Raw genomic sequence first — 53,156 nt, 5'->3', positions numbered from 1 at the left:
CGCGCGCATGGGGACTGGCGGTCAACATGATCGATCAGCGGGTGCGCAAGCTGACGCCTGACTTCATGAGCTACACGCTGGCGAAGTCTGCGCTGTGGACGCTGACGCAGACAGCCGCGCAGGCACTGGCGCCGCAGATCCGGGTCAACGCCATCGGACCGGGGCCAACTTTGCAGGGGCCGCGGCAAAGCCAGGAGCAGTTTGCCCGCCAGCGCGCAGCTACCATCCTGCAGCGGGGTGCGGATGCCGAAGACATTACCGCGGCTCTGTCCTATTTGCTGCAGGCCAAGGCGGTTACGGGGCAGATGATCTGCGCCGATGGCGGCCAGCACCTGGCCTGGCAGACCCCGGACAGCGACGGGGTGGAGTGACGCAAACAGGGGCGAAAACGTCTGTTTCCCCAAAAGTTTTGCACTGGTTTAGGTGCCGTCACGGAAGCGTTACAAAAGTGCCTTTGTTTTCAAAACCTTGACAGGGGTGGTGAAAAGTTATCACTAAAAACAACGCTTTATCAAATCGCCTAATTTTTAAGCATTCATCCAAAACCACCAAATAATAAGGAAAAAGGCGGGATAGCCCAAAGATATCTCCGTAGTTATCCACAGCTTCGGTGGATTTCCCCGCACTTGATCCGGGCAGGCAAACATTGCAGCCAGCGGCGGGGAATCATATGTCTGGGCGCATGACTGACCTGCCCGCTGCCCCTCCCGCGGATTCGCCCGCCGAAACGCCAAGAACCGGCTATGCCGTGATCCAGGATTACCTCAAAACACTGGATGCTTCGCCCGGTGTTTACCGGATGCTGGATGCCGACAGCCGGGTGCTTTATGTGGGCAAGGCGCGCAATCTCAAGGCGCGGGTGTCGAACTACAGCCGCCCCGGCAACAGCCCGCGGATCGAGCGGATGATCGCGCTCACGGCTTCGATGATGTTCCTGACCACGCGGACGGAAACCGAGGCGCTGCTGCTGGAACAGAACCTGATCAAGCAGCTGAAGCCCAAGTACAATGTGCTTTTGCGCGACGATAAAAGCTTCCCGAATATTCTGGTCGCTAAGGATCACGCCTTTCCGCAGATCAAGAAGCACCGCGGTGCGCGAAAGCAGAAGGGCAGCTATTTCGGCCCCTTTGCCAGCGCAGGTGCTGTAAACCGGACGCTGAACCAACTACAGAAGGCATTCCTGCTGCGCAACTGTTCGGATTCGATGTTCGAGACCCGCACACGCCCCTGCCTGCAGTATCAGATCAAGCGCTGCACCGCGCCCTGTACCGGTCTTATCAGCGAAGAGGATTATGCCGGCAGCGTGCGCGACGCCGAGCGCTTTTTGTCGGGCCGGTCCACCAAGATCCAGGAGGAGCTGGCCGAGCAGATGATGGCGGCGTCCGAGGCGATGGAGTTTGAGCGTGCCGCTGCCCTGCGCGACCGAATCAAGGCGCTGACACAGGTGCAATCGTCCCAGGGCATCAACCCGCGCGGCGTGGCCGAGGCGGATGTGATCGGCCTGCATATGGATGGCGGCCAGGCCTGCGTGCAGGTCTTCTTCATCCGCGCCAATCAGAACTGGGGCAATCAGGATTTCTACCCGCGGGTGGATGCCGACAACAGCCCGGCAGAGGTCATGGAGGCCTTCCTGGGTCAGTTCTACAGCAACAAGGAACCGCCGCGGCAGCTGATCTTGTCGGATGCGATTGAAAACGCCGATCTGATGGAGGCGGCGCTGAGCGAGAAGGCAGAGCGCAAGGTCGAACTGCTGGTGCCCCAGCGCGGCGAAAAGACTGAGCTGGTGGCTTTTGCCGTGCGCAACGCCCGCGAAAGCCTGGCCCGCCGTATGGCCGAAAGCGCAACCCAGGCCAAGCTGCTGCGCGGGCTGGCCGAGGCATTTGGCCTTGAAGGCCCACCGCAGCGGATTGAGGTCTACGACAACTCTCACATCCAGGGCACCAATGCAGTGGGGGGCATGATCGTGATGGGGCCGGAAGGGTTCCTGAAAAACGCCTACCGCAAGTTCAACATCAAGGGTGATGATCTGGTGCCTGGCGATGACTTCGGCATGATGAAGGAGGTGCTGAACCGGCGTTTTTCGCGCCTGTTGAAAGAGGACCCGGATCGGGACAAGGGCCTGTGGCCGGATCTGCTACTGATCGACGGCGGTGCGGGGCAGGTTTCCGCCGTGGCAGAAATCATGGCGGAACATGGCGTGCAGGACATCCCTATGGTGGGGGTGGCCAAAGGCGTCGACCGCGACCACGGCAAGGAGGAATTCCACCGCACCGGCGAACGGGCCTTTGCCCTGCAGCGCAACGATCCGGTGCTTTATTTTATCCAGCGGATGCGCGACGAGGCGCACAGGTTCGCAATCGGCACCCACCGCGCCAAACGCGCCAAAGCGATGAGCGCGACACCGCTGGACGAGGTGCCGGGGGTAGGCGCCTCCCGCAAGCGTGCGCTGCTGGCGCATTTTGGCAGTGCCAAGGCGGTGAGCCGTGCCAATCTGGCCGACCTCAGGGCGGTGGATGGGATATCCGAGGCCTTGGCCGAACGGATCTACGACCACTTCCACGCGCAGGGGTAGGGACGGCGTCTTGGGGCTGGCGGGTTTCGTGCTAGATCTGCAGAGCAGCCGTTTTACTGCCCGGAGGAATTATGCCTGTATCCCTGACCATGAAATCTGTTGTTTACGACACCTATTCCGTATCCGGCAAAACCCTGCCTGACATAGCCAAGAGCATCAAAAGCAAGGGGCCGAAGGATCCAAACGACAATAAGAAGGTGGCGTTTCTGACCACCACCGAGCTGGAATGCCTGACCGCCAAAGGCAAATACGCGGCTGACGGCAAGCCCAAGATCGAAAAGAAAACCGGCTGGTTTGAAGTGAAGGCCAAAGTCTCGGCGCTGAAGCTGGTCCTGCACCCGACGGTGCGCTGCCCGAAACGGTCCGTCAGCGGGTTGTCGCCGCGGGCGCTGATTGAATGGTACCGGTTCTATGCGTGCTGTCTGGTTCATGAGGCGCAGCATGTGGATAAGGCCAAGAAAGAATGCGAGAAAATCGCTAAGGAGCTGAATAAGCTGAAGGGAACCGGGCTGGCAGATACCGAGGCGGAGGCGCTGAAACTGGCCAAGGAAGATCTGATGCGGGAGATCAACAACCATATCTTTATCGACCGGGACCGGTTGAACGAGGTGCACCGGAAGTTTGACCATTCCACCCATCACGGCGAAGCCAAGGGCGCATTGCTGGACACGTCCATAGGATGAGCGGAACATGGCGCGCGTGCGTCTGGGGGCAGGTGCTGACGGGTGCTGCGCCCTCTCCTGAACCGCCCATCGCCGAATTTTGATCAAGGCCGCTTTCCTCTTGCGAAACAGCCGGATAATGTGCCCGTCATGAAGTGGACCCTGCCGAATATCCTCACCCTGATGCGGCTCGTCGCAGCGCCTGGCTTGGCTGTGATGTTTCTGTATTTTTCCCGTCCTTATGCGGACTGGTTTGCCCTGCTGCTGTTTGTCACGGCGGCGGTGACCGACTGGTTTGACGGCTATCTGGCACGGGCTTGGAAGCAGGAAACCAAGATGGGCGCGATGCTGGACCCGATCGCCGACAAGGCGATGGTGGTGATCGCGCTGATGATCCTGGTGGGCTATGCTGCCGAACATTGGACGCCCTGGCTGGTGCTGCCCGCCACGGTGATCCTGTTCCGCGAGGTGTTTGTCTCGGGCTTGCGCGAATATCTGGGCGACACGGCCGGCACGCTGAAAGTGACCAAGCTGGCCAAGTGGAAGACTACCGCACAGATGATCGCAATTGCTACGCTGTTTTCGCAGGGGATATTTGAACATTACCTGGTGATGTCATCGTTCGGCATGGATGATCAGATCTACTCCCAGATCATCGCCGGCGAGATGGAAGATCTGTTCGGGCTGCGCTGGAAGGAGGCAGGTGTGATCTGGACCGGGCGTCTGGGCTTGTGGCTCCTGTGGATTGCTGCAGCGCTCACCCTGATGACTGGCGCTGATTACCTGCGCAAGGCGCTGCCGCATCTGAAGGAGGCCCATTGATGGACATTCTCTATTTCGCCTGGGTGCGCGAACGCATCGGCCTGCCGCGCGAGCGGTTGGAGACTTCGGCAGCCACCGTAGCGGACCTGGTTGAGGAGCTGCGCGCACGCGAAGACCGCTATGCGGCTGCCTTTGCCGATCTCTCGGCCTTGCGGGTGGCGCTGGACCAGGAGCTGTCTGAGTTCGATGCACCGCTGGAAGGGGTGCGCGAAGTTGCCTTTTTCCCGCCGATGACGGGGGGCTGAAGCTGTGCGGATCTCGGTTCAGGATACCCCGTTTGAACTGGGTGCCGAAAGCGACGCCTTTGCGGCCGGCGTCGAGGGCGCCGGCGCCGTGGTGACATTTACCGGCGTGGTGCGGGATGCCGATCAGGGCGGGCTTAAGGCGATGGAGATCGAACATTATCCAGGCATGACCAAAAAGGCGCTGACCGCCATCGCGGAAGAGGCAATAAAACGCTGGTCGCTGGCGGATGCACTGATCATCCATCGCCATGGCCGCCTTGAACCTGGCGAGCGCATCATGATGGTTGCAACCGCCGCCCGCCACCGCAAGGATGCGTTTGAGGCGGCGGAATATCTGATGGACTATCTGAAGTCCCGCGCTCCGTTCTGGAAAAAGGAAATCCTGGCCAGCGGCGATTCTGATTGGGTGGCGGCCAAAGATGCCGACGAGGATGCCCTCAAACGCTGGTGATCCGAGAGCCTGGGCGGGGGCGGCTCCCGCCAGGTGTTCAATCATCGGGAGATGATTTCCGCCTGTTGGGCCGGCACCGCGCGATGCGCGGTGCAGCCCGGTTGCAAACGGTGGCAGGTTAAAGAGGCTGCAGGCCCCGCGAAGCGGCGTGTATTCGGCGCGCTTTACTTCACTTAGAGTCAGGTCTTCTCAGCATAAAGACAACCGCCGTGCGCCGGCACGGCGCCACGCCCAAGGCTGTTCAGGCTGTGCTGGCGCAGCCAGCGCGGTCTGCAGGCGCGGGAGCGCCCCGTCTTTCGCGGCGATCAGTGGGGGATCTGACTGCGCAGTTCCTCGGCTTCTCTGCGGGCTTCGCGTAAACCATCCATCGCAGCCCGCAGTTCGGCCTCGGTCTGGGTCAGCTGGTTGGTCAGCTCTGCCTCGCGCTGCTGCAAATAGGTGATCGCCTGATCGCGGGTTTCTTCCGCCTCATGCAGCTCCTGGCTCATCCGGTCGAGGTCGGCCACATCGCTTTGCCGCACCCGGGTGAAGCGGTGCACCAGCCAATTGGCGAACCAGCCCAGGGCAAAGGCCGCGAACAGGATGATCGCGGTCGTGATGATGAACTCTGTCCTGTTCATTACTCTGTGGTCTCCTGTGCGTCTTCTGCGCTTTCGGCGGCCTCTTCGCCGCTGCCCGTATCGGCGGCGTCTTCTGCGGCCGCAGGGCGGATCAATTTGAATTCAATACGGCGGTTGGATTCGCGGCCGTCTTCCGTTGCGTTGTCGGCAATCGGCTCGCTTTCGCCATAGCCCTTGGCGGCAAAAGTGGAGGTGACCACCCGGCGCGCCCGCAGCTCGTTCAGCACCGACTGGGCCCGTGCTTGGCTCAGGTTGTGGTTCATCGCCTCGCGGCCCTGGCTGTCGGTATGGCCTTGGATTTCCAGCCGCACCGGGCCGCAGCGCCCCAGCACTTCGGCGATCCGGTCCATGGTTCCAGTGCTTTGTGCCGCTATCGTGGCCGAGCCGGGTTCAAAGGCTATCTTGGCTTCGCCTTGGGCGCTGGCAAGCTGCGCCTCGCACAGTTCCGGCGGCAGCGGTTTATCCTTGGGTTCGGGCGGCTTTTCATATGTGATGTCGAGGCCGTAGGTGTCGGCCTCGCCCAGTTTGGCCGACAGGAACCGGGCAATCTCAGCCGGGGCGTCCTTGCGGTAGCTCATACCGCGCAGTTCCAGATTGCCAGGCGTTACAGTGACCGCGCCGCGTTGCAGATAAGAAAGCGCTTCCAGTGCGGCCAGCACCCGCACCGGCCAATCGTCAGGCAGGTCGGCGACAACACGGGCTGCTGTGTGCACGTTGTCCGACCCGAACCGCGCCTTGGCATAACTGTCGGCCACCGTGCGCTGCGCGGCATCGGTGAGGCGCCCGCGCAGTTGCACCTGGCCTTCAGGGCTGAGGGTCGCAGTGAATTCAGGGATGCCGCCGGCGTCCCGGGTTTCCGGCACAGGCAGGACCGCGTGCAGCGCAAAGACCCGGGGCAGGGCGTTTTCCAGCTCGCCGGCCACATGGTCGAACAACGCGCTTTCGGTGCCTTCTGCGGCGACCAGGGTGATATCCGCATTGGCAATGGTCACTGCTCCGCCGCCAAGTTCGGCCAGGCCTGCAATGCTCAGTTCCGCTGCGCGGGCCCAGTTGGGGGAGGGCACACCCATGCCAATCACGCAATCCGCCTCATCCTGCAGCCCGGCCTTGCGGGCAGCGGCCAGAATGCGGTTGCGGCTTTCCTGGCTTTCGGCGGAGCAGGCATCGAATTCTGCGCCGTCCGGACCCAGCAGGAAACGCAGGGTGAAGGGGGTAATCACCGGGCGCGGCGCCGCGATATCGAGCGCCAGCCGCATGCCCGGCGGTGCGGTGCGGCCAAGCTGTTCCTCCAGCTGCGCCTTGGCGTCTACGCTGTCGGAAATGGCGGTGACTGAGACGTCCCCGGCCGCCACCGAGATTTTGGCGCGCGGCAGCAGCTTCAGGGCTTCCACCGCAAACAGCATAGACTCCTGCCAGCCGTCAGGGATCGTGTACTTCGCTGTTTCCAGCAGATCGGCCACGTTCTCAGGGCCTGCCAGCGTCTCAAGCTCCTTGACCAGCGCAGTGCGGCCGGAGCCTGCGGGGATCAGCCCGATAATCGAGATGCCGCTGTCATTGCGCAGAATTTCGGCAGAGAACCGCGGCGGTGCCAGGCCATCGGCGGGCGGCACCTCGATGCCGTCGAGGATCCGCGCCGCATCGACAACCGTGCCGACCAGTGATTTGACCGAGAACCGCGTTGCCTCATCCGGAGCGGTGCCTTCCAGCAGCACCTGCAGACCGTCGGCAGTCACCTCAGCCCAGGTGTAACCGCCGTCATCCAGCGCCCGGCGCACAGCCGTTTCCGTGCTCCGTTCTACAGCGGTGACGGCAAATCCGGCGGCAACAAGGCTCAGCCCGGCAGCAGCGGCAAAGGCCAGACCCGGGATCAACAGCTTAGACAGGCGCATATGGCAGAACATTCCCAGTTTGCGTTACAGGCTCTTACCGCGGCAGCGGCGCCGGTTCAATCATGCGAACATGGCCAGCACAAAGAAGATCAGCGGAATCAGGCCGGTATCGCGGTTGAGACGGAACAACTGCAAGAGCCTTGGCGCGTTTTCCGCGTCAAAGGCGCGCAGCTGCCAGGTCAGGTGCCAGCCCATCGCCCAAGGCGCGGCCAGCGCCAGCACCAAGGCCAGCACCGAGGCGCTGTCCTGCACCGCCAGGATCACCGCCAGCGCCATCAGGCTGACAAAGGCCACGATGAAGCGGCGCAGCCACATAGGCGTTTGCGTGCCGAACAGCCGGGCTGTGGATTTCACCCCGATCAGCGCATCGTCCTCAGTGTCCTGATGGGCATAGATTGTGTCATAAAACAGCGTCCAGGCGATGCCTGCCAGATATAGCAGAACCGGCGGCCAGCCGAGAGAACCGGTATGCGCCACCCAAGCCAGCATGGCGCCCCAGTTGAAGGCGAGCCCCAGGAACACTTGCGGCCACCAGGTGAACCGCTTGGCAAAGGGATAGACCGCAACCGGCAAGAGCGACAGGATACCCATGGCAACAGCCGCCTGGTTAAATGTCAAAAGGATCGCAAGGCCTGCCAAGCATTGCAGCCCCATCCAGGCCAGCGCGCGCTTGACGGTGACCTGCCCCGATGGGATCGGGCGCGAGCGGGTGCGCTCTACCTGGCCGTCAAAGTTGCGGTCGGTGATGTCATTCCAGGTGCAGCCCGCGCCGCGCATCAGCCAGGCGCCGCCGGCACATCCCGCAGCGATCCACAGGTCCTGCCAGCGCGGGCCCTGATCCGACAGGATTGCCAGCGCCAGCCCCCACCAGCAGGGGATCAGCAGCAGCCAGGTGCCGATCGGACGGTCGGCACGGGACAGCCGCAAATATGGCCGCGTCCACTCCGGCGCATATGTGTCGACCCAGTTTCCCCGGACCGCATCCGCGACCTGACCCTCTGGCGCTGGCTTCTGGCCTTGCATATGTAGGACCCCATGAGTGCAAAAATCAGACTGTATGTAGAGCACCCTTTGGGGGCAGGGCAATCGGTTCCCTTGGATCGTGATCAGGCGCATTACCTGTTCGGGGTGATGCGGCTGTCTGTTGGCGCCCATGTGGCGCTGTTCAACGGTCTGGATGGCGAGTGGCTGGCTGAGGTTGCCGAGGCCGGCAAACGCGGTGGCATGCTGCTGTGCCAAGAGCAGACCAAACCTCTGCAAATGCCGCCGGACCTGTGGCTGATGTTTGCGCCGATCAAGAAGGCGCGCACCGATTTCATTGTTGAGAAGGCCGCCGAGATGGGCGCCGCCCGTATCCTGCCGGTGCAGACCGACTTCACCAATTCCGAGCGCATCCGCCAGGACCGGTTGCAGGCCCATGCGGTTGAGGCAGCGGAGCAATGCGGCGGCACCTATGTGCCTGAAGTGGCGGATCTTCAGAAACTCTCGCGCCTCTTGGACCAATGGCCGCAAGAGCGGCAGCTGATGTTCTGCGACGAGGCTGAGGTCGGCAATGCGCTTCAACTGGCAGCGGAGACGCAGAAAGGCGCGCCCTGGGCCATCCTGATCGGCCCCGAGGGCGGATTCTCGGATGCCGAGCGCAAGCGCCTGCACAATCACCCGCAGTCTCATGTCGTCAGCCTTGGGCCCCGCATCCTGCGGGCGGACACGGCGGCAGTGGCGGCGATGACGCTGTGGCAGCAGGTGCTGGGGGATTGGTGATGGGCAAACCGCGCCGCGAATTGCATCTGTTTTTTGCCGCAGAGAACTTTTCAGCCGTAATCCTTTACCGGGCAAGCGGCAGCCTGCACCGGTTGGTTTCCTGGGATGCAAATGGCCACAAGATTGTGCCTGGGCAGTGGGTGAAGACGAGAGTGTAAGGATTTGATTGTGCGTTATCGCCAGATGGCGAATATTTCATTTACAGCGCAATGCAAAAAGGCACACCGCATCTATACTCTGCCGTTAGCCGCCCTCCATATTTCACAGCGTTGGAGTTTTTCCCTGAGCTAACCGCGTACGGCACAGGGGGATACTTTCTCGACAAGCGAGTGGTGACTTTCAAGCATATTGTCGATGATCGCGATGAAATTGTGCTTGAAAGTGGACTGGTCTTGAACCGGAAATTCCAAAATTTGGCGCATGCATACCGCCCGCGAGGAATTGGTTTGACCAGTTGCGAGCGGGGCGAACTCGCCCGAACTATCGAAATGAAACGCGGGAAACTTCCTAAGTTGATGCAGCAGTACGAATGCGAAGGCGGCAATCAGCCTGCCGGCCATTGCATCCGCCGCTTCGGCGCCACAAGTAAGAGGTGCACGGCGGGCCAGTTCGCTTGCCAAACGTATTTATGAGGCGAAACACATGAGTTTCATCCGCCCCGAAGCCCGGGCCACGATCTGGCAATGGCGTGAAGTCCTTGCCGCGGCATTGATGTTTCTGCTGGGGTTGAAATGGGCATTCTCCGAAGCTGGTTTCACCGCTATCACCGGCTGGGCCTTTGTGGCCACCGGTCTGGTGACGGCTGTTATCGGTGCCCAGCGGATGCGGTTCCGCCGCGGTCCGGGCGGTCCTGGCGTGGTGCAGGTGGACGAAGGGCAGATCGCCTATTTCGGGCCGCTCACCGGCGGCGCGGTGGCCGCGTCCGAACTGGAACGGCTGGCGCTGGATCAATCCTCCAAACCGCCGCATTGGCTGCTGGAGCAGCCCGGCCAGCCGCCGCTGGCAATCCCGGTGAATGCCGAAGGATACGAGGCGCTGTTCGACGTCTTCGCCGCGCTGCCGGGCCTTAAAACCGAGCGGATGCTGACGGAATTGCGTCGCCGCGGCCCTCACCAGGTCGTGATATGGGAACGCTCTTCCAGCCGGCCGGAACATCAGCGCCTGCATTGACACCGGCGGTGATTCCGCCCACGACTGACCCTTCATGACAGACCTAACAGGACGGAGTGCCAGGCATGTCCATTCCCCAGTCCGGCGGCGGACCGATCGAACGTCACGAACAGCTTGCAGAATATCTTGCCGACGGCTGCAAACCCAAGGAAGACTGGCGCATCGGCACCGAGCATGAGAAGTTCGGCTTCTGCAAAGATACGCTGAAGCCGCTGCCTTATGAGGGCGAACGCTCGATCCTTGCGGTGCTGACCGGCCTGCGCGACGGCCACGGCTGGGCGCCTTTGACCGAAGGCGATAACCTCATCGGGTTGACCAAGGACGGCGCCAATATCTCGCTCGAGCCGGGCGGCCAGCTGGAGCTTTCCGGCGCGCCCTTGGAAACCATCCACGAGACCTGCGACGAGGTGAACGCCCACCTGCGCGACGTGAAGGACATCGCCGACAAGATCGGCGTCGGCTTCATCGGCCTGGGTGCCGCCCCTGTGTGGCGCCATGAAGACATGCCGCTGATGCCCAAGGGCCGTTACAAGCTGATGGACGGCTATATGCAAAAGGTCGGCACCATGGGCACCACCATGATGCGCCGCACCTGCACCGTGCAGGTGAACCTCGATTTTGAATCCGAGGCTGACATGGTGCAGAAGATGCGTGTCGCACTTGCGCTGCAGCCGGTGGCAACCGCGCTGTTTGCCAATTCACCGTTCCTGGACGGCAAGCCCAACGGCCACAAGTCCTGGCGTGCCCGCGTCTGGCGCGATCTGGACGCCGACCGCACCGGCATGCTGCCGTTTGTGTTTGACAAAGGCTTCGGGTTCGAGGCCTGGGTGCAATATGCGCTTGATGTGCCGATGTACTTTGTGTTCCGCAACGGCGAATACGTGAATGCGCTGGGCATGTCTTTCCGCGACTTCCTGAAGGGCGAGCTGCCGGCGCTGCCCGGCGAAACGCCGACGCTCAGCGACTGGGCGGACCACCTCACCACCGTTTTCCCCGAGGCCCGGGTGAAGAAATTCATCGAAATGCGCGGCGCCGATGGCGGCCCGTGGCGGCGTCTGTGTGCTCTGCCGGCGTTCTGGGTCGGTCTGACCTACGATCAATCGGCGCTGGACGCTGCCTGGGACCTGGTCAAGGGCTGGGATGCGGAAACCCGTGATGCGTTGCGGGTTGCGGCCTCGGAACAGGGACTGCAAGCAAAAGTGGGCGGTATCAGCATGCATGAGCTGGCGCGCGAAGTGGTGGCGATTTCGGAAAGCGGCCTGAAAGCCCGGCAAAAGCCGGGCGCGGGCGGGCTGGTGCCGGATGAAACCCATTTCCTGAACGCACTGAAGGACAGCCTGGACAGCGGCAAAGTACCGGCGGACGAATTGCTGGCACGCTTCAATGGTGCCTGGGAGGGCGACCTCAACCGTATCTATGGCGAGTTTGCTTATTGATCCGCAAAGGCGGCCCCGGCGGGCCGCCTATACTTTCGATACATTGTCTCTAGGCAACAAACTGCACCAGAATGATCCTTGGGGATAGTTTCGGGGACTTCATGCTGGGGATCACAACCAACAGCCAGAAATGGTATTTTGTTGCCTGCGTGACTTTTGTTTCCCTGGCTGTGTCTTGGGTCGTAACCGGTTTGACCGCGCCCGATGGGCTGAGCCGCGCGGCCTTGGTGCCGTCGACGCTGGCGCCGCTGCTTATTGCTCCCGTTGCGTCATACTGGGCGGCGTGCCGTCTGCTTGAAATCCACATGCTGAATGAAAAGCTGCTGAACCTGGCGGCGCATGACCAGATGACGTCATTGTACAGCCGTGACCACTTCTTCCGGCTGATCGCGGGGCTGGGCCGTGATTTCCAGGGCAGCTTTCTGCTGGCGGACATCGACCGGTTCAAACTGATCAATGACACGCATGGGCATCAGGCCGGCGACGAGGTTATCCGGTTTGTGGCGGGTGTTTTGAAGACGGGCGTCCAGCCCGGTGGTATCGCTGCGCGCTTTGGCGGCGAGGAGTTCGTCGCATGCTTGCCGGATGTGTCTCTGAAGGCCGCAATGCAAAAAGCCGAAGAGATCCGTCTGGTTGTCGGAGAGAAAGCCCTGCCCGTCGGCACGGAGAGCCTGCTGTGTTCGATTTCGATCGGGATCGGCTATCAGGACGGCAGCCGGACGGTTGAAGCAGTGCTGCGCGAGGCGGATGAAGCGCTTTACGCAGCCAAGAACAGCGGCCGCAACCAGGTAAAGTCAATGGGCGGGATCTAACGGCCCGTAGGGTCCAGCCAGGGCACGACGGCCACGCGGCTGGCGGCGTAACCGGGCACTTGGGTGTCCAGCCGTGCGGCCAGTTCCGGCAGGCGGCTGACGGGCACTTGCGGATACAGGTGGTGTTCCCGGTGGAACAGCATCAGATAGGCGGCCTTGGCCAGCCCGCCGCGCTGGCTGCGCGCCGCCAGGCCCGAGTTTCCGGTGCCTTGATGGGTGATCCACACCGCAAAAAATGCGGTCATGCATTGGGCCGCGCCCATTGCGGCCAGATGCAGCAGCAGAAACTGCTGGCCGCTCCACAGGATCAGCCCGGCCAGCATCGCAACGCAGATCCCGTCCCGCAGTGTCCGCCGCCGCCATTTGGCGCCGCCCTGCGCCCAGCAGGCGTTGATCAGATCAAACGGAAAGCGCGGCCCGTAGCGCAGCACCTGGCCCGCGCTCATATGCCCGCAGTGCCCCTCGATATCGCCGGGGCCCATCGCGTGGCGGTGATGCTGCATATGGCTCCAGGCGACCGAGCAGTTGCAGCCGCACATCAGCGCGCTGAGGCTGTGCAGCACTGCAATGTCGCATCGGCGCGGCAGGCCCAGATTGCCGTGGATCGCCTCATGGTTCAGCCGCAGCGCGCAGAGGAAGAACATGAAACTGGCCCCGGCACCCAATGGCCAAAAAGCAGAGGCATAGAGCACCCAGGACAGCCCTAGCCAGGGCAGGGGCAGGGTCAGCTCCCCCCAGCGCTGACGGCGGGTGACCGGCAGCAGATCCTGCCAGATAACATTGCGCGGGGCCGGTTCGCGGGAAACAGGCGGGCACATGGCGGTATCCTTTCAGATCTGGGATCAAGGGATCAGGCAGGCAGTTCAGCCGCAGTTTCCGGTTCGGGCGCGATGGTTTGGGCTTTCCGTCCGGGCCGGTCTGCCAGCAATGCGTCACGAACCACTGTCCGCAGGGTGGCAACGGCATGGGAGAAGCCAAGGCCAAGACAGACCGCGGCCAGGCCAAGCGCAGGCAGCAGACCCAGGAAATCCATTTCCAGCAGCGGAAGTGCAGCACCGATCAGGATGACGCCGCCAAGACCGACCATGGCATAGCCGGTGGCAATGGTGACCGCTCTCGCCTTGGCCGCGCGTCCGGACCGCGGGCAGTCCCCCAGCAGGGTCCCGATCCGCAAGATCATGAGCGCCATCGCCGCAAGCATCAGCACGCCAAGGCCCAGGTAAATTCCGATTTCGATCAGCATCGTATTGTCCTTTCCGGATTAAATGACCTGTTTGTAGAAGTCGCGTTCGAGGCGGTCATAAAGCATGCCGCTCACAGCGCCCCAAACCGGGGCAAACAGACTTCCGGCAACCAGAAAAAGGCTGGTGCCGTCGAAGTTTCCTTCGGTCGCTAACTCCAAAAGGAAGATCGGCGTGAAGATCAGCAGTTGTGTTTTTAGGGCCAACAGGGCCCATTTTCCTGGTGTTGGGCGGTGCCGCCGCACGTGGGCCAGCATGACCGGAACGCCGATCAGCAGATAAATCGGACCGCCAAACAGCGCTGCAAGGGGCGGGATCAGGAGCGGTGCTCCGAGCAGGCCTGTCAGTAAAGGCGCCCCAACCATAGCAAGGGTGAAAGCAACTGGGTCCACCAAGTGGCGGCCTGGGCTGACGTTCGGGTGGAAAATGCTTCCTTTCATTGCAGTTATTTCTGACATAAGGGAAATTCTCTCATAAAATTTTTTACGTCCTGGCGGCTTCGTGCCCGCATTTATTCCTGTTTCTTCACTCCAGGCAGGAACCGCGCCACCTTGGCGCCCAGCTTCAGCACTGCCAGATGCACCGATCGGGGCAGGCGGGAGAAATCGGCGTACCAATCGTCAAACATCCGCATCACCCGCAGGGTCTCGCCCATCCGGTCCTTGACCGCCTTGGGGGTGCTGTCGCTCTCGGCCTCCTGCATAACCTCATCCAGGGCGCGCAGGGTCGGGGCAAACTCGCGCTCGCGCCGTGCCGCGATCACCGCATCGACGAGGTCGAACATGTCCCGGATCGAGGTGAAATGATCGCGCCGGTCACCCAGCTGGCGGCTGACCTTGACCAGCCCCTGCGCCTGCAGCTCCTTCAACCCGTTGGACACGTTCGAGCGCGCCAGCCCCAGCACCTCGCAAATCTCATCCGCGGTCATCGGGTCCGTTGCGATATGCAGCAGGGCATGGATCTGCGCCACAGACCGGTTCACCCCCCAGCGGGAACCCATCTCGCCCCAGTGGAGGATAAAGTTCTGCATGGCGGGGGTCAGTTTCATCATGTAATCCTGAAATTTCTGTAATGACAGAAAATTGAAAAAACCGAGTCGAGTCAAGCCAAAGAAAACCGGCGGCAGGTTCCCCCGCCGCCGGCTGTTCGCATGTGAGTGGTGGTCTAAGCGCTTATTGCGCCTGCAGTTCCGCCGGGTCCTTTTCGGCGATATCAGTCCAGTTGGCGTTTGCGTTCTGCACAAAGCCAGGGATGTCGCCTTCCCAGCGTTCCTGGATGTCTTGCGACAGGTTCAGGTACAAAGTGTTGTCGACGATCTTCCAGTGGTTCGGGTCACCGTCGAATTTGAAGCCCATTGCGGTACCAAAGGCGCAGTAGCCGCCATAGGCCGGCAGGTAGGCTTCGGGATTCTTTTCAAAGGCCGTTTTGTGCTCTTCCGAGGCAAAGCGGTAAGTTGCGTCATTGTAAATGGAAGTGATTTTGTAGCTGCCCTTGCTGGGGGCACCGTCCGTGAAATATGCGACCGGGTCATAGCCCTGCATTGCCAGGCCGGTGGAGGATGCGTTGATCTCAACGCCCGCCGCCAGTGCCGAGGTTGCCATTGCAACCGACAGAGCCACACCGCTGATCAGTGCTTTTACTTTGTTCATGGTCCCGTCCTTTCAAATCCCGGCTGCTGCGTTTCCAAATGTTTGCGCGGCCGGCGTTTCACCATGTGTGCCGCGGTATGCTGCGGGTCACGGCACCGATGTGGAGGGCCGGGCGATCACGTTCAAAACAACTCAATTTGAATGTGCATGAGGTGTCGGTTGCCTGTGCATTCATGCGCAGAACAGGTGACAGCACCGTCTGAGGCGCGCAGGGTGAGCGCAGGCAAAATGGAGATGAGGATGACATCAGCATTACCCAGCCGCCGCGCGGTTCTCAGCGGGCTGACGGCTTTGGCCCTTTTGGCAACGCCCGCCAGTGCGCAAAACGTCAGCGGTGTTTACCGCGCGGAAGGGCGTAATCCCGACGGCAGCAGTTATACCGGCACCGTCGAAATCCAGGACAGCGGCGGGATCGTAGAGATGCAGTGGCGGATTGCCGGCCAGTCCTATTCCGGCAGCGGCTCGCGCAATGGCGATGTGATCTGGGTGAACTGGGGCCAGACGCACCCGGTGGTCTATGTGCGGATGCCCAGTGGTGAGCTGCACGGCACCTGGGGCAATGGCCGCGCGCTGGAACGGCTCATTCCATGAGCTGAAGAGACAGCACAAAGCGGATCACTTTTTCCTCGGGCATTTCGCAGGGTTTCAGCAAGACTCCGGATGCCAGCCGGTACAGGTTGAGGCTGATGTAGTCCCCGCCGCCGCGTTCCCAGGCTTCCAGTTTTTGCGCCTTGCCGCAGGCCAGATCCTGGCGGATAACTGAGTAGCGCCGCCCGGCTGCAGTACCGTTAAAGGCGCCCAAAGGCAGCGCATCAAAAGCGGCCAGAAACACATCCAGCCTGCCGCGGTTCACTTCTGGCCGATCCGCGGTTCCGTGCCTGCGCGCAAGCGTGCGATATTGGCTGAATGGCGGATGAAGACCACCGTCGCCAGCAGGACCGCCAGCACCGCCACCGGCTGATAGCCCAGCACCAATGCCCAAACAGAACCTGAGGCTGCCGAGACCAGCGCGCCCATCGAGGAAATCCGGCTGAGCGCCGCTGCCGCCAGCCACGTCAGGCAGCAGGCAATGCCCACCGGCCAGGCCAATGCCAGCATCAGGCCCAGGAAGGTGGCAACACCTTTGCCGCCCTTGAACCCCAGCCAGACCGGGAAACAATGGCCGAGGAAGGCCATCAGCCCTGCTGCCTGCGCCGCGTCCTCGCCAGCCAGGGACCGGGCCAGCAGCACCGCCGCCGCGCCCTTGCCGCCATCCAGGATCAACGTCAGTGCCGCGGCGGCTTTGCTTCCGGTGCGCAGGACGTTGGTGGTGCCGATATTGCCGGAGCCGATTTCGCGCAGGTTGCCCAACCCGAATATCCTGGTGACAACCATGCCAAAGGGCACCGATCCCAGGCCGTAGCCAATCACCGCCCAGAGGATAAGAACGGTGGCAGAACTTTCCAATTCAGGCATCAGCCCCTCCGGTAGACGGGTTCGCCCGCCACATATGTCGCCTCAACCCGGCCCTGCATCCGCTGGGTGTCAAAAGGTGTGTTCTGCGATTTCGAGCGAAGCTTGAACCGGTCGAGCACAAAGGGCACATCCGGGTCGAACAAAACCAGATCCGCCGGGGCGCCCTCGGCCAGGCGGCCGCTCTCCAGTCCCAGCCGTTTGGCCGGGTTCAGCGACATGGCGCGGAACAGGGTTGGCAGGTCCAACAGTTCGGCATGATACAGCCGCAGCGCCGCGGGCAGCAGGGTCTCCAGCGCCACGGCACCGGCTGCAGCTTCTTCAAACGGCAGCCGCTTGCTTTCCTCGTCCTGCGGTGTGTGCATCGAGGAGATGATGTCGATCAGCCCGGTCCGTACCGCCTCCACAACGGCCAGCCGGTCGTCTTCGGAGCGCAACGGCGGCTTCACCTTGAAAAAGCTGCGGTAGCCCGCCACGTCCAGCTCGTTCAGGGTCAGGTGGTGGATCGAGGTGCCCGCGGTGATGTCCAGCCCATTGGTCTTTGCGCGCTCCAGCGCGGGCAGCGCGCGCGCTGTGGTGATCTGGTCGGCATGATATCTGGCGCCGGTCATCTCCAGCAGCGCAATATCGCGGTCCAGCCCCATCCGCTCCGCCATCGGGGACACGGCCGGCAGCCCGTAGAGGGCGGCGAATTTTCCCGAAGTTGCAGCCGCTCCGGCGCTCAGCACCGGTTCCTGGGGATGGGCAATGACCAAGGCGCCGCAGGAGCGGGCGTAGGTCAGGGCGCGCTGAAAAACCTTGGTATTGGCGGCCACATGGTCGCAGTCGGAGAACGCGACGGCACCGGCATCCATCAGGAAGCCGATCTCCGTCATCTCGCGCCCGTCGCGCCCTTTGGTCAGCGCCGCCATTGGCAGCACGTTCACCGGGGCGTCCGCCTGAGCGCGGCGGGTTACGAATTCCAGCGTTTCCGGGCTGTCGATGGCAGGTGTTGTGTCAGGGCGGGTGACAATGGTGGTGACACCGCCCGCTGCCGCTGCCAAACCCGCCGACTTATAGCTTTCCTTGTGCCGTTCGCCGGGTTCGCAGACCTTAACGCCGATATCAACTATCCCCGGCGCCAGGCATTTCCCGCCGCAGTCCACCTCAGTCACGTCTTCCCGTTCGATCTTATGCGCACGCAGCAATCGGGCGGGATCGGCGGCGTTCGTTTCAATCGCCGCGATGCGCCCGTTCTGCACCAGAACCGCGCCAGGTGCATCGGTGCCTGCCTCCGGGTCGATCAGGCGGGCGTTGGTGAAGAGGGTGCTCATGCCTTGGCTCTTTCAATTGCGTTGAGGGTCGCGGCCGGGTCGGCCTGGTATTTGATCAGATGCTTGTCGCCGGTTTCAGTGATCACTTGCACATAACTGCCCATGATTTTGACGGCTTTGATCTGTGGCAGAGGAAGGCTGCGCCCTGCGGGGCCGGAGAGGCTGTCTCCGGTCAAGGTCCAGACCACCGCCAGTTCTTCGCTCGCCATATACCAGCCGCGCAGGGCAATGGCGGCCAGCCCGCCCACCGCGCCGGTCCAGATGTGGGGGCTGTCCAGAAACCACAAAACCGCCATCGCGCCGCCCATGCCAATCGCTGCCATCCAGGCGTGCGCGCGGATATAGGCGCTGCGGTTAGGGGTGAAAATGGTCTCTGCCATCAACCCGCCAATACCCAGACCAGCAGTGCGGCCAGCAGCATCACCACGGCAAACAGGGCTGCGCCAATACGGCGGGCCTTTGTGCGGGCTTGCCGCGGGGAGAGTTTCGGGGCGGAATGGGGCTTGGCGCTTTCGGCGGTCGCGGGCGGAGCATTCCAATCGGTCTGCCGTTCGCCGTATGTGCCCATCAGGGTGATCTGCTCTGCCGGGGTCAGCCGGGTTTCGGCACCGGCAAAAGCGCGGGAGCGGATCAGCAGCACATGGCCTTCCAGCGCCTGCAGCATCTCGCGGTCTTCCTCGACCTGCGCCCGCGGCACACCGCAGCCTTCGGTCAGGTAACCGGTCAGGCCGACATCCTCCAGGTCGGTGACCGGGAAGATCTCGACCTGATCCATGTCCAGCACCTTGATCCCCAGCACCTGCGCCAGCGCGCCGGGTTCCTTCAGGAATGCCGCCTGCTCAGGCGGCATGGCGAGTGCAAACAGCCGGATCACGCCGCGCTCGCCGGCGGGGATATGGATCACGCCCTCCACCTCTTCAGCCCGCTTTCGCCTGGCGTTCGGCGCGCAGGTTGCGGGCCAGAAGGTCCATCGCCGCCATCCGCACCGCGACACCCATCTCCACCTGCTCCTGAATGACCGAGCGGTTGATGTCGTCTGCGAGGGTGCCGTCGATCTCAACACCGCGGTTCATCGGGCCGGGATGCATGACGATGGCGTCGGGTTTGGCCTGCGCCAGTTTGTCGGCGTCGAGCCCGTAACGGTGGTAGTATTCGCGCTCCGACGGGATGAAGCCGCCGTCCATGCGTTCTTTCTGGAGGCGCAGCATCATCACCACGTCCACGTCCTTCAGTCCCTCGCGCATGTCGTCATAGATCTCGGCGCCGAATTCAGCGAACTGGCCGGGCACCAGCGTCGGCGGGCCAATGAGGCGGATGCGGTTCTCCATCTTGCCCAAGAGGATCAGGTTCGAGCGGGCGACGCGGGAATGAGCGATGTCGCCGCAGATGGCAATGTTGAGGCGATGCAGCCTGCCCTTAGAACGGCGGATGGTCAGTGCATCCAGGAGCGCCTGGGTTGGATGCTCGTGCTTGCCGTCGCCGGCATTCAGCACTGCGCAGTTCACCTTTTGCGCCAAGAGATCCACTGCGCCGGAGTGCGGATGGCGCACCACCAGAAGGTCCGGATGCATCGCGTTCAGCGTCATTGCGGTATCGATCAGGGTTTCGCCCTTTTTGATCGAGGAAGCCTGCATCGCCATGTTCATAACATCGGCGCCAAGGCGCTTGCCTGCCAGCTCGAAACTCGCTTGGGTACGGGTGGAATTCTCGAAGAACATGTTGATCTGGGTGAGCCCCGCCAGCACGTCGGAATGCTTCTCCGGGCGGCGGTTCAGCGCCACATAGTCGTCCGCCAGATCGAGGATCGCGGTGATCTCATGCGGTTTCAGCGGTTCGATGCCAAGCAGGTGGCGGTGTTCGAAGGACATATGAGGCAGCTCCGCTTGATTTGCGGGTTCTTATAGGCGGGGGGCGGGCGTGCGGCAAGGCGGTGCGGCGGTTTGTGCAGGCTGTGCAGGCGAGGGGCCGGCCCCTCGCGCTCCCCGGAGTATATTTAAAAAGATGAAATACTTGAATTTGCAAGATGGCCGCGGAGAGGTGTTCCGCTTGGGCTGCGGGCGGAGTAGCTTGAGCGCATGGAATCGGCATTGGATTACTGGAGCGCCCGGGCGCTGTTGGAGTGGCAGGCGGAGCTTGGCGCAACCGAGGCGCTGTGCGACGCACCCGTTGACCGCTATGCGCTGGAGCAGGCGGCGCCCAAGCCGAAACCGGGCGCGGCCCCCGCGCCGCCGCCCAAACCTAGGGAAGCGGATCCTGTTGATGCGGCCAGGAAGGCTGCCAAAGGGGCCGTGTCTCTGCCTGCGTTGCGTGATGCCTTGGCAGGGTTCAGTCATTGCGACCTGAAGCGCGGGGCGCGCAATCTTGTGTTCTCGGACGGGCGGGCCGGCGCGCGGGTGATGATCATCGGCGAGGCGCCGGGCCGCGATGAGGATCTGCAGGGCAAACCTTTTGTGGGCCGCGCCGGGCAGCTTTTGGACAAGATGCTGGAGGCGATTGACCTCTCACGTGCCGAGAGCGTCTATATCACCAACGTGCTGCCCTGGCGGCCGCCGCAGAACCGCGATCCGCTGCCAGCAGAGATCGCCATGCTGGCCCCGTTTCTGGAGCGGCATGTGGCGCTGGCAGAGCCGGATGTTCTGGTCTTGATGGGTAATATCAGCTGCCTGGCAGTGCTGGGCAAACGCGGCATTACCCGGCTGCGCGGGCAATGGGATCAGGCCTGGGGCAAACCGGTGATGCCGATGTTCCACCCCGCCTATCTGCTGCGCCAGCCGCAGCAGAAGCGGCAGGCCTGGAGTGATCTTCTGGAGCTGAAGGCACGGCTGGGCGCCCTGTCCTGACGGAGGAGGAGACACGTGAAGATTCTCGGGTTTTCTGATCTGCATCTTTCAAGCCGCCACGCGGTGGAAATCGTGGCTGCCAGCGCAGGTGCTGATCTGGTTATTGGCGCAGGTGATTTTTGCAACATGCGCCAGGGACTGGACCGGGCCGTGGCGATGCTGGCTGGGTTGAAGGCGCCGATGGTGGCAGTGCCCGGCAATGGTGAAAGCGCTGGTGAGTTGCGTGCTGCGGGGTTTCCCGGCACAACAGTGCTGCATGGAGAGGGTATTGATTTTGAGGGCCTGCGTCTGTTCGGCCTGGGCTATGGCGTGCCGCAAACACCTTTTGGCAGTTGGTCTTGCGACCTAAGCGAAGTTCAGGCGGCAGCGATGCTGGCTGCCTGTGATCACGCGGATATTCTGATCTCCCATTCACCGCCCAAAGGATTGGGGGATGTAACTTCGGGCGGGCTGTCCGTCGGTTCCACGGCGGTCAGGGCAGCAGCGGAGCGAATCCAGCCGCAACTGCTGCTCTGCGGCCATGTGCATGATTGCTGGGGCTTTCGCGGCAGCATAGGCAGGACGCAGGCGGCCAACCTGGGTCCTTCGGTGAGCTGGTTTGAGGTGAAGTCATGATCGATGCGGTAACGTTGCTCGCTTTTATCCCGGCAGCGCTGGCGCTGAACCTGACTCCGGGTGCGGACATGATGTTCTGTCTTGGCCAGGGGTTGCGCTCGGGGCGCAGAGCGGCAGTGGCGGCGAGTGCCGGGATTTCTGCGGGCAGCATGGTGCATGTGTCCCTGGCCGGGCTGGGGCTGGGGGCGGTGGTCTCCGCAATTCCCGCACTGTTTGATGTGATCCGCTGGGCGGGTGTGGCTTATTTGCTGTATCTGGCCTGGGATGCCTTGCGCCGCGGGCCGGTGTCGGAGGGGCTGCCGAAGCGGCGCGGGGCCGGCGCTTTTCGCAGCGGGCTGCTGGTCAATCTGGCCAATCCCAAGGTGATCCTGTTTGTGCTGGCCTTTGTGCCGCAATTCGTGAGACCCGAAGCAGGCCCGGTGCTGGTGCAGTTCCTGGTCTTCGGGTTGATCCTGGCCGCCGGCGGTTTTTTCATCAACGGGCTGATTGGCGTTTTTGCCGGCCAGGCCGGGCAGCGGCTGACCGGCTCGCCGGTGTTTGCGCGCTGGCTGGGCCGGGTTTCGGCCGGAATTTTCACAGGGCTGGCCGTGCGGCTGGCGATTATGGAGAGGGCGTGAAATGTCCCGGATTGACAAAAGCATGGAATTCATCCCGGTCCGCATTGCGGTGCTGACGGTGTCGGACAGCCGCAAAATGGAGGATGACCGTTCCGGCCAGGTGCTGGTGGACCGGTTGCGGGACGCAGGCCACACCCTTGCCGACCGCAAGATCATTCCCGACGAACGCGCCGACATTGCCGCACAGCTGCGCGCTTGGATCGCCAACCGGGAGGTGGATGTGGTGATTTCAACCGGCGGCACGGGGCTGACCGGGCGGGATGTCACGGTGGAAGCGCACCGGGATGTCTACGAGAAAGAGATCGAGGCCTTTGGCACCGTCTTCACCCATGTCTCTATGCAGAAGATCGGGACCAGCGCGGTGCAGTCGCGCGCCACCGGTGGCGTTGCGGGCGGCACCTATCTGTTTGCGCTGCCCGGCAGCCCCGGCGCCTGCAAGGACGGCTGGGATGAAATCCTGTCAAAACAGCTTGATTACCGCCACCGGCCCTGCAATTTCGTGGAAATCATGCCCAGATTGGAGGAACATCTGCGCCGGAAGTAAACCTGCGCGGCGTGTAACCTCGTAAACCCGTGCGGAAAATCGTATATTTCCAAGCGGGCACAAGGCATTTGCGCCTTGGCCGGCCGCAAGGGCGGTCCCGGCAGCGCCCGCCACCGGAAGGGAGAGACATGCGCTTTTTGCGTCAGAGTGTGACCGGGGTGTTCCTGGCGGCCATAACCGTGGCGCTGCTGCTCTATGCCGGGCAACTGATTTTCAGTGCGATTGATGCGCAGCTGAATGCAGAGAAAAAGACACCGCCAGTGCGTGAGCGGGTGTTTGCGGTCAATGTGGTGACAGTGGATCTGCAGACCGTAGCGCCGGAGCTGACGGCCTTTGGCCGGGTGGAAAGCCGCCGCACGCTGGAGTTGCGCACAGCTGTGGCGGGCCGGGTGGTGCAACTCTCTGAGGATTTCGAGGACGGCGGCGCGGTCCGCGCCGGTGAGGTGCTGGTGCAGATCGATCCGGCGGATTCGCAGGCCGCGCTGGACCGGGCAGAGGCCGACATGATGGATGCCCGCGCCGAGGAACGCGATGCCGGCCGGGCGTTGATCCTGGCTCAGGATGAATTGCAGGCCACCCAGGACCAGGCGCAGCTGCGCGAACGGGCCTTTCAGCGGCAAGTGGATCTGCAGCAGCGCGGTGTTGGCACCGCCGCAACGGTGGAGACAGCGGAGCTTGCAGCGGTGCAGGCGCGCCAGGCGGTGATCTCGCGCCGCCAGGCCGTAAGCCAGGCCGAGGCACGCGTGGATCAGGCTGCCACCCGCGTGGCCAGGGCGCAGATCGCATTGGACGAAGCGCGGCGTGAGCTGGACGATACCACGATCATGGCGCGTTTTGACGGGACCTTGCAGGCAGTCAACCTGGTGCAGGGGCGGCTGGTCTCGGCCAACGAAAAACTGGCGGATCTGGTTGACCCGGATCTGCTGGAGGCGGCGTTCCGGGTGTCCACCGCGCAATACGCCCGGCTGCTGGACGCCGAGGGCCGTCTGCTGCGTGCGCCGGTGCGGGTCTCGCTCGATGCGGCCGGCGCGGACCTGAGTGCCGCCGGGCAGATCTCCCGTGCCAGCGGGGCGGCTGGCGATGGCCAGACGGGACGGCTGATCTATGCCCGGCTGGAGGCCGCGCCGGGGTTTGAACCTGGCGATTTTGTCACCGTCAAAGTAACCGAGCCGGAAGTCAGGGCCGTGGCCCGTGTCCCGGCCTCGGCGCTGGGCACGGATGGTACTGTCCTGGTGCTGGGCTCTGAGGACCGGCTGGAGGCGTTGCCAGTTGAACTGGTGCGCCGCCAGGGCGATGACGTTCTGATCCGCGGTTCGGGGCTGGAGGGGCGAGAGATCGTCACCGGCCGCACGCCGCTGCTGGGCGCGGGCATCAAGGTGCGCCCGCTGCGCCGGGGCGCCGCAGCGCAGGCCCTGCCAGAACTGATTGAGCTGAGCGATGAGCGCCGGGCACGCCTGGTTGCTTTTGTCGAGGGCAGCAGTGTGATGCCGTCCGGAATGAAAGAGCGGATGTTGCAGCAGCTGGCTGAGGCGCGGGTGCCCGCGCAATTGGTCAACCGGATCGAATCCCGGATCGGAGGCTGAGAGTCATGGTCCGTAAGCTCCCCCGGCCGGCCCGCGGGCTGTTCAGTTACTTCACCCGCCACCGCACCGCCGCGAACCTTTTGCTGGTGATCATGCTGGTGCTGGGCGCTGCAGCGATGCCCAACATGCGGACGCAGTTTTTTCCGGATGTGATTGTCGAGCGCGTCACGGTCACCGTCGAATGGGAGGGCGCAGGCCCTGAGGATGTGGACAGCGCCATCGTGCAGGTTCTGGAACCTGCGTTGCTGGCGGTGGACGGGGTGGAGGAGACATCATCAACCTCGCGCGAGGGGCGGGCAACTCTGAGGCTGGAGTTTGAGCCGGGCTCGGACATGGGGCAGGCTACGGATGATGTGCAGGCGGCGGTCGATGGTATCACCACTTTGCCGGAGGAGGCAGAGGAACCGGAAGTGCGCCGCGGCGCCTGGCGCGACCGGGTGACCGACGTCGTGATCTCCGGCCCGGTGGCCGCCGGGCAGCTGGGTCTGTTTGCGGATGAGCTGGTGACCCGGTTGTTTGAGGCGGGCGTCACCCGGACCACTATCCGCGGCGTGGCTGCACCTGAGACAATCGTTGAAGTGCCCACTGCCAAGCTGATGACACATGACATCACCATGCGCGAAGTTGCCGAGGTGATTGCGGCAGAGGTCGATGCCGATCCCGCAGGCGATGTCAGCGGCGCCAACGCGCGGGTGCGCACCGGCAGCGAGAAACGCAAGCCCGATGAGCTGGAAGCCATTGTTCTGCGCACCAATGCCGACGGCTCGGTGCTGACCATTGCTGACGTGGCACAGGTGCGGGTCGAGGGTGTGGACCGCAACCGCTCGTATTTTGTGGACGGCAACCCGGCGATGTCGATCCGGGTGGATCGTTCGGACCAGGGCAACGCGATCCGGCTGCAGCATCAGGTGCAGGAGGTGGTTGCGGAAATGCAGGCGAGCCTGCCGCAGGGAGTGACTGCACAGCTGATCCGCACCCGCGCGGGACGCATCACCGACCGTCTGGACATTCTGATCGACAATGGCCTGATGGGGCTTGCCCTGGTGCTGGGCCTGTTGTTCCTGTTCCTCAACACCCGCATTGCCTTCTGGGTGGCAATGGGCATTCCGGCCTCGATGTTTGCCGCCGTGGCGCTGATGTATGCCGCCGGGATCACCATCAATATGGTCAGCCTGTTTGGCTTGATCATCACTCTGGGCATCGTGGTGGATGATGCAATTGTGGTGGGCGAGCACGCCGATTTCAGGGTGCGGCGGCTGGGTGAAAACCCGGTGCAGGCCGCCGAAAATGCGGCCCGGCGGATGGCGATGCCGGTTTTTGCGGCAACGCTGACCACCATTATCGCCTTCTTTGGCCTGACCTTGGTGGGCGGGCGCTTTGGCGAGTTGATCCGCGACATTCCCTTTACCGTGATTGCGGTGCTGGCGGCCTCGCTGGTGGAATGTTTTCTGATTCTGCCCAACCACTTGGCACATGCGCTGACCCACGCCCAGGCGCGGCATTGGTATGACTGGCCGAACCGGATGGTGAACCGCGGCTTCCGCTGGCTGCGCGACCATGCTTTCCGCCCGTTCATGGGCTGGGTGGTTCAGGCCCGCTATGCGGTGCTGGCCGGGGCACTGGTGGTTCTGGCTAGCCAGGCGGCGCTGTTCATCAACGGCGACGTGAAGTGGCGCTTTTTCAACGCGCCTGAACGCGGCTCCGTGACCGGCAATTTCGCCATGGTAGAAGGCGCCAGCCGCAGTGATACCCTGGCGATGATGCAGGAAGTGCAGCGCGCCACCGAGACGCTGGGCGCGGAGTATGCCGCCCGCTATGGCCGCAACCCGCTGGATTTTGTCATAGCTGAGGTGGGCGGCAATGCGGGCCGCGGCCTGGGCGGGGTCGAGGCTAAGGACACAGATCTGCTGGGCGGTATCGCGATTGAATTGATCGACGCCGACCTGCGCCCCTATTCCAGCTTTGCCTTTGTCGCTGAGCTGCAGGAACGGGTGGCGCGGCATCCGATGGTCGAGACGGTCTCTTTCCGCAGCTGGCGCTCCGGCCCGGGCGGGGATGCGTTGGACGTGCAATTCTCCGGCCCCGGCGTGCAAGTGCTGAAGGATGCCTCGGAAGACCTGAAAACCGCGCTGCTGCGGTTTTCTGAGGTTTCAGCCGTCGAGGACAATCTGGCCTATGACAAAGAGGAGGTGATCCTTGACCTCACTCCGCAAGGCCAGGCGTTGAACTTTACCATTGGCAGCCTGGGCCAGGCACTGCGGGCGCGGCTGAATGGAATTGAGGCCGCGACATACCCGGACGGGCCGCGCAGCGCCAAAATCCGGGTGGAGCTGCCCGAAAATGAGCTGACCGCCGACTTCCTGGAGCGCACGCTGATGCGGGCGCCCAGCGGGATCTACGTGCCGCTGGCCGATATCGTCTCGGTCACCCAGCGCACCGGGTTTTCCACCGTGCGGCGGGAAAACGGCATTCGGGTGATCAGTGTCTCGGGCGATATCTCCGAGGACGACCCCGCCCGGGCTGAAGCTGTGATGCAAGCGTTGCAGGAGGAAATCCTGCCGAAGATCGCCAGCGAGCGGCAAGTGGAATGGACCCTGTCTGGCCTCGCCGAGCAGGAGCAAACGTTCCTGCAGGAGGCCGGCACCGGGCTGATCCTGTGCCTCACCGGGATCTACCTGGTGCTGTCCTGGATTTTTGCCAGCTGGACCCGGCCTTTGGTGGTAATGGCGATCATTCCCTTTGGCCTCGTTGGCACGATTTGGGGCCACTACTTGTGGGAGGTGCCGCTGAGCATGTTTACCGTGGTGGGGCTGCTGGGAATGACCGGGATTATTATCAACGATTCCATCGTGCTGGTGACCACCATTGACCAATATGCGCAGGACCGCGGTCTGGTGCCGTCGATCATTGATGCGGCGGCGGACCGGCTGCGGCCGGTGATGCTGACCACGATGACCACGGTTCTGGGGCTGGCGCCCCTGCTGTTTGAGCGCTCGCAGCAGGCGCAGTTCCTGAAGCCAACAGTGATCACGCTGGTTTATGGCCTGGGCTTTGGCATGTTCCTGGTACTGCTGGTGGTGCCTGCGCTGGTGGCAATGCAGCGGGACCTGTCACGTCCGATGACCGCGCTGCGCCGGGCCTTGCGGCGCGGCGCCGGAGGGCTGCGCTGGCTGGTGCTGGGTACGTCTCTGGCACAGCTTGGCTGGCTGGTGCTGACGCTGGGCTGGGCGATGGCCACGGGCGCGCTGCATCCGCTTCTTCGGATGCTGCCATCGCTGGCAGCTATGGAACCGGTCCGGGCCGGGCTGCTGGCCTGTATCTCTGGTGCATTGGTGCTGGCGCTGCTGGCCTATCTGGCCGGAGGTGTCGCCTACCGGTTCAGCGTCCGCCAGCGGGTCTGAGCCAGCCGGGCCATATCCGCGACCTGTTCCAGCAGCTGCAAGCCGCGGCTTTCGATCTCTGCAATGGGGATCCATTCGGCCTGTTCGGCATCATCATCCGGCACCGGCTCGCCACTGGTGTATTCGCACAGGACTACTGTCAGCAGATACTGGCGCTGCGCCGTGCCTGCCGCATTGCGGGAGATCACATCCACATTGGTGAGGTATTCCAAGGGCCGGGCAATAACCCCGGTCTCCTCCTGCAACTCTCGCGCGGCACCCTGCAGGGCAGTTTCGCCCATCTCCACATGGCCGCCGGGAAACCCCCACCAGCCCGCATTCGGCTCCTTGCCGCGCTGCACCAGGATGACCTGGTCCTGCCCGTCCGAATGGCGGCAGACCACAGCAATCGTGCCCAAGACCGGACGCTGAGGGCAATTGGCGGTGCTCATCCGGCGCTGCAGCCCTGGATGTCCACCGCGTGGTTCTGTCCGAGCACCGTGATCCGCAGTTGCGAGCGGTCTATGGCATAGGCGTTGCCGTCAGCAGGCAGGAACTCGGTCTCAGCTACCAACAGCCCGCCTTCGCGGCGGGTTCTGGTTTCACCAGCGTACAGCTTAGGATTGCCGGATTCAATCACCGCAACCTCGTCACCGCCCGCGGAGGGCATCGAGATCCGGGCGGTGACCTTCATGCCGTATTCAGACGGGCGCAGGCTGCAGGCGGCGCGGCGCACACCGGCTTCGTTCGCCGACCAGGGCCTGCTTGCCAACGCGGCGGCAATCGCCGGGTTACGGCCAGCGCCGCTGTCCAGCTGATGATCAAAGCTCAGCTCGGCCGGCACGCAGACATCCTTGCAGACACCCAGCTGCATCCGGCCCTTCAGGCGCACAGGCTTGCCTGGTTTTTCCGGGGTGATCTCCACCGGCAGCACCAGCTGACCGTGATAGCCGATGGTACGAAAACCGGAGGTCTGAAAAACCTCGGGCGCGGGCCAGGTGATCGACAGCCCGCCGACATTGCGCGCCCCGCGCCAGGTAAAACTGGGCGGAATGCCGGCATCGCCCGGTGCGCGCCAATAGGTCTTCCAGCCCGGTTGCAGTTTGATCCGCAGCGCCCCCAAATAGGTGCCGCGCGCGGTCATACCGCCGTCCAGCACCTCAATCTGCACGATCCCGCTATCAGCGGCTCCGGCAAGGGCCGGGGGGGGGGCAGTCACGGCAAGCAAGGCCGCCAGGGCGGCAGCGGGTATGTTCTGCATTAGTCTCATGCCCTGATACATGCGCTTGACGGCAGGGTTTGCCAAGTCACGTTCCGGTCATTGTTCTGGAGTAATGGCAGGTTTGCGGCAATTTTGCCGGAGGCTTCACCAGGCCGAACCTCTGCGCCCCTTGCGTGCGGGCCGGGGGGGCGTCATGGTGGAGGGAGGCAGCAGGAAAGACGGAAATTCATGGATCTGACTGGCAAGCTCTTGATTGCAATGCCCGGAATCGGCGACCCGAGGTTTGAGCATTCAGTGGTTTTCCTGTGCTCCTACGGCGAGGAAGGGGCGATGGGGCTCATCGTTAACAAACCTGCGGACGGGGTGGCGCTGGGGGATCTGCTGGAGCAGCTGGACTTGGGTGAAGAGGGCAGCGCGGCTGCGGCATTGCCGGTGCGGTTCGGCGGCCCAGTGGAGACCCAGCGCGGCTTTGTGCTGCATACGCCGGATTACGAATCGGACGTAAGCTCGCTGAAGGTGCCGGGCGGGTTCTCAATGACCGCAACTTTGGATATTCTCGAGGACATCGCATTGGGGCAGGGGCCGGAGCAGCTGCTGGTGCTGCTGGGCTATGCCGGCTGGGGGCCGGGTCAGCTGGAAGCAGAGATTGCGATGAACGGCTGGCTGACGGCCGACGCCAGCCCGGATCTGGTTTTCAGCCTGGCGGATGACAGCAAGTGGGAAGCATCGCTGAACACCCTCGGAGTCGATCCGCTGACACTGTCAGCCAGTGCAGGCCACGCATGAGCGGCGGATGAAATGCGCTGCGCTGTCTCAATCGGGCGCTCCCGCCCTTTGTTCCATTCATCAAAGATGACAGGAAAAAGGTTGGGCGCACCTCCGGCGGCGAGCGGCCTGTTCCGGAACCCATCCGGGGGCTCCAGGCCGAACGGGCAGAGCTTTTGACCAGCAGTAATTTCTGCAGCAGCGCTAGCGGTGCCTCATTGAAGGACGCAGATCTTCGGCTTGGCCGGAAGGCCGGACCGCGCCGCGCTTGCGCGGTGCTATACCCAACGGTTTGGCACCCATCTTTGATGGGTTTCAAACGGGCGGGAGTGTTTCGGCCGGGTGCCCGGGCGGCTTAGCCCCTTGGGGCGGCGGCACGGCGGAGACGGTCATTGATGGCGGCACCCAGTCCCAGTTCTGGAACCGGCGCAACGGCGATGGGTTTGCCAAGCGCGTCCAGACGGTGCAGATGGCCAAAGAGATTGGCAGCGGCCTCAGCCAGGTCTGCACTGGCTGAGAGGTTCAGATCGCCTCCGCCGGGGCCGAAACCAAGATACAACTCTCCGTCCACCGCTTTGGCGGCGTTCAGCCGGACCGGCGCGCCCGGGGCGTAATGGGACAGCAGCTGGCCCGGGGCGGTCAGCGGGTCCTGCACGTCGCGCATCGACAGTTTGCGGCCCAGCACCGCCTCGATCTCTTCCGCGGCCAGCCCGCCGGGGCGCAGCAGCATCGGCTTGGGACCGGCAAGTCCGACTATGGTTGACTCCAGCCCGACACCGCAGGCGCCGTCATCAAGGATCGCGGCAATGCGCCCGTCCAAGCCTGCCTGCACATGGGCCGCCGTGGTCGGGCTGATCTTGCCGGACGGGTTGGCGGAAGGGGCCGCAACCGGACCGTCCAGCGCCTGCAGCAATGCCTGGCCAGCGGGGTGGGCCGGTACGCGCACCCCTAAAGTTTCCAGCCCGGCAGTGACCAGCGGCGAAATCCCGTGGCCAGCACGCAGCGGCAGCACCAGGGTCAGCGGACCGGGCCAGAAGGCCTGCGCCAGCGTCTCCGCCGTATCGTTCCACTGAACATAGCGCTGTGCCGCCTCAGCCGAATGCACATGCGCGATCAATGGGTTGAAGGACGGGCGCCCTTTGGCCTCATAGATTGCGGCCACCGCCGCGCCCTGCCGCGCGTCGGCGCCAAGGCCATAAACTGTCTCAGTTGGAAAGGAGACCAGCCTGCCCTCCCGCAACAGCCGGGCGGCGCGGGCAATGCCGGTTGCCGTTGCGGCAAGGATTTCGGTGCTTTGCAGGGGCATTCCGGGTGACGCGGCGTTTTGGTTGATTGAAATGAGCGTCCGATTAGGTAATCGGTCAAGCCAATGACCTTAATAGGCCCGTGCCGGGAAGCCAAGGCTGCCCGTGCCAGGACGCCCCTTAAAAGACCGCCAGAGGACGCCCATGACCTTCCGTGCCCCCGTTTCCGAGTATGAATTTCTGTTGAACCATGTTGTCGGCTATGATGCCATCCCGGCCACAGACCGCTTTGCCGAGGCCACATCGGATGTGGTGAGCGCCATCCTTAACGAGGCTGGCAAGATGTGCGGCGAGGTGATGGCCCCGTTGCAGCGCAATGGCGATCTGACCCCGGCCTATCTGGAAAACGGCGTGCTGCGGACCTCGCCCGGTTTCGGCGATGGGTTCAAAGCCATCGCAGAGGGCGGCTGGATCGGCATGAGCGCACCGGAGGAATACGGCGGCATGGGACTGCCGCTGACCGTGGCCACCGCGGTGAACGAGATGATGGCAGGCGCCTGCCTGTCGCTGCAGCTGGCACCGCTGATGAGCCAGGGCCAGATCGAGGCGCTGGAGCATCATGCCTCGGATGCGATCAAGGAACTGTACCTGCCCAAGCTGATCTCGGGCGAATGGTCCGGCACCATGAACCTGACCGAACCGCAGGCGGGCTCGGACGTGGGCGCGCTCAGCTCCAAGGCGGTGCCGAACGGCGATGGCACCTATGCGGTCAGCGGCCAGAAGATCTTTATTTCTTGGGGTGATAATGATTTCTGCGGCAATATCTGTCATCTGGTGCTGGCGCGGCTGCCGGACGGGGGGCCGGGGACCAAGGGGATCTCACTGTTCCTGGTGCCGAAATTCCTGCCGGATGCCGACGGTAACCCGGGCAAAGCAAATGATCTCAAGGTCGTCAGCCTGGAGCACAAGATGGGCCTGCACGGCTCCCCCACCTGCGTGATGCAATATGACGGCGCCATCGGCTGGCTGGTCGGCGCGGAACATGGCGGCATGGCAGCCATGTTCACCATGATGAACAACGCGCGCCTTGGCGTGGGCGGGCAGGGTGTCGGCGCTGGTGAGGGCGCCTATCAGCATGCGCTGGCTTATGCGCTGGAGCGCAAGCAGGGCCGTACCGCCAGCGGAACGATTGTTGACCACGCCGATGTGCGCCGGATGCTGATGGAGATGAAGGCGGAGCTGTTTGCCTCCCGTGCGATTCTGCTGGCCTGTGCGCAGGCAATCGATATGCAGGCTGCCACCGGTGACAAAACCTGGGCGTCCCGCGCGGCGTTTCTGACGCCGATTGCCAAGGCCTTTGGCACCGACACCGGAATCCGGGTGGCCGAGACCGGGGTGCAGGTGCACGGCGGCATGGGCTTCATCGAGGAATCCGGTGCGGCACAGTACTGCCGCGATGTCCGGGTAACCGCGATCTACGAGGGCACCAATGGTATCCAGTCGATGGATCTGGTGGCCCGCAAGATGATGGATGGCGGCGAGATGGCGTCTGCATTGATCGACGAGATTGAGGAGCAGGCCGAACGGGCCCGCGCCACCCATCCGAACATGGCGGAATCCGTCTGGCAGGCCTGCGAGAGCCTGCGGGAGGCCACCGAATGGCTGGTATCCCAGCAGGACATGCAGGACCGATTTGCCGGTTCCGTGCCGTATCTGCGGGCCTTTGCCCGGGTGCTGGGCGGACACTATCATCTGGCCGCAGCAATGGCCGACCAAGGCGGTCCGCGCGAAAAACTGGCGCGGTTCTACATCACCCGGATGCTGCCCGAACATAGCGGCCTGCTGGCCCATGCGCAGGCTGGCGCTGCGGGCACCTTTGCCCTTAGCCTCGAAGAACTGGCAGGTTGATCTGTGACTGATATCCCCGACGTCTCGCCCCGCACCCCGTGGGAAGAACCGCCTGCGCAGGGCGAAGCCATCGAAGTGGCCGAAGGCGTCCTTTGGATGCGCCAGCCGCTGCCAATGAAGCTCGACCACGTCAATGTCTATGCGCTGGATGACGGTGACGGCTGGACTGTGATTGATACCGGGTTCAACACCCGCAAAAGCCGCGCGATCTGGGAAAGCCTGATGGCGGGGCCATTAAAGGGCAGGCCGGTCACGCGCGTTGTCGGCACTCACCACCACCCGGACCACATCGGCCTGGCCGGCTGGTTTCAATCGCAGCACGGCGCCGAGCTGGTCACCACCCGCACCGCCTGGCTGTTTGCTCGGATGCTGACCCTGGACGTGCAGGAGGCCTGGCCTGAGGAAACACTGGCCTATTACCGCAGCGCCGGCATGGACAAGGCGTTTTACGAAAAACGCGCCAGCGACCGGCCCTTCAACTTTGCCGATACGGTGCACCCGATGCCGCTGGGCTTCACCCGCATCAAGCAGGGGGATGCGATCCGCATGGGCGGGCGCGACTGGGATGTGCATATCGGCAACGGCCACGCGCCTGAACATGCGACCTTCTGGAGCCGCGACGATAATCTGGTGATCGCTGGCGATCAGATCCTGTCAACCATCAGCCCCAATATCGGCGTTTACGCGACCGAGCCGATGGCGGATCCCTTGGGGGAATGGCTGGAGGCCTGCGAGCGCCTGTCGAAACTGGCGCGGCCCGATCATCTGGCCTTGGGCGGGCACAAGCTGCCGTTCACCCGGCTGCCCTTGCGGATGCAGCAGCTGATCGGCAACCACCACGGCGCGCTGGAGCGGCTGATGGATCACCTGTCCGTGCCGCAAACCGCAGCCGATTGCTTTGCGCCGTTGTTCAAGCGCACAATCGGTGAAGGTGAGTACGGGCTTGCGCTGGTCGAGGCAGTGGCCCATGTAAATCATCTGTACCACACCGGCCAGGTGGATCGCTTGAAACGCGAAGACGGCGCTTGGCTTTATCAGCGCAAGGGGTAAGGCACCCCGCAAGAGGGGGAGACACCATGAGCGACGAGATTTCTACCAGTGCTGAGGCGGCAGAGGCGGCGGTGCTGCCCTGCGTGCATGAAGTCCATGCCGATCCCGAAGCCTGCGCAGGCCTGCGCAAGGTTCCGGAAAAACTGCAAAAGCAGGATGCGGCCAAAAGCCCGGCGCGCTGGGCCTATGAGCGGCTGATCCTCTATATCCAGAATTTCGAACAGCAGCTGGACGCCGAACACGAGGTTGCGATGGGCTTTGCTGGCGGCAATGCGGGCGTGCTGCGGATCGAAGGGATGGGCTATTATGATCCCGATATCATCACCTTTTATGGCAGCGAGGGTTCCGGCGCGCGCACCCAGCTGGTGCAGCATGTCAGCCAGCTGAACGTGATGCTGCGGGCGGTGCCCAAGGCGCAGGAAGAAGCCCCGGCCAACCGGATCGGCTTCCGGCTCGCGTCGGATCTGGAGCAAGAGTAAGCTACGGACCGGGCGCCGGGCGATTCGATTCAGCTCCGGAGCCGGCCCGGTCGGAGCCAGGTTTGCTGGCGATGCTGAGGAACACACCGCGTCTTTCTGACAGATGCGCCCGAAAGACGTGGTGACAGAGGGCGGCAAATCCAGTAATCACCGTGAAAACGCACGTGAATTGAGGGATAACTCACATGGCTGAACATCAGCACGGCACCATGGACACCGCGGTTCAGGAAAAAGTCTATACCGGCTTTCTGACCTTTATCACCCGCTCCTGCATTGCTCTGATCGTCTTCGCGCTGTTTCTGGCGGTTTTCGCCACCTGATCCCAGTCCAAGGAGCGCGCGCCTTGCGTAATCTGCTGTGCCTTGGCGCGGTTCTGCTCGCGCTTGCGGGCTGCGCGGCGCCTCAGCAACCCAATGCGGATGCTGACACACTGGCGCGGGTGGCCTACCGCCAGCCCGGCCCGGCGACGCTGACCCTGTACACGATGATCAATAACCGCACCGGCCGGGGCGGCCACGCGTCGCTGATGATCAACGCGTCAGAGCGGGTGATCTTTGATCCGGCAGGCTCGTTCTATGCCGCCATAGTGCCGGAACGGAACGACGTTCTTTATGGCATCACGCCTGCGGTGGAAAAGGCCTATCGCGGCGCCCATGCCCGCAGCACGTTCCATGTGGTGGTGCAGCGGGTCGAGGTGACGCCCGAGCAGGCCCAGAAAGCCTATCAGCTGGCGGTGACCAACGGCCGCGTGCCGGGCGCCTATTGCGCCCAGGCCACCATCGGCATCCTGCAGCAGATCCCCGGGTTCGAAAGCCTGAACCGCACTTTCTATCCGGAAAAACTGTCAGCGCAGTTCGGCCAGCTACCGGGTGTGGTGACTGACCGTTACTATGAGAACGACAGCGCCGATCTGCAGGCAGGCCTTGCCAAAGGCGACGCCGCGCTGAGCGCTGCTGAGTAAGCCTTCCGCCCGGAAAAAGCCGAAAGCGCCGGGTGAACACTAGGCGGCGAGGTACAACAGCAGCAGCGACAGCCCGCCGGTGCCCAGGCCCCAAAGCACATTTCTTGTCAGGTATCCGACGGCAAAAGTCGCGGCAGCGGCTGCAAAATGCACCAGGCTGGGCTCGCCGCCCGTGGGCGCAGGCCAGACAGCTAGCGGTGCAACCAGCGCCGGGATGATCGCCACCGCCGTATAGCGCAGATGGCGCATCAGCCAGGGTGCAATCGGCTTGCCGCCCATAAAGCCGATGAAGGCAAACCGCAGCGCATAGCTGCCAAGCGCCAGCCCGATGATCACGGTCCACAGAAGCGGGGCGGGGATGCTGTTCATTTCGCGGCCTCCGTCTTGGATTTCTGCCGTTCCAGCCACAGCTCGGCCTGGGCGCCTGCTATCATGCCCGCAATCCCGGCCACGATCAGCCCCAGATTAAACGGCAGGGCAGCAGCGGGCAGCGAGGTCGCCACCGCGACGAAACAGGCAGCGATATGCGCAGGCGTGCGCAGCATCGGCCCGATCATCGCCAGAAACGCCAGCGGCAGCACAAAATCAACACCCCAGCTTTCGGGAATGCGGGTGCCGACCAGCGCGCCCAATGCGGTGGCAATCACCCAGGCGGGTGCGACGATGCCGTTGGTGCCAAAGAAATAGGCCATCCGCTGTGGCACGGTCATCTCCGGCTTGGTCTCAAACTGAACAATCGACAGCGCATAAGACTGATCCACCATGAAATAGGCCGCCAGTGCGCGCTGCCACATCGGCGCATCACCCAAGTAAGGCGTCAGCGACGCCGAATACATCGCCATCCGCAGGTTCACCGCCAGGGCCGAAATCAGGATGATGATCAGCGGCGCGTTTTCCTGCATCAGTTGCAGCGCGGTGAACTGGGCGGCGCCGGCAAAGACCGCCAATGAAAACGCAAAGGCTTCGGGCATGATCAGCCCGGCCTCTGCCGCCAGCACCCCGAACAGGAACCCGAAGGGCGAGGCCATGAAGATGAAGGGGGCGCTGTCGCGAAACCCCTTCCAGAAGGCCGATTTGGTGGTGGTGATTGCCATCTGCGCGTCCTAGATTGCGTGCAACCGGCCTACGGCGGTGGCAGAAGGAATGCAATTGGTGAGTATGGATATCACGTCAGAATATCTGATCGCGCCCGGTGTCGCCGACCCGCGGCTGACCCGCGCCGTCACTGGTGTTGATCAGAACGGCGAAGCCAGCGACATCTCAGTGGTCGAGGAGCGCCCGCTGACCATCTTCCTGAACTCCCAGGAAATTGTCACCGCCATGACCATAGGCGACTACCCGGAATACCTGGCACTTGGATTCCTGCGCAATCAGCGGATGCTGCAGGACGGGGACGAGATCACCCGCGTCGACTATGACGAGGATCTGGAAACCGTGGTGGTCCGCACCGCGGTGGAAACCAGCCACGAGGAAAAGCTGAAGAAAAAGACCCGCACCTCCGGCTGCGCGGTCGGCACCGTCTTTGGCGACATGATGGAGGGGCTGGAGGACGTGCGCCTGCCTGAGGTGCAGGTGAAGACCTCCTGGCTCTACACGCTGGCGCACAAGATCAACCGCACGCCTTCGCTGTACCTTGAGGCCGGCGCCATTCACGGGACCGTGCTCTGCCAGCAGGACCGTCCGCTGGTCTATATGGAGGACGTCGGCCGCCACAACGCAGTGGACAAGATCGCGGGCTGGATGCTGTCGGAGCGGGCAGAGGCCGCGGACAAGATCCTTTATACTACCGGACGGCTGACCTCTGAGATGGTGATCAAGACCGCGATGATGGGCATTCCGGTGCTGGCGTCCCGCTCCGGCTTCACCGCCTGGGGTGTTGAGATTGCACGCGAAGTGGGTTTGACCCTCATCGGCCGCATGCGCGGCCAGCGGTTCATTTGTCTCTCGGGCGAGGAGCGGCTGCTGCGGGACATGGATCCGAAGGACGCGCCGCAGGAAGAGAAGAAACACAGGCGGAAGAGCGCGGAGGGGTAACCGGATTTCACGTGAAATCCGGCCCGGAAAACACGTGTTTTCCGCCGCTGGAGGAGAAGGCATGACAGAACAGAAGCCATTGGGCGTAATCCTCGCAGGCGGCCTTGCCACCCGGATGGGTGGCGGCGACAAGGGGCGGCTGCAGGTCGGCGGCCAGAGTCTGTTGTCCCGCGTCGTGGATCGGCTGTCGCCGCAGGTTTCCAGCCTTGCACTCAATGCCAATGGCGATCCGGAGCGGTTTGCCGATCTGGGCCTGCCGGTTATTGCCGACTCGATCGCGGGCTTTGCCGGCCCTCTGGCAGGTGTCCTGGCGGGCCTCGACTGGGCGGCGGAGCAGGGCGCGGACTCCATCGTCACCGCCGCCGCAGACACGCCCTTCTTCCCGCAGGATCTGGCCGCCCGCCTGACCGCAGCAGCAGCGGGCATGGAACAGCCGCTGGTGCTCGCCACTACCCCGCGCACCGGCGACGAAGCGCTGAAATCCGGCGGCGGCAAACGCGTGAACCGGCACCCGGCCTTCGGCCTCTGGCCCGTTGCCCTGCGCGATGACCTGCGTGCGGCACTACAGGGGGGCTTGCGCAAGGTGGTCATGTGGACCGACCAGCATGGCGGCCGCGAGGCGCTGTTCGAGGCTGATCCCTATGACCCGTTCTTCAACATCAACACGCCAGAGGACCTGGCCATGGCCGAGGCGCTGCTGGCATGAAGATCTATGGCGTCACCGGCTGGAAGAACAACGGCAAGACCGGGCTGATGGAACGGTTGGTGGCGGAATTCTGCACGCGCGGGCTGACGGTTTCGACGCTGAAGCACGCCCACCACGCAACGGACGTGGACCAGCCCGGCACCGACAGCTACCGGCACCGGCAGGCCGGCGCGGCGGAGGTGGTGCTGGCCTCGCCGAACAGGGTGGCGATCATGCAGGAACTGCGCGGGGCAGGCGAGCCATCCTTCACCGAACTACTGGCGCGGCTGCGTCCCGTGGATCTGGTGCTGGTCGAAGGCTTCAAGCGCGAGGCCCACCCCAAGATCGAAGCCTACAGAACCTCCGCAGGCCAGCCGCTGATTGCTCCGGACGACCGAACCATCCGGGCCGTGGCCAGCGACGTTTCGCTGCATTTGGACCGCCCGGTGTTCGATCTGAACGCTACAGCGGCAATCGCAGACTTCATCCAGTCGGAATTGGGGATGTGAGCCGCTTTGATACCTTTCTCGCCGTCGACTGGTCGGCCGCCAAGCGCAAGCCCCGGCGCCAAAGCAAAGACGCGATTTGGTTGGGGGCGGCACGTGAAGGAACTGCGGAAAGGCAAGTTTATTGCCGCAGCCGGCAGGAGGCAGAGGCTTGGATCAGCAGCTTCCTTGATGAGGAGCAGGCCGCGGGGCGGCGGGTACTGGCTGCGTTTGACTTTCCCTTCGGCTACCCGCGTGGATTTGCGCGCCGGGTTACCGGTTCGGATGACCCCTTTGCCCTTTGGCAGTGGCTGGGTGAACGGATCTCAGACTCTGAGGACGGAACGAACAACCGGTTCGAAGTCGCCTCCGCAATGAACCGGCTGTTTGCCGGCCCTGGTCCGTTCTGGGGTAAGCCGGATGAGGCGCGCTGGCCAGATATTCCCTACCGCAAGTCCGGCATAGTCTATAAGGATGTGGCAGAACGGCGCAGCGCGGATTTGGCGGCCAAGGCGGCCTCCTCCTGTTTTCAGCTGTTTTTCAACCCGACAGTTGGCAGCCAGACCCTCATGGGGCTGCCGGTTCTGCAGCGATTGCGCCTCCGTCACGGGGCCGCTGTCTGGCCCTTCGAGAACATTGCGAACGCGCAAATTGTGTTCGCGGAAATTTGGCCAGGGTTGATCGAGCCCGCCGTAAAGGCTGAGATGGCTGCTGCCGGCCGGGAAGAAATCCGCGACCGGGTGCAGATGCGGCTGTTGTCGCAAGCGCTCAGCCGTCTGCCGGCAGAGGAGCTTGCAGCAATGCTGGCTGCAGTACCTGAGGAAGCGCAAGAGGAAGCTTGGATATTGGGCACCGGATACGAAGACCGCTTAAACGCGCTGGCCATGGATAAGGCGGGTCCGCTGGCACCGCCACCGCTCAGCAATGATTGCTTTGCCCTGCCTGCGGGCGCGGACTGGACTCCGGTCGATGACGCGCTGGCGCTGCTCAGGGACAGGCTGGGGCCGGTCACCGGGGCGGAAACCCTGCCGCTGGCAGACGCTCTTGGCCGGGTGCTGGCAAAGAATGCGATGGCCAAACGCTCCAACCCGCCACTGCCCAATACAGCGGTGGATGGCTACGGTTTTGCCGGCAGTAAGGGTGAAGGACCGCATGTGCTGCCGCTCATGCTGGGACGTGCCGCAGCCGGTGTTCCATACGGCGGTACAGTGCCCGCAGGCAGCGCCATCCGCGTTTTGACCGGCGCCGCGTTGCCGGACGGTGTGGATACGGTGATCCTTGAGGAAGACGTGAACACCGACGGCGCCCGGATCGCCTTCAACGGTCCGCTGAAACAGGGGGCAAATACCCGCAAGGCTGGTGAGGATGTTTGCGCGGGAGACGGCATCCTGCCCGCAGGCCGGGTCATAGCACCCGCCGATCTGGCGCTGGCCTCCGCTACCGGGCTGGCGGAACTCACTGTGCGGCTGCCGTTGCGGGTCGGTGTGCTCTCCACCGGTGACGAGCTGGTCGAGGCAGGAGAACCCGCAGGTAAGGGGCAGATTTTTGATGCCAATCGACCGATGCTGCTGGCGCTGATCCGCCAGCTGGGATTTGTACCGGTTGATCTGGGCAAGGCCGCGGATGACCGAGAGGCCTTGCGGGCGCATCTGGACGGCGCCGCCGCGCAAACGGATATGATTCTGACCTCCGGCGGCGCCTCTGCCGGGGATGAGGATCACATGTCGGCGCTCTTGCGCGAGGCGGGCGCGATGCAGGAATGGCGCATTGCGCTGAAGCCGGGCCGCCCGCTGGCGCTGGGCATGTGGCAGGGCACGCCGGTCTTCGGGTTGCCAGGCAACCCGGTGGCTGCATTGGTCTGCACGCTGATTTTTGCCCGACCCGCGATGGGCCTTATGGCGGGCGCAGGCTGGCAGGAGCCGCAGGGGTTCGCCGTGCCTGCCGCCTTTCAAAAACGCAAGAAGCCGGGCCGCCGCGAATACCTGCGGGCACGTGTACGGGACGGCCGCGCGGAGGTGTTCAAATCCGAAGGCTCCGGCCGCATCAGCAGTCTAAGCTGGGCTGAAGGGCTGGTGGAGCTTGGCGACGGCGCCGCAGAGATCAATCCCGGCGATCCTGTGCGCTTCATTCCTTACAGCAGCTTTGCCATGTGAACGGGGCGCTCCCGCCCGTGGCCCGGCGCATCGCAGATGCTTGCCCGCCGTTGGGCTTGGCGCCGCGCTGACGCGCGGCGCGGAGGCGCTGACTATTCATCTTTGAGAAAATATTCGCGCCGCAGGCAGCGGCCCGAAGGGCCGCCCCCTCAATCGAAGGTTCCGGCCACCCGGCCCAGCAGCATGAAGGCGCGGGCGGTGCGGGTGTTTCCAAGGGCGGAAATCTCGCCGTCAGTCGCTTCAGCCTCAAATTCCGCGAACATCTGATCAAAGCGGCGCAGAAAATGATGCGCGGCATCGCGGAAAATCGGATCCTGCTTCATCCGTGCTGCTGTCAGCGCCAGCGAGGTGCGGTCGCGCACGCCGCCAAGGGGGGCCACGGCCCGGCCGCGCGTACCTTGGGCAAACTGGCGCCAGATCTCAGGGCGGGCCATATCAGGGCGCAGATCGTCCATATAGATGCCGTCCTGGCTGAGCAAGGTCAGCACATCCTGTGCAGCCTGGATCACCTGGGCGGCCTTGCGGTCCTGCAGGGCCGCGCGCAGGGCGGCGAAACCGTCCTGATCCTCCGCCGTTTCCGGGAAATTCAGCGCCCGGATGAAATGTTCGGCTGGCAGCGGCGGCGCGGCATCCTCGGCCTGGGTGCCCAAAGCCAGCGATCCTTGCTCGGCAGCCGCCAGCTCGGCCGCTTCGGCGGGGATTGCCGGGCGCACCGGATTGCGGCGGCTGGTGTGGAAGGTGGCCAGAGCCGTTTCCGTCTTGCGGGTGGCCTCGGCGATTTCTTCCAGCCGTTTGGCCATCGACGGCTCGGCCACTGCGGCATGCTGCTGGGCCTGAGAGAGATAGGTCTGGCGCAGCCCGTCAATCGCCGCCTGCAGCTGCTCGCTCTCCTCGCGCATCACCCGGGCCGAGCGCGCGGCAGAGGCCGCAACCCACAGCATCGCCAGCGGCAGCACCAGAGCCAGAACGCCGGTGATCAGGTCGGCCCATTGCGACAGCCCGGAACCCTGCGGCGTAAAGACAAAGAACCCGACCGCCGCCAGAAGCCACAGAGCGCCCAAGGCAATGGCTGCCAGCTCGGCACCGCCCAGCCCATTGCCCGCAGGTCCGTCAAGGCGCCGCAGCGGGCGGTTGCCGGCGGGGTTCGGATTGGATCCGGGACTGCTGCTGGAGCCTGTCATGAACACTCGCTGTTTTGCGGATCAGGAATAGACGATCTTGAGGATCTCATAAGCACGCTCACCGCCGGGGGTGCGCACTTCCACACTGTCGCCTTCGTCCTTGCCGATCAAGGCGCGCGCGATGGGGGATTTGATATTCAGCAAGCCCGCCTCGATGTTGGCCTCATGCTCGCCAACGATTTGCCAGGTCTTTTCTTCGTCGGTGTCCTCGTCCACCACGGTCACTTTGGCACCGAACTTGATCGCGCCGGACAATTTGGCCGGATTGATTACATCAGCCAGCGACAGGAGGCCTTCCAGCTCCTTGACGCGGCCCTCGATAAAGGACTGCTTTTCACGCGCCGAATGGTACTCGGCGTTCTCCGACAGATCGCCTAGCTCGCGGGCTTCGGCAATTGCCTGAATGATCGCCGGCCGTTCGACGGATTTCAGGTTCTTCAGTTCGCTTTCCAGCGCGGCGTGACCCGCAGGGGTCATCGGGATCTTTTCCATCAGATTGGTCCAGGTCGCTATTATGGTTTTTCTTGTCAGTATGAAAACCGCAGCCCCGCAGCATGAGCCGCGGGGCCTCCGGTCCGGTTGACAATTACCTGACCCAATCCTGCACCCGATTTCAAGTGCGCGCAGGGCTTACCGGCATGCAATTCCGCCTAAGCAGGCGGATTGGCGGAGTTTTCCACAGGATTGCGCGAAAAAATGCCGCGCAGGGGCAGCCTCGGCAGCCCCGCTTGCCATAGAATATCAATCATATTGCACTGCCTCGTATTCGATGCCGTTCTCGTCGTGAAAGTAGAAACGGCGGCCCGGTTCATAGTCGCCGTGGTTCATCGGTGTGAAGCCAGCAGCCTTTACCGCGGCCTCGGTTGCGTCCAGATCCTCGACGATCACCGCCAGATGGTTCAGCCCGCCAACGATGCCATAGCTTTCCGGCGCTTTGCCCGCGGGCGTGCGCGGCGTGTAAAGCGCAAGATAGCTGGTCTCACCGCCGGTATGCACGGTGTAACCGCCATTCTTGGCGTCCCCTTCCCAGCGCACATGCCAGCCGAAAACCTCTTTCATCCATTTTGCAGTGGCATTGGGGTCGGCGACGGTGACGTTTGCATGTTCAAGAACTGCGCTCATTGGAAATCTCCTTGTCGCTTGAGCAAATCTGTTGATACGACTCACCGTAATTCCTAAACCTAACTTTAGCTCAAGAGAATTCTTCAAGGAAAATACCATGCCTTCCTCCGCCGGAATCTCCATCGGTTATCTGGCCGACCGCACCGGGCTCGCCGTGTCCGCGATCCGTTACTACGAGGCGCAAGGCCTGGTGGAACCCTGGCGCAATGCCGGCGGCCAGCGGCGGTTCCACCGCGCTGACATCCGGCGGATGAGTTTCATCATGATTGCCCAGCAGTTCGGCTTTTCCTTGCCGGAGATCCGCGGGTTCCTGAAAAGCCTGCCGGGCAGCCGCACCCCCACCAAGGACGACTGGGCCTGCATCTCGGAAAGCTTCCGCAGCCATTTGGACCAGCGAATTGAAACTTTGGTGCGACTGCGCGACAATCTGGATGGCTGCATAGGCTGCGGCTGTCTGTCGCTTCCGAATTGCAAACTTTACAACCCGCAAGATCAGGCCTCACAGAAGGGGCAGGGCCCCAGATATCTGATGGGAGACCGGCCCGAGACAGAGACCGCGGCGGAAAATGATCCTTGAATGACGAAATTGGACGCACTTTTTGTCTCAGTTGCCTGTTTTACAGGTGTTTGACGCGGAGTTTGGATTGACCGGCAGGTCCGCCAAACGCTAAGCAACCGCGAAATAATATTGCGCCCACGCACCATTGTGTGGCCGGTAGCGAACAAAAGCCAAGGAGCGCCGCAAAATGGCCGAGATTGAACGCGAAGCGATGGAATACGACGTAGTGATCGTCGGGGCCGGCCCTGCCGGCCTGTCTGCGGCCATCCGCCTGAAACAGCTGGACGCTGACCTTGAGGTCGTGGTCCTGGAAAAAGGCTCGGAAGTGGGCGCGCACATTCTGTCGGGTGCGGTGCTGGACCCAAGCGGCCTGAATGCGCTGATCCCCGACTGGAAGGAAAAAGGCGCGCCGCTGAACGTCGAAGTGAAGGAAGACAACTTCCTGATGCTGGGCGAAGCCGGCCATGTCCGCATCCCCAACTTCCCCATGCCGCCGCTGATGAACAACCACGGCAACTACATCGTCTCGATGGGCAATGTCTGCCGCTGGATGGCGGAACAGGCCGAGGAACTGGGCATTGAGATCTTTCCGGGCATGGCCTGTTCGGAACTGGTCTATGGCGAAAACGGCGAAGTGAAAGGCGTTGTCGCGGGCGAGTTCGGCAAGAACCCTGACGGCACCCCCGGCCCGTCATATGAACCGGGCATGGAGCTGCACGGCAAATATGTCTTCATCTCCGAAGGCGTGCGCGGCTCCTTGGCCAAGGAAGTGATCAACAAATACGATCTGGCCGCCGGCAAGGACGTGCAGAAATACGGCGTCGGCATGAAAGAGATCTGGGAGATCGATCCGGCCAAGCACAAGGAAGGCACCGTTACCCACACCATGGGCTGGCCGCTGGGCTCCAACGCGGGCGGCGGGTCGTTCATCTACCACCTGGATAACAACCAGGTCTACGTGGGCTTTGTGGTGCACCTGAACTACAAGAATCCGCACCTGTTCCCCTACATGGAATTCCAGCGTTTCAAACACCACCCGGTGGTGGCCCAGCTGCTGGAAGGCGGCAAGCGCGTGGCCTATGGCGCCCGTGCCATCACCGAAGGCGGCTATCAGTCGATGCCGAAACTGGTGGCCCCGGGCGTGGCACTGCTGGGCTGTTCGGCCGGCATGGTCAACGTGCCGCGCATCAAGGGCAACCACAACGCGATGCTGTCCGGCAAGGCCGCAGCCGAAGCCGCCTATGACGCGATCAAGGCAGAGCGTTCCGGCGACGAGCTGACCGCCTATGAAGCCGACGTGCGCGACGGCGCCATCGGCAAGGACCTCAAGATGGTCCGCAACGTGAAGCCGATGTGGTCCAAATGGGGCCTCACCGCGTCGCTGGCCTTTGGCGGATTGGACATGTGGACCAACAACCTCTTTGGTTTCTCTTTCTTCGGCACGCTGAGCCACGGCAAAAACGACGCCGAGGCGACCGAGGAAGCCTCCAAGCACAAGCCCATCGACTACCCGAAACCCGATGGCGTGCTGTCCTTCGACCGTCTGACCAACGTGTCTTTTGCGATGACCAACCACGAGGAAAGCCAGCCCTGCCACCTGCAGCTTGGCAACGCCGACACTCCGATTGCGGTCAACCTGCCGAAATTCGCGGAACCGGCGCAGCGCTACTGCCCGGCCGGCGTCTATGAAGTGGTGGAGAAAGACGGCCAGCCGGAGTTCGTGATCAACTTCCAGAACTGCGTCCACTGCAAGACCTGCGACATCAAGGACCCGTCCCAGAACATCACTTGGACCACGCCGCAGGGCGGCGACGGGCCGAACTACCCGAACATGTGATCGGAATTTCAGTTTTCGGCACGGATTCGCCGGAATTTATGGGGCGGCCCTCGGGCCGCCCCATTGCGTGTTGACGGGCACCGCACTACGCTTTCTTACAAGAGCAAAGAGCAGTAAATCGTAAGGGGGTCCCGCGTGCCCGTATCCATTCTTCGCACCCTGACAAGTGCGGCCCTGGTGGCCGCCGCCGTGCCTGCCGCGCAGGCGGAAGGGCTGGCTGGCTCATATCTGGCCGGGCGGGCCGCAACCTATGACAGCGATTTTGCCGCTGCAGCACTTTATTACACCCAGGCGCTGGCGCGGGATCCGCAAAACCCGCTGCTGATGGAAAACGTGGTCTTTGCGCAGCTCGCCATGGGGAAGGCCGAACTGGCAGTGCCGGTTGCTGAACGGCTGCTGCAGGGCGGTGCCCGCAGCCAGGTGGCCAATATCATTATTGCGGGCGGCCATGCGGCAGAGGGCGATTTCCAGGCAATTCTGGACCGCGACGCCGAACAGGAAGCGATCCACCCGCTGGTGGACGGGCTTTTGGAAGGCTGGGCGCATATCGGCACAGGGTCAGTGTCCAGCGCGCTTAAGACTTTTGAGCGGCTGGCCGAAGATGGCAGCCTGCAGCCCTTCGTGCTCTATCACCGGGCGCTGGCACTGGCCTCGGCTGGCGACTATGGCGGCGCCGAGGCGTTGTTTACCGCCGAGGATGGACGCCTGGCGACCCTCAGCCGCCGGGCGGCAGTTGCACGAGTGCAGATCCTGTCGCAGCTGGGCCGCAACGAGGATGCTCGCGAGGCGCTGAAAGCAGCCTTTGGCAGCCGCCTGGATCCCGGGCTGGAAGCCATGGATGTACAGCTCGCCGCCGGCGAGACATTGGCCTATACCATCGCTCCCAGCCCGCAGGAGGGCATCGCCGAGGTGTTTTATACTCTCGGCGCGGCACTGAACGGCGATACGGCCAACGACTATGTGCTGATGTATGCCCGCATGGCGGCCTCGCTGCGCCCCGATCATGTTGACGCAATCCTGCTCAGCGCAGGCCTTCTGGACCAGCTTGGTCGCTACGAGTTGTCCGTTGCGACCTACAAGCAGGTGCCCAACGGCCATCCCGATTATCACGCCGCTGAAATGGGCCGCGCCGAGGCCCTGCGCCGCGCCGCCAAACCGGACGCAGCAATCGAAGTTCTGGAACAGCTGGCGCGGGACTTTCCGGAGCAACCCAGCGTCTATGTCAGCCTTGGCGATCTGCTGCGCCAGCAGGAAGACTACGCGGGTGCTGCCGGAGCCTATGACAAGGCGCTGGCCAACACATCCGAAGACTCTGGCACTCGCTGGTTCCTCTATTATGCCCGCGGAATCTGCCATGAACGGCTGGATCAATGGGACCAGGCCGAGGCCGATTTCCGCGCCTCGCTGGAGCTGGACCCGAACCGGCCGCAGGTGCTGAACTACCTGGGCTATTCGCTTGTCGAAAAAAGCAGCAAGCTGGACGAAGCGCTGGACATGATCGAACGCGCCGTCGCGGCACGCCCTGATTCCGGCTTCATCGTCGACAGCCTGGGCTGGGTGCTCTACCGCATGGGCCAGTTTGACGATGCCGTCGCCCATATGGAACGTGCGGTGGAACTGATGCCGGTGGACCCGGTGGTCAACGACCACCTGGGCGACGTCTACTGGGCCGTGGGCCGGGCGCGTGAGGCAGAGTTCCAGTGGAAGCGGGCGCTTTCCTTCATCGACCCGGAAGACACTGATGGCGAAGCCGACCCCGAGCGCATCCGCCGCAAGCTGGAAGTGGGCCTGGACGCCGTGCTCGCCGAGGAAGGCGCCCAGCCGCTGAAGGTCGCCAATGGCGGCTGAGGTCTTTGCACCTGCCAAGATCAACCTGACCCTGCATGTGACCGGCCGCCGCGCCGACGGCTATCACTTGCTGGATTCGCTGGTGGTCTTTGCCGATACGGGGGATCTGCTGCAGCTTGATCCCGGACCTGAGCTGGCGCTGGAGGTCTCCGGCCTGTTTGCGGGCGGCGTGCCTGCGGATGAGCGCAACCTGGTTTGGAAAGCCGCTGCAGGGGCTGGCTGGACCGGCCGGATCAGCCTCAACAAGCATCTGCCCCATGGCGCGGGCATCGGGGGCGGTTCGTCAGACGCCGCTGCGGTTCTGCGGGCACTTTCCAGGCAGGGTTGCGGTTTTCCCGATGAATTGCCGCTGTCGCTTGGCGCCGATGTGCCGGTCTGCATGGCCGCCCGCGCGGCCCGGATGGAGGGGATCGGCGAACAAGTGACGCCGGTGGACCTGCCAGAGCTGCACGCGCTGCTGGTTAATCCCGGCGCACATGTTCCGACCGGGGTGGTGTTTTGCGAACTTGCCTCCCGCAACAATCCGCCGCTGCCGCAGGACATTCCGGCTTTCGCCTCCGCCGCGGACTGCGCCGCGTGGCTTGGAGAACAGCGCAATGACCTGGAAGCGCCCGCCATCAGCGTAGCGCCCGAAATCGAACGCGTGCTCTCGGATCTGCGCAGCTCCCGCAACGCGCTGCTGGCCCGCATGTCCGGCTCCGGTGCCACCTGTTTTGCACTTTACCCCTCAAAGAAAGCCGCGCATTTTGCAGCCTATGAGATCGGGGCTGAACATCCCGAGTGGTGGTGCAGCGCAGTGACTTTGACCTGAAACACCGCGCGCGGCGGAACACGGGCACTCCCGCCCGCGGCCCGGCGCATCAAAGATGCTTGCCCGCCGTTGAGCCCGGCGCCGCCCTTCTGCTTCTTTCTGGTCCTAAATACCTCCGGGGGTGAGGCCGGAATGGCTGAGGGGGCAGCGCCCCCTTTACCCGGTCAGTTCAGCCGCGAAACCACATAGTCGGCCAGATCGCGCAGCATGGTACGGATCTCGTGATCGGGCAGGGCGTCAAGTGCTGCCCTCGCCTTCGCCGCCCAGGTATTTGCATCCGCGCGGGTGGCCTCCAACGTGCCGTATTTTGCCATCAGCGCCAGTGCCTGCTCCAGGTCGCCGTCCTGCTGCTTGCCCTTCTCGATGGTGCGGGTCCAGAACGCGCGCTCTTCATCCGTGGCCTGCGCCACCGCCTTGATCACCGGCAGGGTCAGCTTGCGTTCGCGGAAATCGTCGCCGACGTTCTTGCCGGTGGCCTTGCTGTCGCCTTGATAGTCCAAAAGGTCATCAGCAATCTGAAAGGCAATCCCTAGCGCGTCGCCATAGTCAAACAGCGCCTTCACCTGCGCTTCCGATGCGCCGGCGATCACGCCGCCCACTTCAGTTGCCGCCGAGAACAGCGCCGCGGTCTTGCCGCGCACCACCTGCAGATAAATATCCTCGCCGGTCTTCAGGTTCGACGCTGCCGTCATCTGCAGCACCTCGCCCTCGGCAATGGTGGCCGATGCATTGGCGAGGATGTCCAGCACCCGCAAGGAGCCGGTCTCCACCATCAGCTGGAAGCTGCGGGCAAACAGATAATCCCCCACCAGAACCGAGCTTTTGTTGTCCCAGAGCAGGTTCGCGGTGGGCCGCCCGCGCCGCTGGGCGCTCTCATCCACCACATCGTCATGCAGCAGGGTGGCGGTATGGATGAACTCAACCGTGGCCGCCAATTTCAGGTGATGATCGCCCTCGTAGCCGCACATCTTCGCCGCCGCCAGCGTCAGCATGGGCCGCAGGCGTTTGCCGCCGGCCTCGACCAGATGCGCCGTCACCTCGGGTATACGCGGCGCATGCTGCGATGCCATCCGGGTCCGGATCAGCACATTCACAGCATCCAGCTCCTGGCTCAGCGTGGCGGCCAGCATTTCATGCGGCTTCCTGGTCATCACTTGGTCCATCACTTTCCCGCTCGCAAGGCTCGACAAGGCCGGGGCCTTGCCCTTAGATCCAATCCTATGAAAGAGCTTCTGCGCAGCACCGATCCGACGATCATGGCCTTTGCCTCCGCCCTTCTTGAGGGTGAGGATATAGACTGCTTTCAAATGGACGTAAATATGAGCATCCTGGAAGGCGGGATCGGAATTTTCCCGCGCCGCCTGATGGTGCGAACGGATGACTACGAGGATGCGCTGGTGGTGATGCGCGACAATGAAATCCCGCTGGGCCAATGAACGCATTTGCAGAGGACGCGCTAAGCTGCAACGGGTTTCTTGGCGGCAGGGTGCAGCTGTGGCAGCCCGCCAAGGGCTACCGCGCAGGGGTTGACCCGGTGCTTCTGGCGGCAGCGGTTCCTGCAAGGGCCGGGGAGGCCGTGCTGGAGCTGGGGTGCGGTGCCGGTCAGGCCTTGCTGTGCCTTGCGGCGCGGGTGCCGGATCTGCATCTGGCGGGGATTGAGCTGCAGCGGCCCTATGCGGAACTGGCCCGGCGCAACGCGGCGGAGAATGGTCAGGCTGTCGAGGTGTTCGAGGCCGATCTTTCCGCGCTGCCGCAGGTGCTGAAACAGCGCCAGTTCCAGCATGTGATCGCCAATCCGCCCTACTACAAACCGGGTGCCCATAGTTCGGCGCGCGATGCCGGCAGGCAGGTCGCTCTGGGGGAGGGCACGCCGCTGGCAGACTGGATCACAACCGCGGCCCGCCGTCTGGCACCCAAAGGTTATCTGCATATGATCCAGCGGGCGGACCGGCTGCCGGATATGCTGGCGGCCTGCAGCGGCTGCCTCGGCTCTATAGAAGTGCTGCCGCTGGTGCCCCGCGCTGACCGCGCCGCGGAGCTGGTGATCCTGCGCGCGCGCAAAGGCGGCCGGGCGGATTTCCGGCTGTTTGCGCCGCTGATTCTGCATGAGGGCGCCAAACACGAACGGGACGGAGACAGCTACCGGCGGCAAATCCAGGCTGTTTTGCGCGACGGGGCGGCCTTGCCCTGGCCGGGATAAGCCGGAACGCCGAGCGGCGCTAACTTAGGTGCAGTGCGCTGTGGATTCAACCTTTGCGAACATGATGCAAGCGGCATTCTGCCAGAATGCGCCACCGTCTGCGGCAAAATGCGCGGCGCATGGCCGATATGAAAATTTCATGACAAAAATACTGCGGCTGCGGCGTGACAGACGTAAAAACTTGTGGTCCACTCCTTGGTGTCAAACACATCTAGCTCAAAGAAGGAGGGTTGCCATGAGCCTTAGCTCGCATCTGACCGAACTTAAGAAGAAGCACGAGCATCTGAGCATGGAAGTGGAACAGGCCCAACGATCGCCCAGTACCGACGGTCTGGAAATCGCATCAATGAAAAAGCAAAAGCTCAAGCTGAAGGAAGAGATTGAGCGGTTGGCTGCTGAAGTAGCCTGAAGAGTTCCCGCCGGGACGGATCCCGGCAACACGGTTCGGAGGGCCTGCCCGGCGCGGCGGCCCTCTTTTCATTTTCTGCGATTGCTGTTCGTTGTGCCAGCCGTCAGCGATGGTCAAATTTCAAGTCAGCCGCGGGCACTGGCCCGTGCCGCAATCAGCGCCCCGCCGGTAATCAGCGCCGCCGCCAGTGCCAGCCCCCATGAGGCCGCCGCGATGCCCGCCAGCACCAGGATCAGCGTCGACAGCAAAGGCGCCGCATAAGAACTGGTGCCGAGCATCTGAATATCGCCCTGCTTGACGCCAATGTCCCAGACGTAAAACGCCAGCCCCACAGGCCCGAGGCCCAGCAGCAGGGTTGAAACCCAGCCCAGCGTGCCCGCAGGCCAAACCGTCTCCTCCAGCGCGAAATGCAGCCCCCAGGAGGCCACGGCGGTGGCTAGGCAGAACACCGCAACCGAGCTGGTCGGCGCCCCGCCCACCAGCCGCGACAGCACTGAATATCCCGACCAGGTCAGCGCGCACAGCAGCGCCAGACCATAGCCGGGCAGATACTGCGCCTGAAACCCTTCACCGCCTCCCGAGATAATGGCCGCCGCCCCGGAAAACCCCAGTGCCGCGCCGGCAAGATGCCCCGCTTTCAGCTTCTCACCGGGCAACAGGCCGGAAAACAGCACGATCAGCAGGGGCCACAGATAGGCGATCAGCCCGGCCTCTGCTGCCGGTGCAAGCCGCAGCGCCGAGAAGTACAGCGCGTGGTAGCCGAACAGTCCCAGGGTGCCGAAGATATAGACCCGCAGCGGCACATGGCGCAGGTGTTTGAGCTTGCCTGCGGCGGCGGTCCAGATCATCCCCAGCGTGCCGCCTATGGTGAAACACAGCGCATTCAGCAGCAAGGGCGGGGTTGGCTCCGATCCGACGGTCAGCAGCGCCAGCAGCGCCCACAGCAAAACAGCGATGAAGCCAATGGCGGTCGCGCGGGTCTTTGTCATTGGGACTGCAGGTCCTGAATCGGGATGATTTCGAAATCGTCCCACATATGTGCAGTTTTCTCGATCTCTGCAAAGTACCAGTCGCGGAAGGCAGCAATCTGCGGCCGGTCCTTGGCTTCCGGCAGGCACAGGAAGCGGAACCGCGCTTCTGACTGGATGGCGATCTTGAAAGGCGCTGCCAGCCGCCCCTCGCGCACGTCCTTGATGATCAGCGGCCGCCGCCCCAGCGCCACGCCTAACCCGGCACAGGCCGCGTCGATGGCATGATCGGGGGCGGAAAAATGAGTGCCGCTGCCGGGGCTAAAGCCCGCTCCTGCCGCCTGGAACCAGGCAGGCCAGTCGCAGCCCGGTGCCACCTTGCTCAGAGAATCGTCAAAGATCAGCGGCGCTCTCTGCAGCGACTCCGGAGTTGGAAACTGCTCAAACAGCTCCGGCGTCATCACGGGCGTCAGCCAGTCGGGCCGGGTGCCATACGACGCCAGCCCGATGTCATCGGACACCCCGAAACGGATCGCCACATCCACATCGCCGCGGCGCAGGTCCACCACTTTGAGCGAGGCCGACAGCCGCAGTTCGATCTCCGGATGTGTGCGGGCAAACTCAAACAGCCGCGGTGCCAACCATTTTGCGGTTAGCGCCGGTCCGGCGGTTACTGTCAGCGTGGTCTCATCCAGCAGCCGCCGGGTGTTCTGCCAGGCCTGGCCCAATGTGCGGAAGCCCTCGGCTGCCCCCGGTGACAGTGTCTCTCCGGCCTCGGTCAGCTCCACTGCCCGGTTCAAGCGGCGGAACAGCGGCTGGCCCAGATGCTCCTCCAGAGATTTGATCTGAAAAGACAACGCGGCAGGGGTCACGTTCAGTTCCTCCGCCGCCTTGGCAAAGGACATGTGGCGGGCGGCTGCATCAAAGGCGCGCAGGGCGGTGAGGGGGGGCAGGCGGTCAGACATTTCACACAAGTACAGCTTAACTGAACCTCTGGAAAGTCTCGTTTGTATGTTTTACGGAACGTCCTCATATTGAATGCAGATAAAGGATACTGACTCGAAAAGGAGGCCGAAGATGCTGGAATACTCTGCTGATGCCGCCGTGAAGTCCGCCATGGCCCGCGCCCATGCCGAACGCGGTCAGGTGCTGAAACAAGCCTGGACCTGGCTGTTCGGCAAGCGGCCTGTGCCCGCTCTCCGCCCCAAGGTTTCCCGCTGGGCCTAAGCGCGCTTTAAACTCAATAAGGCACTTACGGGATAGGAAAAGGGCCGGTCCAAGTGGACCGGCCCTTGCCGTTTTCGCTGAAGCGAACGATCAGACGAAGAACTGCGCGCCGTTGGCGGAGATGGTCGAGCCGTTGATAAAGCCCGAGTCGTCGGAGGCCAGGAAGGCCACACAGCGGGCAATCTCTTCCGGTTCACCCAGACGGCCGGCCGGGATCTGGCCGATGATCGACTCGCGCACCTTTTCCGGCACCGCCATCACCATCTCGGTGGCGATGTAGCCGGGGCAGATGGCGTTGGCAGTGATGCCTGCGCGCGCACCTTCCTGGGCCAGC

At 63.2% G+C, this 53,156-nt stretch carries 62 protein-coding genes (2 of these 62 only partly in view); 35 read left to right on the top strand and 27 right to left on the bottom strand.

Annotated features, from left to right (window positions below; translation table 11 throughout):
• From A2I95_RS12765 to A2I95_RS12740, 6 genes are all read left to right on the top strand, one after another.
• Positions 1-371 carry the 3' portion of an SDR family oxidoreductase gene (locus tag A2I95_RS12765; RefSeq protein WP_291730135.1) on the top strand. 406 nt of this gene lie to the left of the window's left edge, so the window shows 371 of its 777 coding nt (coding positions 407-777); its start codon lies off the left edge, out of view; its stop codon occupies positions 369-371.
• A gap of 311 nt (positions 372-682) precedes the next feature.
• Positions 683-2,572, top strand: a complete 1,890-nt coding sequence (uvrC, locus tag A2I95_RS12760) for an excinuclease ABC subunit UvrC (protein WP_291730134.1) — start codon at positions 683-685, stop codon at positions 2,570-2,572.
• Positions 2,573-2,643: 71 nt separating this feature from the next.
• Positions 2,644-3,255: a DUF922 domain-containing protein gene (locus tag A2I95_RS12755; RefSeq protein WP_291730133.1), complete on the top strand. Its 612-nt coding sequence runs from the start codon at positions 2,644-2,646 to the stop codon at positions 3,253-3,255.
• Positions 3,256-3,384: 129 nt separating this feature from the next.
• The gene (gene pgsA / locus A2I95_RS12750; protein WP_027256485.1) at positions 3,385-4,056 is read left to right on the top strand and encodes a CDP-diacylglycerol--glycerol-3-phosphate 3-phosphatidyltransferase; all 672 of its coding nucleotides are present in this window, start codon (positions 3,385-3,387) and stop codon (positions 4,054-4,056) included.
• Positions 4,056-4,301: a molybdopterin converting factor subunit 1 gene (moaD, locus tag A2I95_RS12745; protein WP_291730131.1), complete on the top strand. Its 246-nt coding sequence runs from the start codon at positions 4,056-4,058 to the stop codon at positions 4,299-4,301. Before pgsA ends, moaD begins: the two co-directional genes overlap by 1 nt.
• 4 nt (positions 4,302-4,305) lie before the next feature.
• The gene (locus tag A2I95_RS12740; protein WP_291730129.1) at positions 4,306-4,752 is read left to right on the top strand and encodes a molybdenum cofactor biosynthesis protein MoaE; all 447 of its coding nucleotides are present in this window, start codon (positions 4,306-4,308) and stop codon (positions 4,750-4,752) included.
• A 305-nt stretch (positions 4,753-5,057) separates the two neighbouring features.
• On the opposite strand, the gene A2I95_RS12735 is transcribed toward A2I95_RS12740, so the two are convergent.
• Genes A2I95_RS12735 through ubiA form a run of 3 tightly spaced genes read right to left on the bottom strand, consistent with a single transcriptional unit; the run spans position 5,058 to position 8,284 of the window.
• Positions 5,058-5,372: a hypothetical protein gene (locus A2I95_RS12735; protein WP_291730128.1), complete on the bottom strand. Its 315-nt coding sequence runs from the start codon at positions 5,370-5,372 to the stop codon at positions 5,058-5,060.
• Positions 5,372-7,261 carry an OmpA family protein gene (locus A2I95_RS12730; protein WP_291730127.1) on the bottom strand — a complete coding sequence of 630 codons (1,890 nt, stop codon included), beginning with the start codon at positions 7,259-7,261 and terminating at the stop codon, positions 5,372-5,374. Before A2I95_RS12730 ends, A2I95_RS12735 begins: the two co-directional genes overlap by 1 nt.
• A 60-nt stretch (positions 7,262-7,321) precedes the next feature.
• On the bottom strand, positions 7,322-8,284 hold the full coding sequence (ubiA, locus tag A2I95_RS12725; protein WP_291730126.1) for a 4-hydroxybenzoate octaprenyltransferase: 963 nt from the start codon (positions 8,282-8,284) through the stop codon (positions 7,322-7,324).
• 12 nt (positions 8,285-8,296) lie between these two features.
• On the opposite strand from ubiA, the gene A2I95_RS12720 reads away from it, so the two are divergent.
• Positions 8,297-9,022: a 16S rRNA (uracil(1498)-N(3))-methyltransferase gene (locus A2I95_RS12720; RefSeq protein ID WP_291730125.1), complete on the top strand. Its 726-nt coding sequence runs from the start codon at positions 8,297-8,299 to the stop codon at positions 9,020-9,022.
• A gap of 287 nt (positions 9,023-9,309) precedes the next feature.
• On the opposite strand, the gene A2I95_RS12715 is transcribed toward A2I95_RS12720, so the two are convergent.
• Positions 9,310-9,642 (bottom strand): hypothetical protein, encoded by a 333-nt coding sequence (locus tag A2I95_RS12715; RefSeq protein ID WP_291730124.1) that lies wholly within the window; start codon positions 9,640-9,642, stop codon positions 9,310-9,312.
• A gap of 22 nt (positions 9,643-9,664) precedes the next feature.
• Here A2I95_RS12715 and A2I95_RS12710 point away from each other — a divergent pair, with 22 nt between their 5' ends.
• From A2I95_RS12710 to A2I95_RS12700, 3 genes are all read left to right on the top strand, one after another.
• Complete coding sequence (locus A2I95_RS12710; RefSeq protein ID WP_291730123.1) at positions 9,665-10,192, top strand: hypothetical protein; 528 nt, start codon at positions 9,665-9,667, stop codon at positions 10,190-10,192.
• 65 nt (positions 10,193-10,257) lie between these two features.
• Positions 10,258-11,628 (top strand): glutamate--cysteine ligase, encoded by a 1,371-nt coding sequence (locus A2I95_RS12705; RefSeq protein ID WP_291730122.1) that lies wholly within the window; start codon positions 10,258-10,260, stop codon positions 11,626-11,628.
• A gap of 101 nt (positions 11,629-11,729) precedes the next feature.
• Positions 11,730-12,440 (top strand): GGDEF domain-containing protein, encoded by a 711-nt coding sequence (locus A2I95_RS12700; protein ID WP_291730121.1) that lies wholly within the window; start codon positions 11,730-11,732, stop codon positions 12,438-12,440.
• On the opposite strand, the gene A2I95_RS12695 is transcribed toward A2I95_RS12700, so the two are convergent.
• The 5 genes from A2I95_RS12695 to A2I95_RS12675 all read right to left on the bottom strand — a co-directional run bounded on the left by A2I95_RS12695 (position 12,437) and on the right by A2I95_RS12675 (position 15,330).
• Positions 12,437-13,258 (bottom strand): fatty acid desaturase, encoded by an 822-nt coding sequence (locus A2I95_RS12695; protein WP_291730120.1) that lies wholly within the window; start codon positions 13,256-13,258, stop codon positions 12,437-12,439. The genes A2I95_RS12700 and A2I95_RS12695 overlap by 4 nt on opposite strands.
• 32 nt (positions 13,259-13,290) lie before the next feature.
• A complete protein-coding gene (locus A2I95_RS12690; RefSeq protein WP_291730118.1) occupies positions 13,291-13,683 on the bottom strand; it encodes a hypothetical protein in 393 nt (130 codons plus the stop codon).
• Between the two features lie 18 nt (positions 13,684-13,701).
• Positions 13,702-14,121 carry a hypothetical protein gene (locus A2I95_RS12685; protein ID WP_291730117.1) on the bottom strand — a complete coding sequence of 140 codons (420 nt, stop codon included), beginning with the start codon at positions 14,119-14,121 and terminating at the stop codon, positions 13,702-13,704.
• A gap of 71 nt (positions 14,122-14,192) precedes the next feature.
• The gene (locus tag A2I95_RS12680) at positions 14,193-14,729 is read right to left on the bottom strand and encodes a MarR family transcriptional regulator (RefSeq protein ID WP_291730116.1); all 537 of its coding nucleotides are present in this window, start codon (positions 14,727-14,729) and stop codon (positions 14,193-14,195) included.
• Between the two features lie 124 nt (positions 14,730-14,853).
• Positions 14,854-15,330, bottom strand: coding sequence for a YHS domain-containing (seleno)protein (locus A2I95_RS12675; protein ID WP_291730115.1), 477 nt, complete (start codon positions 15,328-15,330; stop codon positions 14,854-14,856).
• Between the two features lie 240 nt (positions 15,331-15,570).
• Between A2I95_RS12675 and A2I95_RS12670 the strand changes: the two genes are divergently transcribed.
• Positions 15,571-15,921 (top strand): hypothetical protein, encoded by a 351-nt coding sequence (locus A2I95_RS12670; protein ID WP_291730114.1) that lies wholly within the window; start codon positions 15,571-15,573, stop codon positions 15,919-15,921.
• On the opposite strand, the gene A2I95_RS12665 is transcribed toward A2I95_RS12670, so the two are convergent.
• The 6 genes from A2I95_RS12665 to A2I95_RS12640 are packed head-to-tail and all read right to left on the bottom strand — an operon-like array spanning position 15,911 to position 19,963.
• A complete protein-coding gene (locus tag A2I95_RS12665; protein ID WP_291730113.1) occupies positions 15,911-16,183 on the bottom strand; it encodes a hypothetical protein in 273 nt (90 codons plus the stop codon). The two genes, A2I95_RS12670 and A2I95_RS12665, sit on opposite strands and share 11 nt — an antisense overlap.
• Positions 16,180-16,785, bottom strand: coding sequence for a glycerol-3-phosphate 1-O-acyltransferase PlsY (gene plsY / locus A2I95_RS12660; RefSeq protein WP_291730110.1), 606 nt, complete (start codon positions 16,783-16,785; stop codon positions 16,180-16,182). The genes A2I95_RS12665 and plsY overlap by 4 nt, the downstream gene beginning before the upstream one ends.
• Entirely contained in the window at positions 16,785-18,095 is a 1,311-nt protein-coding gene (gene pyrC, locus A2I95_RS12655; RefSeq protein WP_291730109.1) for a dihydroorotase, read from the bottom strand. The genes plsY and pyrC overlap by 1 nt, the downstream gene beginning before the upstream one ends.
• A complete protein-coding gene (locus A2I95_RS12650; RefSeq protein WP_291730108.1) occupies positions 18,092-18,475 on the bottom strand; it encodes a hypothetical protein in 384 nt (127 codons plus the stop codon). The genes pyrC and A2I95_RS12650 overlap by 4 nt, the downstream gene beginning before the upstream one ends.
• A complete protein-coding gene (locus tag A2I95_RS12645; RefSeq protein ID WP_291730107.1) occupies positions 18,475-19,008 on the bottom strand; it encodes a hypothetical protein in 534 nt (177 codons plus the stop codon). The genes A2I95_RS12650 and A2I95_RS12645 overlap by 1 nt, the downstream gene beginning before the upstream one ends.
• Before the next feature lie 4 nt (positions 19,009-19,012).
• Positions 19,013-19,963, bottom strand: coding sequence for an aspartate carbamoyltransferase catalytic subunit (locus A2I95_RS12640; protein WP_039131434.1), 951 nt, complete (start codon positions 19,961-19,963; stop codon positions 19,013-19,015).
• A gap of 207 nt (positions 19,964-20,170) precedes the next feature.
• On the opposite strand from A2I95_RS12640, the gene A2I95_RS12635 reads away from it, so the two are divergent.
• The 6 genes from A2I95_RS12635 (at position 20,171) to A2I95_RS12610 (ending at position 27,695) form a co-directional block, all read left to right on the top strand.
• Positions 20,171-20,935, top strand: coding sequence for a uracil-DNA glycosylase (locus A2I95_RS12635; protein WP_291730106.1), 765 nt, complete (start codon positions 20,171-20,173; stop codon positions 20,933-20,935).
• A gap of 15 nt (positions 20,936-20,950) precedes the next feature.
• On the top strand, positions 20,951-21,550 hold the full coding sequence (locus A2I95_RS12630; RefSeq protein WP_291730105.1) for a metallophosphoesterase family protein: 600 nt from the start codon (positions 20,951-20,953) through the stop codon (positions 21,548-21,550).
• Positions 21,547-22,167 carry a LysE family translocator gene (locus A2I95_RS12625; RefSeq protein ID WP_291730104.1) on the top strand — a complete coding sequence of 207 codons (621 nt, stop codon included), beginning with the start codon at positions 21,547-21,549 and terminating at the stop codon, positions 22,165-22,167. The genes A2I95_RS12630 and A2I95_RS12625 overlap by 4 nt, the downstream gene beginning before the upstream one ends.
• 1 nt (position 22,168) lies before the next feature.
• The gene (gene moaB, locus A2I95_RS12620; RefSeq protein WP_291730103.1) at positions 22,169-22,711 is read left to right on the top strand and encodes a molybdenum cofactor biosynthesis protein B; all 543 of its coding nucleotides are present in this window, start codon (positions 22,169-22,171) and stop codon (positions 22,709-22,711) included.
• Positions 22,712-22,839: 128 nt separating this feature from the next.
• Entirely contained in the window at positions 22,840-24,294 is a 1,455-nt protein-coding gene (locus A2I95_RS12615) for an efflux RND transporter periplasmic adaptor subunit (protein WP_291730102.1), read from the top strand.
• 5 nt (positions 24,295-24,299) lie between these two features.
• Entirely contained in the window at positions 24,300-27,695 is a 3,396-nt protein-coding gene (locus A2I95_RS12610; protein WP_291730101.1) for an efflux RND transporter permease subunit, read from the top strand.
• Here the strand turns inward: A2I95_RS12610 and A2I95_RS12605 are convergent.
• Together A2I95_RS12605 and A2I95_RS12600 are read right to left on the bottom strand one after the other, a co-directional pair.
• Complete coding sequence (locus tag A2I95_RS12605) at positions 27,665-28,126, bottom strand: NUDIX hydrolase (RefSeq protein WP_291730100.1); 462 nt, start codon at positions 28,124-28,126, stop codon at positions 27,665-27,667. The two genes, A2I95_RS12610 and A2I95_RS12605, sit on opposite strands and share 31 nt — an antisense overlap.
• Positions 28,123-28,935, bottom strand: coding sequence for a protein-disulfide reductase DsbD domain-containing protein (locus tag A2I95_RS12600; protein WP_291730099.1), 813 nt, complete (start codon positions 28,933-28,935; stop codon positions 28,123-28,125). Before A2I95_RS12600 ends, A2I95_RS12605 begins: the two co-directional genes overlap by 4 nt.
• A gap of 60 nt (positions 28,936-28,995) precedes the next feature.
• Between A2I95_RS12600 and A2I95_RS12595 the strand changes: the two genes are divergently transcribed.
• A complete protein-coding gene (locus A2I95_RS12595) occupies positions 28,996-29,682 on the top strand; it encodes a YqgE/AlgH family protein (protein ID WP_367151455.1) in 687 nt (228 codons plus the stop codon).
• Between the two features lie 334 nt (positions 29,683-30,016).
• Here the strand turns inward: A2I95_RS12595 and A2I95_RS12590 are convergent, their stop codons facing one another.
• Complete coding sequence (locus tag A2I95_RS12590) at positions 30,017-30,967, bottom strand: L-threonylcarbamoyladenylate synthase (protein WP_291730097.1); 951 nt, start codon at positions 30,965-30,967, stop codon at positions 30,017-30,019.
• 142 nt (positions 30,968-31,109) lie between these two features.
• Between A2I95_RS12590 and A2I95_RS12585 the strand changes: the two genes are divergently transcribed.
• The 5 genes from A2I95_RS12585 to A2I95_RS12565 all read left to right on the top strand — a co-directional run bounded on the left by A2I95_RS12585 (position 31,110) and on the right by A2I95_RS12565 (position 35,303).
• Complete coding sequence (locus A2I95_RS12585; RefSeq protein WP_291730096.1) at positions 31,110-32,813, top strand: acyl-CoA dehydrogenase; 1,704 nt, start codon at positions 31,110-31,112, stop codon at positions 32,811-32,813.
• Positions 32,814-32,816: 3 nt separating this feature from the next.
• A complete protein-coding gene (locus A2I95_RS12580) occupies positions 32,817-33,863 on the top strand; it encodes an MBL fold metallo-hydrolase (protein ID WP_291730095.1) in 1,047 nt (348 codons plus the stop codon).
• Between the two features lie 26 nt (positions 33,864-33,889).
• Complete coding sequence (locus A2I95_RS12575; protein ID WP_291730094.1) at positions 33,890-34,342, top strand: DUF6173 family protein; 453 nt, start codon at positions 33,890-33,892, stop codon at positions 34,340-34,342.
• Positions 34,343-34,527: 185 nt separating this feature from the next.
• A complete protein-coding gene (locus A2I95_RS12570) occupies positions 34,528-34,662 on the top strand; it encodes an aa3-type cytochrome c oxidase subunit IV (RefSeq protein ID WP_027256450.1) in 135 nt (44 codons plus the stop codon).
• Positions 34,663-34,685: 23 nt separating this feature from the next.
• Positions 34,686-35,303: a hypothetical protein gene (locus A2I95_RS12565; protein WP_291730093.1), complete on the top strand. Its 618-nt coding sequence runs from the start codon at positions 34,686-34,688 to the stop codon at positions 35,301-35,303.
• Between the two features lie 39 nt (positions 35,304-35,342).
• On the opposite strand, the gene A2I95_RS12560 is transcribed toward A2I95_RS12565, so the two are convergent.
• Positions 35,343-35,672, bottom strand: a complete 330-nt coding sequence (locus tag A2I95_RS12560) for an AzlD domain-containing protein (protein ID WP_291730092.1) — start codon at positions 35,670-35,672, stop codon at positions 35,343-35,345.
• Positions 35,669-36,397, bottom strand: a complete 729-nt coding sequence (locus A2I95_RS12555; RefSeq protein ID WP_291730091.1) for an AzlC family ABC transporter permease — start codon at positions 36,395-36,397, stop codon at positions 35,669-35,671. The genes A2I95_RS12560 and A2I95_RS12555 overlap by 4 nt, the downstream gene beginning before the upstream one ends.
• 64 nt (positions 36,398-36,461) lie before the next feature.
• On the opposite strand from A2I95_RS12555, the gene A2I95_RS12550 reads away from it, so the two are divergent.
• The 4 genes from A2I95_RS12550 (at position 36,462) to glp (ending at position 40,660) form a co-directional block, all read left to right on the top strand.
• Positions 36,462-37,337, top strand: a complete 876-nt coding sequence (locus tag A2I95_RS12550) for a formate dehydrogenase accessory sulfurtransferase FdhD (protein WP_291730149.1) — start codon at positions 36,462-36,464, stop codon at positions 37,335-37,337.
• 61 nt (positions 37,338-37,398) lie between these two features.
• Entirely contained in the window at positions 37,399-38,043 is a 645-nt protein-coding gene (gene mobA / locus A2I95_RS12545) for a molybdenum cofactor guanylyltransferase MobA (RefSeq protein ID WP_291730090.1), read from the top strand.
• Complete coding sequence (gene mobB, locus A2I95_RS12540) at positions 38,040-38,531, top strand: molybdopterin-guanine dinucleotide biosynthesis protein B (RefSeq protein ID WP_291730089.1); 492 nt, start codon at positions 38,040-38,042, stop codon at positions 38,529-38,531. The genes mobA and mobB overlap by 4 nt, the downstream gene beginning before the upstream one ends.
• Positions 38,528-40,660 carry a gephyrin-like molybdotransferase Glp gene (gene glp / locus A2I95_RS12535; RefSeq protein WP_291730088.1) on the top strand — a complete coding sequence of 711 codons (2,133 nt, stop codon included), beginning with the start codon at positions 38,528-38,530 and terminating at the stop codon, positions 40,658-40,660. The genes mobB and glp overlap by 4 nt, the downstream gene beginning before the upstream one ends.
• A 149-nt stretch (positions 40,661-40,809) precedes the next feature.
• Here glp and A2I95_RS12530 read toward each other — a convergent pair whose 3' ends face one another.
• From A2I95_RS12530 to A2I95_RS12520, 3 genes are all read right to left on the bottom strand, one after another.
• The gene (locus A2I95_RS12530) at positions 40,810-41,841 is read right to left on the bottom strand and encodes a hypothetical protein (RefSeq protein ID WP_291730087.1); all 1,032 of its coding nucleotides are present in this window, start codon (positions 41,839-41,841) and stop codon (positions 40,810-40,812) included.
• A gap of 21 nt (positions 41,842-41,862) precedes the next feature.
• The gene (gene greA / locus A2I95_RS12525; protein WP_027256440.1) at positions 41,863-42,333 is read right to left on the bottom strand and encodes a transcription elongation factor GreA; all 471 of its coding nucleotides are present in this window, start codon (positions 42,331-42,333) and stop codon (positions 41,863-41,865) included.
• 249 nt (positions 42,334-42,582) lie between these two features.
• Positions 42,583-42,963, bottom strand: coding sequence for a VOC family protein (locus tag A2I95_RS12520; protein ID WP_291730086.1), 381 nt, complete (start codon positions 42,961-42,963; stop codon positions 42,583-42,585).
• A gap of 97 nt (positions 42,964-43,060) precedes the next feature.
• On the opposite strand from A2I95_RS12520, the gene soxR reads away from it, so the two are divergent.
• The 4 genes from soxR to A2I95_RS12500 all read left to right on the top strand — a co-directional run bounded on the left by soxR (position 43,061) and on the right by A2I95_RS12500 (position 48,018).
• Entirely contained in the window at positions 43,061-43,540 is a 480-nt protein-coding gene (soxR, locus tag A2I95_RS12515; protein ID WP_027256438.1) for a redox-sensitive transcriptional activator SoxR, read from the top strand.
• Between the two features lie 169 nt (positions 43,541-43,709).
• Positions 43,710-45,359 carry an electron transfer flavoprotein-ubiquinone oxidoreductase gene (locus A2I95_RS12510; RefSeq protein ID WP_291730085.1) on the top strand — a complete coding sequence of 550 codons (1,650 nt, stop codon included), beginning with the start codon at positions 43,710-43,712 and terminating at the stop codon, positions 45,357-45,359.
• A 135-nt stretch (positions 45,360-45,494) separates the two neighbouring features.
• Positions 45,495-47,207 carry a tetratricopeptide repeat protein gene (locus A2I95_RS12505; protein WP_291730084.1) on the top strand — a complete coding sequence of 571 codons (1,713 nt, stop codon included), beginning with the start codon at positions 45,495-45,497 and terminating at the stop codon, positions 47,205-47,207.
• The gene (locus A2I95_RS12500) at positions 47,197-48,018 is read left to right on the top strand and encodes a 4-(cytidine 5'-diphospho)-2-C-methyl-D-erythritol kinase (RefSeq protein ID WP_291730083.1); all 822 of its coding nucleotides are present in this window, start codon (positions 47,197-47,199) and stop codon (positions 48,016-48,018) included. Before A2I95_RS12505 ends, A2I95_RS12500 begins: the two co-directional genes overlap by 11 nt.
• Positions 48,019-48,182: 164 nt before the next feature.
• Here A2I95_RS12500 and A2I95_RS12495 read toward each other — a convergent pair whose 3' ends face one another.
• Complete coding sequence (locus A2I95_RS12495; RefSeq protein ID WP_291730082.1) at positions 48,183-49,181, bottom strand: polyprenyl synthetase family protein; 999 nt, start codon at positions 49,179-49,181, stop codon at positions 48,183-48,185.
• Positions 49,182-49,238: 57 nt separating this feature from the next.
• On the opposite strand from A2I95_RS12495, the gene A2I95_RS12490 reads away from it, so the two are divergent.
• From A2I95_RS12490 to A2I95_RS12480, 3 genes are all read left to right on the top strand, one after another.
• Complete coding sequence (locus A2I95_RS12490; RefSeq protein ID WP_027256433.1) at positions 49,239-49,454, top strand: DUF2007 domain-containing protein; 216 nt, start codon at positions 49,239-49,241, stop codon at positions 49,452-49,454.
• Entirely contained in the window at positions 49,451-50,218 is a 768-nt protein-coding gene (locus tag A2I95_RS12485) for a methyltransferase (RefSeq protein WP_291730081.1), read from the top strand. Before A2I95_RS12490 ends, A2I95_RS12485 begins: the two co-directional genes overlap by 4 nt.
• Before the next feature lie 235 nt (positions 50,219-50,453).
• Positions 50,454-50,627: a DUF465 domain-containing protein gene (locus tag A2I95_RS12480; RefSeq protein ID WP_259990128.1), complete on the top strand. Its 174-nt coding sequence runs from the start codon at positions 50,454-50,456 to the stop codon at positions 50,625-50,627.
• Between the two features lie 125 nt (positions 50,628-50,752).
• Here A2I95_RS12480 and A2I95_RS12475 read toward each other — a convergent pair whose 3' ends face one another.
• A complete protein-coding gene (locus A2I95_RS12475; protein WP_291730080.1) occupies positions 50,753-51,616 on the bottom strand; it encodes an EamA family transporter in 864 nt (287 codons plus the stop codon).
• Positions 51,613-52,560 carry a transcriptional regulator GcvA gene (locus A2I95_RS12470; protein WP_291730079.1) on the bottom strand — a complete coding sequence of 316 codons (948 nt, stop codon included), beginning with the start codon at positions 52,558-52,560 and terminating at the stop codon, positions 51,613-51,615. The genes A2I95_RS12475 and A2I95_RS12470 overlap by 4 nt, the downstream gene beginning before the upstream one ends.
• Positions 52,561-52,672: 112 nt before the next feature.
• Here A2I95_RS12470 and A2I95_RS12465 point away from each other — a divergent pair, with 112 nt between their 5' ends.
• Positions 52,673-52,822: a hypothetical protein gene (locus A2I95_RS12465; protein WP_291730078.1), complete on the top strand. Its 150-nt coding sequence runs from the start codon at positions 52,673-52,675 to the stop codon at positions 52,820-52,822.
• Between the two features lie 90 nt (positions 52,823-52,912).
• Here A2I95_RS12465 and phbB read toward each other — a convergent pair whose 3' ends face one another.
• A protein-coding gene (gene phbB / locus A2I95_RS12460) for an acetoacetyl-CoA reductase (protein ID WP_291730077.1) crosses the window boundary here: on the bottom strand, positions 52,913-53,156 show its 3' end. The gene runs 479 nt beyond the window's last position; the window shows 244 of its 723 coding nt (coding positions 480-723); its start codon lies beyond the right edge, outside the window; the stop codon is at positions 52,913-52,915.

It is taken from the genome of Leisingera sp. F5, assembly GCF_001593695.1.
Note: the sequence above shows the minus strand (reverse complement) of the source record. Positions and strands in the feature narration are given on the sequence as shown.

Excerpts from the sequence above, each read along its gene's own strand:
- A2I95_RS12470 (WP_291730079.1), bottom strand. The coding sequence starts at position 52,560 with ATGTCTGACCGCCTGCCCCCCCTCACCGCCCTGCGCGCCTTTGATGCA.
- mobA (WP_291730090.1), top strand. The coding sequence starts at position 37,399 with ATGACAGAACAGAAGCCATTGGGCGTAATCCTCGCAGGCGGCCTTGCC.
- A2I95_RS12485 (WP_291730081.1), top strand. The coding sequence starts at position 49,451 with ATGAACGCATTTGCAGAGGACGCGCTAAGCTGCAACGGGTTTCTTGGC.
- A2I95_RS12465 (WP_291730078.1), top strand. The coding sequence starts at position 52,673 with ATGCTGGAATACTCTGCTGATGCCGCCGTGAAGTCCGCCATGGCCCGC.
- A2I95_RS12480 (WP_259990128.1), top strand. The coding sequence starts at position 50,454 with ATGAGCCTTAGCTCGCATCTGACCGAACTTAAGAAGAAGCACGAGCAT.
- A2I95_RS12600 (WP_291730099.1), bottom strand. The coding sequence starts at position 28,935 with ATGCAGAACATACCCGCTGCCGCCCTGGCGGCCTTGCTTGCCGTGACT.
- A2I95_RS12720 (WP_291730125.1), top strand. The coding sequence starts at position 8,297 with ATGAGTGCAAAAATCAGACTGTATGTAGAGCACCCTTTGGGGGCAGGG.
- A2I95_RS12685 (WP_291730117.1), bottom strand. The coding sequence starts at position 14,121 with ATGAAAGGAAGCATTTTCCACCCGAACGTCAGCCCAGGCCGCCACTTG.
- A2I95_RS12635 (WP_291730106.1), top strand. The coding sequence starts at position 20,171 with ATGGAATCGGCATTGGATTACTGGAGCGCCCGGGCGCTGTTGGAGTGG.
- A2I95_RS12610 (WP_291730101.1), top strand. The coding sequence starts at position 24,300 with ATGGTCCGTAAGCTCCCCCGGCCGGCCCGCGGGCTGTTCAGTTACTTC.
- greA (WP_027256440.1), bottom strand. The coding sequence starts at position 42,333 with ATGGAAAAGATCCCGATGACCCCTGCGGGTCACGCCGCGCTGGAAAGC.
- A2I95_RS12675 (WP_291730115.1), bottom strand. The coding sequence starts at position 15,330 with ATGAACAAAGTAAAAGCACTGATCAGCGGTGTGGCTCTGTCGGTTGCA.
- pyrC (WP_291730109.1), bottom strand. The coding sequence starts at position 18,095 with ATGAGCACCCTCTTCACCAACGCCCGCCTGATCGACCCGGAGGCAGGC.
- A2I95_RS12575 (WP_291730094.1), top strand. The coding sequence starts at position 33,890 with ATGAGCGACGAGATTTCTACCAGTGCTGAGGCGGCAGAGGCGGCGGTG.
- A2I95_RS12570 (WP_027256450.1), top strand. The coding sequence starts at position 34,528 with ATGGCTGAACATCAGCACGGCACCATGGACACCGCGGTTCAGGAAAAA.
- A2I95_RS12585 (WP_291730096.1), top strand. The coding sequence starts at position 31,110 with ATGACCTTCCGTGCCCCCGTTTCCGAGTATGAATTTCTGTTGAACCAT.
- A2I95_RS12590 (WP_291730097.1), bottom strand. The coding sequence starts at position 30,967 with ATGCCCCTGCAAAGCACCGAAATCCTTGCCGCAACGGCAACCGGCATT.
- A2I95_RS12710 (WP_291730123.1), top strand. The coding sequence starts at position 9,665 with ATGAGTTTCATCCGCCCCGAAGCCCGGGCCACGATCTGGCAATGGCGT.
- A2I95_RS12680 (WP_291730116.1), bottom strand. The coding sequence starts at position 14,729 with ATGAAACTGACCCCCGCCATGCAGAACTTTATCCTCCACTGGGGCGAG.
- uvrC (WP_291730134.1), top strand. The coding sequence starts at position 683 with ATGACTGACCTGCCCGCTGCCCCTCCCGCGGATTCGCCCGCCGAAACG.
- A2I95_RS12510 (WP_291730085.1), top strand. The coding sequence starts at position 43,710 with ATGGCCGAGATTGAACGCGAAGCGATGGAATACGACGTAGTGATCGTC.
- moaD (WP_291730131.1), top strand. The coding sequence starts at position 4,056 with ATGGACATTCTCTATTTCGCCTGGGTGCGCGAACGCATCGGCCTGCCG.
- pgsA (WP_027256485.1), top strand. The coding sequence starts at position 3,385 with ATGAAGTGGACCCTGCCGAATATCCTCACCCTGATGCGGCTCGTCGCA.
- A2I95_RS12560 (WP_291730092.1), bottom strand. The coding sequence starts at position 35,672 with ATGAACAGCATCCCCGCCCCGCTTCTGTGGACCGTGATCATCGGGCTG.
- A2I95_RS12735 (WP_291730128.1), bottom strand. The coding sequence starts at position 5,372 with ATGAACAGGACAGAGTTCATCATCACGACCGCGATCATCCTGTTCGCG.
- A2I95_RS12490 (WP_027256433.1), top strand. The coding sequence starts at position 49,239 with ATGAAAGAGCTTCTGCGCAGCACCGATCCGACGATCATGGCCTTTGCC.
- A2I95_RS12625 (WP_291730104.1), top strand. The coding sequence starts at position 21,547 with ATGATCGATGCGGTAACGTTGCTCGCTTTTATCCCGGCAGCGCTGGCG.
- A2I95_RS12705 (WP_291730122.1), top strand. The coding sequence starts at position 10,258 with ATGTCCATTCCCCAGTCCGGCGGCGGACCGATCGAACGTCACGAACAG.
- A2I95_RS12615 (WP_291730102.1), top strand. The coding sequence starts at position 22,840 with ATGCGCTTTTTGCGTCAGAGTGTGACCGGGGTGTTCCTGGCGGCCATA.
- A2I95_RS12605 (WP_291730100.1), bottom strand. The coding sequence starts at position 28,126 with ATGAGCACCGCCAATTGCCCTCAGCGTCCGGTCTTGGGCACGATTGCT.
- ubiA (WP_291730126.1), bottom strand. The coding sequence starts at position 8,284 with ATGCAAGGCCAGAAGCCAGCGCCAGAGGGTCAGGTCGCGGATGCGGTC.
- moaB (WP_291730103.1), top strand. The coding sequence starts at position 22,169 with ATGTCCCGGATTGACAAAAGCATGGAATTCATCCCGGTCCGCATTGCG.
- A2I95_RS12530 (WP_291730087.1), bottom strand. The coding sequence starts at position 41,841 with ATGACAGGCTCCAGCAGCAGTCCCGGATCCAATCCGAACCCCGCCGGC.
- A2I95_RS12730 (WP_291730127.1), bottom strand. The coding sequence starts at position 7,261 with ATGCGCCTGTCTAAGCTGTTGATCCCGGGTCTGGCCTTTGCCGCTGCT.
- A2I95_RS12495 (WP_291730082.1), bottom strand. The coding sequence starts at position 49,181 with ATGGACCAAGTGATGACCAGGAAGCCGCATGAAATGCTGGCCGCCACG.
- A2I95_RS12555 (WP_291730091.1), bottom strand. The coding sequence starts at position 36,397 with ATGGCAATCACCACCACCAAATCGGCCTTCTGGAAGGGGTTTCGCGAC.
- A2I95_RS12650 (WP_291730108.1), bottom strand. The coding sequence starts at position 18,475 with ATGGCAGAGACCATTTTCACCCCTAACCGCAGCGCCTATATCCGCGCG.
- A2I95_RS12670 (WP_291730114.1), top strand. The coding sequence starts at position 15,571 with ATGACATCAGCATTACCCAGCCGCCGCGCGGTTCTCAGCGGGCTGACG.
- A2I95_RS12520 (WP_291730086.1), bottom strand. The coding sequence starts at position 42,963 with ATGAGCGCAGTTCTTGAACATGCAAACGTCACCGTCGCCGACCCCAAT.
- A2I95_RS12550 (WP_291730149.1), top strand. The coding sequence starts at position 36,462 with ATGGATATCACGTCAGAATATCTGATCGCGCCCGGTGTCGCCGACCCG.
- A2I95_RS12500 (WP_291730083.1), top strand. The coding sequence starts at position 47,197 with ATGGCGGCTGAGGTCTTTGCACCTGCCAAGATCAACCTGACCCTGCAT.
- plsY (WP_291730110.1), bottom strand. The coding sequence starts at position 16,785 with ATGCCTGAATTGGAAAGTTCTGCCACCGTTCTTATCCTCTGGGCGGTG.
- A2I95_RS12755 (WP_291730133.1), top strand. The coding sequence starts at position 2,644 with ATGCCTGTATCCCTGACCATGAAATCTGTTGTTTACGACACCTATTCC.
- A2I95_RS12640 (WP_039131434.1), bottom strand. The coding sequence starts at position 19,963 with ATGTCCTTCGAACACCGCCACCTGCTTGGCATCGAACCGCTGAAACCG.
- mobB (WP_291730089.1), top strand. The coding sequence starts at position 38,040 with ATGAAGATCTATGGCGTCACCGGCTGGAAGAACAACGGCAAGACCGGG.
- soxR (WP_027256438.1), top strand. The coding sequence starts at position 43,061 with ATGCCTTCCTCCGCCGGAATCTCCATCGGTTATCTGGCCGACCGCACC.
- A2I95_RS12695 (WP_291730120.1), bottom strand. The coding sequence starts at position 13,258 with ATGTGCCCGCCTGTTTCCCGCGAACCGGCCCCGCGCAATGTTATCTGG.
- A2I95_RS12475 (WP_291730080.1), bottom strand. The coding sequence starts at position 51,616 with ATGACAAAGACCCGCGCGACCGCCATTGGCTTCATCGCTGTTTTGCTG.
- A2I95_RS12700 (WP_291730121.1), top strand. The coding sequence starts at position 11,730 with ATGCTGGGGATCACAACCAACAGCCAGAAATGGTATTTTGTTGCCTGC.
- A2I95_RS12690 (WP_291730118.1), bottom strand. The coding sequence starts at position 13,683 with ATGCTGATCGAAATCGGAATTTACCTGGGCCTTGGCGTGCTGATGCTT.